This window comes from Cellulomonas telluris (genome assembly GCF_004886325.1).
GTDB classification, from domain to species: Bacteria; Actinomycetota; Actinomycetes; order Actinomycetales; family Cellulomonadaceae; genus Cellulomonas; species Cellulomonas telluris.
In genome coordinates, this window is sequence record NZ_QXFN01000001.1 from 227,005 (window position 1) to 283,124 (window position 56,120).

Sequence of the window (56,120 nt, forward strand, 5' to 3'; positions counted from 1 at the left end):
CAGCGGGCGGGAGGTGTGTCACGTGCGCCCGGCGCCCGCGGGGACGTGTGCCGGCCACGAGGACGACGGCCGCTGCGGCGGCGGCCGACGCGGCCGTGAGGGTGCGCGGGTCGGTCCTGCCGGCCTCGTCGCCCGGACCGTCGCCCGGACCGCCGACCGGCGGGGCGGGCGGGACCGGGGGTGCGGCGACGTCCTGCGCGGCTCCGTCCGCCGGGGCGTGGTGCTCGTGCGCGCCGCCGGCGTCGTGCCCGCCGTGCGTGCCGCCGACGTCGTGGTGCTCGTGCGTGCCTGCGGCGTCCCGGCCGTCGTGGTGCTCGTGCGTGCCCGCGGCGTCGTGGGCGTCGTGGGAACCGTGGTGCTCGTGCGTGCCCGCGGCGTCCTGGCCGTCGTGGTGCTCGTGCACCCCTGCGCCGCCGTGGCCCGCGTGCGGGTCGTCCGCCGCGGCGTCGCGCGCGCGCGACCCCGGGTCCGGCTGGTGGTGGGCGTGCGCGTCGACGGGGGCGGCGGTCGTCGCGGCCGCCGCGTCCGTCGCCCCCGACGCCGGGGCGGCGAGCAGGACGAGGACGGGCTGGAGCGCGACGACGGCGAGCGCGGACGCGGCCGCGGCCACCGGGCGCGTGACGCGGCCGGCCGCTCCGGGACGTCCCGCGAGGACGCGTGCACCGGCGACGCCGGTGGCGACGACGAGGGCCACCACCGCGACCACGACGTTCGTGCCCGGCAGCGTCCCCCCCGCGGCGGTGTGCGCCGCGCCGGCAGCGACCAGCGCGACGAGCGCCGGCCCGCCGCCGCGCAGCAGCAGCCGGCCCGCGGACGGGCGTGCGGGGGCGCGGGTGTGCGCCTCGTCCTCGTGGAGCACGGCACGACGGTCGCCCGGCGGTGCGCGGGGCGTCCACGTCGCGAATCGATTAGGAGACGCACGTGCGGCGCCTCCTTCCCGTGGCGTCCGGCACGGGTGACGATGTGCGGGCACGCCCCGCCGCAGCACCCGATGCGGCCCGCCGACCGCCAGGAGGACCCGTGCCGACCCCCACCTCCCCCGTCGTCCCCCACGACGCGCGCCCGGCCGGAGCGGCACACGGGCCGGGCTGCACCGACTGCCCGTCCCGCCGCGACGTGCTCACCCGGGTGGGCGCGGCCGCGCTCGGCACCGCCGCGGTCGGCGTGCTCGCCGCGTGCAGCGGCTCGGGTGGCGGCGGGGGCGGGGGCGGCGGTGCGGCGACCCCGGGCCCGGACGGGGTCCTCGCGTCCGTGGACGACGTCCCCGTCGGCGGGGCGCTGTCCGCCACCGGGCCGGACGGCAACCCGGTGCTGCTCACCCAGCCGACGGAGGGCACGATCGTCGGCCTCTCGGCCGTGTGCACGCACCAGGGCTGCACGGTCGTCCCCGCGGACGACGCGCTGTCCTGCCCGTGCCACGGCTCGCTCTTCACGCTCGACGGCGAGCCGGTCTCCGGGCCGGCGACGGAGCCGCTGCCGACGTTCGCGGTGACGGTCGGCGACGACGGCGGCATCGTCGCCGCGGGGGCCTGACGTGACGGGGCCTGACGTGACGGAGCCTGACGTGACGGGGACAGGTGCGGCCACGACGGACCGCGGCGCCGGCCGCCGCGTCGCCCGGGCACCGCGCGCGCTGGCCGCCGTCGCCGTGGTCGTGTCCGGGGTCGTCCACCTGTACCTGTGGCAGCAGGGGTACTTCCAGGGCATGTGGCTGCGGCCGCTGTTCCTGGCGCAGGGCGTCGGCGGCGTGGTGCTCGGCGTGCTGCTGCTCGTGTGGCGCGGCGCCCTGCCGCTGGTGGGCGCCGTCCTCTACGGAGCGGCGACCCTCGGCGGGTTCGTCGTCGCGACGACCCCCGCGGGCCTGCTCGGCGTGCGGGCGCGCTGGGAGGGCTGGCCCGAGTGGGTCTCCGCGGTCACCGAGGTGGTCGCGGTCGTCGTCGGCCTCTGGGCCCTGCGCCGCGAGCGCCGCTGACGCACCCGTCCGGTCAGCTCCAGACCAGCGCCTGGGCCGGGTCCGCCAGGACCGCCGCGACGTCCGCGAGGACGCGCGAGCCGAGCTCCCCGTCGACGAGCCGGTGGTCGAAGCTCAGCGCGAGCTGCGTGACGTGCCGCGGCTTGACCTTGCCCTTGTGCACCCACGGCTGCTGCCGGATCGCGCCGAACGCGAGTATCGCCGCCTCGCCCGGGTTGAGGATCGGGGTGCCGGTGTCGATGCCGAACACGCCGACGTTCGTGATGGTGATCGTCCCGTCGGACATGTCGGCGGGCGTCGTGCGACCGGCCCGGGCGGTCGACGTCAGCTCGCCGAGCGCGCGCGCCAGGCCCAGCAGGTCGAGCCGGTGCGCGTCCTTGACGTTCGGCACCACGAGCCCGCGCGGCGTCGCGGCGGCGATGCCGAGGTTCACGTAGTGCTTGTAGACGATCTCCTGCGCGGCCTCGTCCCAGGACGCGTTGATCTCCGGGTGCCGGTCCACGGCGATCAGCAGCGCCTTCGCGGCGATCAGCAGCGGCGTGACCCGCACGTCGGCGAACTCGCGGTCGGCACGCAGGCGCTCGACGAGCTTCATGGTCCGCGTGACGTCGACCGTGTGGAACACCGTGACGTGCGGCGCGGTGAACGCGCTGGTCACCATGGCCTCGGCGGTGCGCTTGCGCACGGAGCGGACGGGGACGCGCGTCTGGCGGCCGTCGGGCGTGACCGCGCCGCTCGCGCTCCACGGCTGGTCGTCACCGGGGTAGGTGGCGAGCGTGCGGGCCTCGGCGCGGGCGGCGCGCTCGAGGACGTCCTCGCGCGTGACGATGCCGCCGGGGCCGGTGCCGTGCACCGAGTCGAGGTCGACGCCGAGGTCGCGCGCGAGCTTGCGCACCGGCGGCTTCGCGAGCGCGTGCCGACGCCCGTCCCCGTCGCCCGTGGACGCGGGTGCCGGCGCGGCGGCGGGTGCCGGCGCGGGTGCGGCGACGGGTGCGGCGGCGGAGGCCGGAGCGGCCGGAGCCGTCGCACGGGCACGCCGACGGGAGCCCGCGTCGGCGACGCCGTACCCGACGAGCACGGCGCCCGAGCCCTCGTCGCCGCCGGCGCGCTCGTCCCGGGCCGCCTCGACCTCGTCGGAGCCGCCCGGCTCCTCCGACGCACGGCTGGCGTGCGGGCGGTGCGCCTGCGCCCCGTGCGGGGCCGCGCCCGCGGGGGCCGCGGCCGGCTCGGCGGCCGGCGCCTCGTCGGAGGTGCCCGCGGGCGACCCGGCGAGGGCACCGCCGGAGGGGTCGACGTCCACCTCGATGATCGGCGTCCCGACCTCGACGGTCGTCCCGGGCTCCACGAGGATCCGCGACACGACGCCCGTCCACGGCGAGGGCAGGTCGACGAGCGACTTCGCCGTCTCGATCTCGACGATCGTCTGGTTCACCTCGACGGCGTCGCCGACGGCGACGTGCCACGTGACGATCTCGGCCTCGGTGAGGCCCTCGCCCGCGTCGGGCAGGGGGAACTGCTGGTACGTCGGCACCGGTGCTCCTGTGCGTGTGGTGGCCTGTGCGTGCGTGGAGGTCAGAACGCGAGCGCGCGGTCGACGGCGTCGAGCAGCCGGTCCAGGCCCGGCAGGTAGTCGTGCTCGAGCTTCGCCACCGGGTAGGGGGCGTGGAACCCTCCCACCCGCAGCACGGGTGCCTCGAGGTGGAAGAAGCAGGCCTCGGTGATGCGGGCCGCGACCTCCGCACCCGTGCCGTAGAGCGTCGGCGCCTCGTGGACGACCACGCAGCGGCCGGTGCGGCGCACCGACGCGGCGACGGTGTCGGTGTCGAGCGGGGACAGCGTCCGCAGGTCGATCACCTCGAGGCTGCGCCCCTCGGCCGCTGCGGCGTCGGCGGCCTTGAGCGCCGTGGCGACCGTCGGGCCGTAGGCGACGACCGTGAGGTCGCTCCCCGGGCGCACGACGCGCGCGTGGTCGAGGTCGGCACCGGCGGCGGCGCCGTGCGGCGCGGGCAGGGGCGCGTCGAGGTCGACGTCGCCCTTCTCCCAGTACCGGCCCTTCGGCTCGAGGAAGATGACGGGGTCCGGCGAGGCGACGGCCTGCTGGATCATCGTGAACGCCTCGGCGGGGGTCGACGGCGAGACGACGCGCAGCCCGGCGGTGTGCGCGAACAGCACCTCGGGCGACTCGCTGTGGTGCTCGACCGCGCCGATGCCGCCGCCGAACGGGATGCGGATGACGACCGGCAGCCGCAGGCGGCCCTGCGAGCGGTAGTGCATCTTGGCCAGCTGCGTCGTGATCTGGTCGAACGCGGGGAACACGAACCCGTCGAACTGGATCTCGCACACGGGCCGGTAGCCGCGCAGCGCGAGGCCGATCGCCGTGCCGACGATGCCCGACTCCGCGAGGGGCGTGTCCACGACGCGGTCCCCGCCGAACTCGGCGTGCAGGCCGTCGGTGACCCGGAAGACGCCGCCGAGCGGGCCGATGTCCTCGCCCATGAGCAGGACCTTCGGGTCGTTCGTCAGGGCGCGGCGCAGGCCGAGGTTGATCGCCTTCGCGAGCGGCAGGCGCTGCGTGCCGGTGGGGAACGGGGCCACCGCGGGGGCGGCGGGGCTGCTCGTGGTGGTGCTGCCGGCCGTGCCGGTGCGCTCGCTCGTGACCGTCATCGGTGACCCCCCGCCTCGGCGCCGTCGTGCTGGACGTAGGACTGCTCGTACTCGCCGAACCACGCGCGCTCGGCGTCGACCACGGAGTGCGACGTCGCGTACACGTGCTCGAACATGCTCTGGCTGCTCGGACGACCCATGCTGCGCACGGTCGTGCGGATGTGCTCGCCGAACGCGTCGGCCTCGCCGGCCAGCTCGGCCTGGAAGACCTCGGGCAGCTCGCCGGTCGCCTCGAGGTACCGGCGCAGGCGGTCGATCGGGTCGCGCCGGCGCCAGTGCTCCTCCTGCTCGCGGGAGCGGTAGCGGGTGGGGTCGTCCGACGTGGTGTGCGCGCCCATGCGGTAGGTGAACGCCTCGACGAACGTCGGCCCGCCGCCGCTGCGCGCACGCTCGAGCGCCTGGCGCGTCACGGCGTACGTGGCGACGACGTCGTTGCCGTCGACGCGCACGGAGGGGATGCCGAAGCCGGGGGCGCGGTCGGCCAGCGGGACGCGCGCCTGCTTGGTCGTCGGCTCGGAGATCGCCCACTGGTTGTTCTGGCAGAACAGGACCACCGGGGCCTGGTTCACCGCCGCGAACACGAGCGACTCGCTGACGTCGCCCTGCGCGGTGGCGCCGTCGCCGAAGTACGTGACGACCGCGGTGTCCCGGGACGGGTCGCCGGTGCCGACGAGACCGTCGCGCTGCACGCCCATCGCGTACCCGGTCGCGTGCAGCGTGTGCGAGCCGATGACCAGCGTGAACAGGTGGAAGTTGTGGTCGGCCGGGTCCCAGCCGCCGTGGTCGACCCCGCGGAACAGGCGCAGCAGGTCGGTCATCTCCAGACCGCGCACCTGGGCGACGCCGTGCTCGCGGTAGCTCGGGAAGACGTGGTCCTGCGGGGCGAGGGCGTGGCCGGAGCCGATCTGCGCGGCCTCCTGGCCCAGGCACTGGGCGTAGAGCGCGAGCTCGCCCTGCCGCTGCAGCGACGTCGCCTCGGTGTCGAAGCGGCGCGTCAGCACCATGTCGCGGTACATCGCACGCAGCCGCTCCGGCGTGAGGTCGGCCGCCCACACCTCGAGCTCGGGGTGCGTGACGCGCTCACCGGTCGGCGTGAGCAGCTGGACGAGACCGTCGTCGGTCAGGGGTCCGGTCGGGCTCACAGGCCCTCCTCAGCCTCGGGAACAGCGAACCTACGTCAGCGTAGGCTACGGCTCCGTAGGTTGAGAGGCGGAGGGCCCGACAAGGCTCGTCGGCACCGTTTGTCGGATCCCCACACCTGCGCCGGCGACCACCGGCGCCCCGACCGTGCGGGCATCAGCGCGGGACGTGTTCGGCGGCGACCTCGAGGAAGAGGTCCGTCGCCTCCTTCTCCCCCACGCTCACGCGCGCGCCGTCGCCGGCGAACGGACGGACGACGACCCCGGCCCGCGTGCAGCGCTCCGCGAACGCCGTCGTCCTGTCCCCGAGCGGCAGCCAGACGAAGTTGGCCTGCGAGTCCGGCACCTGCCAGCCCTGGCCGCGCAGCGCGTCGAGCATCCGGGTGCGCTCGGCGACCAGCGCGTCGACGCGGGCGAGCAGCTCACCCTCGGCCCGCAGCGACGCGAGGGCGGCGAGCTGCGCGACGTGCGACACCCCGAACGGCGTGGACGCCGCCCGGATGCCCGCCGCCAGCCGGGGCCGGGCGACCGCGTAGCCCACCCGCAGGCCCGCGAGCCCGTACGCCTTGGAGAACGTGCGCAGGACGACGACGTTCGGGTGCTCGGCGAACAGCGCGAGCGCGTCCGGCGCCTGCGGGTCGCGGACGAACTCCACGTACGCCTCGTCGAGGACGACGAGCACGTCGTTGGGCACACGCGCGAGGAAGTCGCGCAGCTCCCCGTCGCGCACGGCCGGACCGGTCGGGTTGTTCGGCGTGCACACGAGGACGACCTTCGTGCGCTTGGTGACCGCATCGGCCATGGCGGGCAGGTCGAGGCGGCCCTCGGCGGTCACCGGGACGCGCACGCCGCGCGCGTGGGCGAGGTCCACGGCGATCGGGTACGCCTCGAACGAGCGCCACGGCAGCACGACCTCGTCGCCCGCCTCGCACACCGCGGTCAGCACGTGCCCGAGCACGGCCACCGACCCGCACCCCGCCACGACGGACCCGTGCGCGACGCCGAGCCGCTCGGCGATCGTCGCCGTCAGCTCCGTCGCGAACATGTCCGGGTACCGGTTCACGTCCGCCGCGGCGTCGACGATCGCCGCCACCACCGACGGCAGCGGCGGGTACGGATTCTCGTTCGACGACAGCTTGTAGGCGGCCGCCCCCACGGGCACACGCGCCCCCGGGACGTACGCGGGCAGGTCGGCGAGGGCCTTGCGGAGGGGGACGCGACTCACGCGCCCAGCATGCCACCGGCCCCGAGTGGCAGGATCGCCGCATGGGATTCGTCGTGCGCGTCCTCATCAACGGTGTAGCGATCTGGCTGGCCACGCTCCTGCTGCCCGGCCTCGAGGTGCTCGGGGGTGACTCCACCGGCGGGCGGATCGGCGTGATCCTGCTGGTCGCGCTCCTCTTCGGCGTCGTGAACGCGGTCGTCAAGCCGATCGTCAAGCTGATCTCGCTGCCCCTGTACATCCTCACCCTCGGCCTGTTCACGCTCGTCGTGAACGCCCTGATGCTCATGCTCACGGCGTGGATCACGGAGCAGACCGACTGGGGCCTGCGGATCGACAACTTCGGCACGGCCGTCGTCGGTGCGCTGATCATCTCCGTCGTCAGCTTCGTGCTCTCGGCCGTCACCAACCGCGACTGAGCCCCGGCACGCCGGACCCGGCCGGCACCGCCGGCGGGGGGAGGGTGACCGGCGGGGGGAAGGTGGACGGCGTCGGGCCGAACGGCCCGTCGCCGGACGGCCCGGGCCACGGGGTCGGCGGCCCGAGCACCGGCGGCGGGACCGGCGGCTCCTCCTGCGGCGTGCTCACCGTCCACCGCGTCGTGGCCGTGACCGTGCCGTCACCGTCCGTGCCGAGCACGTCCTCGAGTGCGCGACGTCCCTCGTGGTCGGCGGGCCACGTCGCCATCTCCGCGTCGAGCGCCGCGGCCGTCGCCACGTACCCGTGCACCGCGTGCTCGCTGAACACCGCCGAGGCGGTCGTGCTGCTGTCGACCACCACGATGTCCGCGTCCCGCGCGCTGTCCGGCTCGCCGTCCGCCCCCACCACGCCGTCCTTGTCGTTCACGAGCGCGATGTGCGCCACGCCGGGCGGGACGGGGTGCGGGACGGACGGTGAGCCGGCCGTCAGCACGGTCCGGACGGCGTAGGCGCCGGTGGCGGCGACGGACGCGGCCACCATGCCGCCCTGCGAGTGCCCGACGAGCATCACCGGGTCGTCCCGGCCCACCCCGGCCGCCTCCATCGCCCGGAGCACGCCCCGCGTCATGGCGTCGGGCACTCCCGCCACGAGGTGCGCGTTCGTCGTGCTGTTCGTGGGCACGCCACCGCCGAGAGCCGCCGTCTGGGTGCCGGGGACCGTCACCACCCAGGAGACGATGCCGTCGGCGCGGTCGTGCCGCTGCACCGTCACCGTCGCCGGCGGCAACGGCACCGGGCCCTTCCCGTACGTCTGCGCGACGGCGGCGACGGCGTCCGCGGCACCGCGGACGGCCGGCAGCGGTGGCCCCCCGAGGTGCGCGGTCACCGTCACCGGGGACGGCGGGAGCAGGGCCGCCGCCATGCGCGCCGCGTCCCGGACGGGGTCACCCGTGCGCACCCACCACGGCAGCCCGGCCGTGAGCGCACCCGCCAGGTACACCGCCGCGCCCGCCGTCCCGGGGGCGTCGAGCATGCGCGCCGGCACGGTGCCCAGCCCGTCGATCGTCGCCCCGACCGGCTCGCGCCCACCGGCCGCCCAGCGGAGCACGTGGTGCATCCAGTCCTGGAGGACCTGGTCGAGCACCCACGCGACACCCGTCGACGCCAGCAGCGGGAGCGCGAGGGGCCCCGACAGCGCGGCGAGGCCACCCGCGACGCCGAGCCCCTCCCGCACCCGCCGTGCCACGGCCGACTCCGCGCCGGCGTACGTCCCGGCCGCGTGGACGAGGGCGTCGGCGAGCTGGCGCAGCTCGTCCGCGAGGCGGTGCGGGGCGTGCCACGCGGTGCGGGCGCCCAGCAGCGCGGTGCCCAGCGCGGCCACGTCGGGGTGCGAGGGAAGCCCGGCCAGCTCGCGCGACGCCGCCGCGAGGTCGCTGCCCGCCCCGTCGAGCCGCGCGGCCACCGCACGCAGCCGTACGGCGGCGGCCTGGAGGTCGTCCGGCTCCACCGTCGTCGTCCCGCCCCGGGTCACGTGGACGAGGGTGCGGTCGCCGCTCACCACGGCGCACCGCCCTCGTGCGGCAGCGCGCCCGGCAGCGGCGTGCAGACAGCGGCCGACCAGGCCGCGGCGATCCGGCTCTCGACGTCGTCGAGTGCGGCGAGCTGCGCGCGGAACCCCTGCTCGAGCCGGTCACGGTCCGCGGCGGCGCGCTCGGCCGCGTCCCCCGTCCAGAGGACGTCGTCGAGCACGGTCAGGGCGGCGCGCGCCGCGACGACGTCGGCGCGTGCGGCGTCGACGAGGGCCTCGAGGCGGGGGCTGGGCATGGCGCCGGACGCTAGGCGCGCTGGGCGGACGGCCGCCGCCGTCGGCGGCGCACCTGCCGACGAGGCGGCGAGGAGGCCGGGCTGTGGGCGGCTGACGCTCCCGCCGCGCCGTCACCCCTCCCCCAGCGCCTCCCGCCACCACGGCTCCTCGGGCCGCACGAGGACCACGGCCGCGACCAGCACCGCCGCCACGACGCCGACCACCCGCCACACGTCGCCGCCCCCGACGCCGCCCGCGAGCGCGGCGGCGCCGAGCGCGAGGACCTGCGCCCCCGCCTGGGCCACGAGCGCAGGCGGGCCGGCGTCGCGCAGCACCGCGACCTCGACGCGCGTGCGCCGGCCGGTGCGGGCGGCGACCGCCGTGAGCCACAGCAGCGCGTGCACGAGCAGCACCAGCAGCGCGAGCCGGCCGGCGCCGGGCGGCCCGGCGACGAGCACGGACCCGCCGACGACGAGCACGAGCAGCCCCGCCGCGACCGAGCGCGGCCAGACCGCCGGCGTGGCCGCCGCGACGACGAGGACCGCGGGCGGCAGCGCGCCCCCCGTCACGTCGGGCGACCCGAGGGCGACCGTGAGCAGGCCGACGGCGACCAGCCCGAGCGCGACCCGCAGCGCGAGCGCGGGCACGGTGCGTCCCGTCGCGACCTCCACGTGCGGGACCGAGGCCGCGCGCACGGCCCGCGTGCCCCGCAACGCCGCCCACGCGCGCCGCGCGAGGTCCGCCGACCGGCGCGCCCGGCCGGCCGCGCTCACGCCGGCACCCCCGCCCCCGGCCGTCGCTGCGAGCGGCGGGCCAGCGTCCGCAGCGCCACCGCCGGCGCGTCCCGCCACGTGACGAGCTCGACGCCGTGGTCGGCGAGCGCGGCGAGCCGGTCCGTGCGCGCGACCTGCACGATGCGCAGCGCGAGCCGCTCGCGCTGCGCCAGGTGGGCCGTGCGGATCTGCGGGAGCACGTCGACCGCGACGACCCGGTGGCCGGCGCGGCGCCACTGCTCGGCGACGACCGCGGGCTCGTCGTCGAGGAACGTCGAGAACAGCACGACGAGCGCGCCCGACGGCAGGCGGGGCGGGCGCAGGCGCGTCGCGGGCTCGCCCTCGGGGTGCGTGAGCGCGAGGGCGTGCCGCACCCGGTCGAGCTGCCGTCGCCCGCCGCCGGGCGGCAGGGGCCGGCGACGCACGCCGAGGTCGTCGAGGCCGACGCGGTCCCCGCGGTCGAGGAACGCGCGGGCGACGGCGGCGGCGGCCTGGCGGGCGCGGTCCAGGGACGTCGCGTCCTGCGGGCGCGGCGGCTGGGACCCCCGCCACGTCAGCGGGTCGGGGCCGACGTCGTCGCGGCTGTCGACGACGAGGACGACGACCGCCTCCGCCAGCGCGTGCTCCCGGCGCACCCACAGCTCGCGCAGGTCCGGCGCCCGGCGTGCGGTGACCCGCCAGTCGATGCGGCGCAGGCGGTCGCCGGGGGCCCACGGGTGCACGTCCCGCAGGTCGCCGCCCTCGCCGGGCCGCGGGGACGGGTGGGCCCCGGTCAGGCCGCGCAGCCGCGGCGGCAGCGGGACGTCCGGCAGGGCCGCGGCCGCGGGCAGGACGACCGCGCGCCGGGCGGCCGGGGGCGGCGGGTCCGACACGCTCGCCAGGCCCGGTCCCACGCCCTGCACCTGGACGGTCGCGACCTCCTGCGGGCCGGTGCGGACGGTCCGGGCCAGCAGGGGCAGGCGCCGCGTGCCGCGCACCTGCACGAGCGCGTCCGTGACGGGGCGGTCGTGGCGCAGCACGTCGACGAGCACCGCCTCGGTGCCGGCGGGTGCCTCGAGGACCACGGTGCCGGTGAGCGTGCCGCTGCCGGCCTCCTCGCCCGCGACGACCGCCGCGTGCACGTCCCCCGACGGGCGCCGCAGCAGGTGCCACGCCGTCACGACCAGCGGACCCGCGCCGAGCACCGCGACGTCCGGCCGGCCCGTGAACGTGCCGACGAGCAGCAGCAGCGCGCACGCGGCGGCCCCGACCGCGACGGACCGCACCGGCGTCCACCGCTCCGGGGCGTCCGGCGCGTCGCGCTCGTCGCCGGACGTCATGCCCGGCGCGCGGTCGTCGGCCCCGGCACCTGCGCGGCGACCTCCGTCACGACGGCCTGCGGTGCGAGGCCCGACGCCCACGCCTGCGGGGTGAGCGAGAGCCGGTGCGCGAGCGCGGGCACCGCGACCGCCTTGACGTCCTCGGGCGTGACGAAGTCGCGGCCGGCCAGCACCGCCAGCGAGCGCGCGACCAGCACGAGCGCCTGCGACCCACGCGGCGACGCCCCCACCTCGACCGCGCGGTGCGCGCGCGTGGCCGCCGCGAGGTCGACGCAGTACGCGAGCACGTCGGCGTCGACCGTGACCGCCTCGACGCCCTGCTGCATCGCGACGAGCGTGCGCGCGTCCACCACCCGCCGCACCGACGCCTGCTCCTGCCGCCGCTCCAGCCGCCGGGCGAGCACGTCCACCTCGGCGTCCCGGCCGGGGTACCCGACGGCGAGCCGGACCATGAAGCGGTCGAGCTGCGCCTCGGGCAGCGGGTACGTGCCCTCGTACTCGACGGGGTTCGACGTGGCGACCACGTGGAACGGGTCCGGCAGGCGGTGCGTGCGCCCGTCGACGCTGACCTGCCGCTCCGCCATGGCCTCGAGCAGCGCCGACTGCGTCTTGGGGGGCGTGCGGTTGATCTCGTCCGCGAGCAGCAGGCCCGCGAACACCGGGCCCGGGCGGAAGTCGAACGTCGCGGTCGCGGGGTCGAACACGCTGGACCCGGTGACGTCCGACGGCAGCAGGTCCGGCGTGCACTGGATGCGGCGGAAGTCGAGACCGAGCGCGGTCGCGAGGCTGCGCGCGGCGAGGGTCTTGCCGAGGCCGGGCACGTCCTCGAACAGCACGTGACCGCCGGCGAGCACGGCCGCGAGCGCGAGGCGCAGCGGCTCGCGCATCCCGACCACGACGGTCGCGACCTCGTCGAGGACGGCGCGGCCGAGGTCGCTGACGTCCGCGACCGTGAGGGCCGGCGCGGTGGCGGTGGGGGCGTCGGTCATGCGTCGGTCCTCCCGGGACGGGGGTCGGGGACGAGGGGGGCGGCGGCGGGGGCCGGAACGGGCTCGGCCGGGTCGGGCGTCGGCGGGCGGGCGTCCGGCCCGAGCCGCTCGAGCGCGGCGACGGTGTGCGCGACGTCGCCGAACGACGGCAGGGGGTACGTCGTGCGGGTCAGCGTGGCGCGGGCCCGGGGGCCCAGGAGGCGGTCGACGTCGTCCGCGCTGCCCGGGTTGGCGAGGTCGACGCCGTGCCGCGCGAGCCGCCCGGCGGCGACGGCCCGCAGCCGCCGCAGGGCACGTTCCCCCGCGCGACCGTCACGGCCGACCATCGTCCAGGCGAGCTCGAGCACCTCCCCGCGCGTGCCGTCGCGGCGCTCCGGGTGCGGCCGGTCGGGCACGGGCTCGAGCAGCACGTCGACCCGCTCGAGGACCGCCGCGAGCCCGGCGACCCCGACGGCGACCACGAGGGTCGGGACCAGGTGGATGCCGAACACCAGCAGGGCCACGGCGGCGACGGCGCCCGCGACGGCCGGTCGCACCAGGCGGCGCCCGACCCGGCCCAGGAGGGCACGGGGGGTGCTGCGCCCGGCGTCGGCAGCGCGACCGCCGGTCACGACGTCGCCCCCGCGTCGGGTCCGGCCGGCCGCGCGAGGCCCTCGCCCACCGCCGCGAGCAGCTCGCGCGCCCGGACGACGTCGGCGGGGGTGACCGCGTGCGCGGAGAAGCGCGCGGTGAGGTAGAGGTCGAGCAGCGCGCGCGTCGCGACCGGGTCGGCGCGCGTGCGGTCGAGCACCTCGAGCGTGAACTCCGTGGCCGTCTGCGCGCGGTCCCGCACGACGCCGGTGGACGCGGCGGCGTCCTCGACGGCGACCCAGGCCGCGACGACCGCGTCGCCGGGCGGCACGTCGTCCTCGAGGGCCCGCTCGGCGGACGCGACGCCGGCGCGCATCGCCGCCACGACGTGCGTCTCGTCGAGGTCGGCGGCGGCGCCGTCGAGGTCGTCGTCCCCGGGCCCCCGGTCCGGCGGCCGGTACCGCCGCAGCAGCCACCGCGCGGCGAGCGCGAGGACGGCCAGGACGACGAGCGTCACGAGCGACCCGACGACGGGACCGAGCCAGCGGGGCGGCGCGGGGGGCTCCTCGGCCGGCCGGTCCGGCACCGGGGGCGGAGTCATCTGCGGCGGCGCGGTGAACGTCGGCATGTCGAGCGGTGCTCTCTCGTCCGCCGTCAGGCGCACCGGGCCCGCGAGCGCGGCGGCCACCACGGCCAGGACGACGAGCACGGCGGCGCACGCCGTGAGGACGACGGCACGGTCCGGGCCGGGGCGCCCGCCGGCCGAGGCGGGGCGCGGGGGCGCGGGTCGCGGCGTGCGCTGCGTCGTCGGCACCGGCCCTCCCCCTCGTCGTCGGTACGGCCGCGGTCAGGCTAGTGGGACCGGCGGCCGGGATCGACGGCCCGGCGGGCGCGCGTCGGCCACGCGGGGTACCCAGGTCGTGACGGGGAGGGGACCGACGTGGAGGACACGACGAGGGGTGCGGCGCAGGAGCGGACGCGGTCGGCGCTGGCCGCGGCGCTGGTCGGCGCCGGGCTCATGGCGGCGGTGGACGAGATCGTGTTCCACCAGCTGCTCGGCTGGCACCACTTCTACGACCGCTCGACACCGGACGTCGCGCTGCTGTCCGACGGGCTGCTGCACACGGCCGAGCTGGTCGCGCTCGTCGCGGGCGCGTTCCTGCTGGCGGACCTCGTGCGCCGGCGGGCGCTGGTGCCGCTCGCGGCGTGGGCGGGCGGCCTGCTGGGGGCGGGCGGGTTCCAGCTGCTCGACGGGCTGGTCGTCCACAAGGTGCTGCGCCTGCACCAGGTGCGCTACGACGTCGACCTGCTCCCGTACGACCTGGCGTGGAACGGGTTCGCGGTGCTGCTGCTGGTGGCGGGGGCACTGCTGGCGGTGCGGGTGCGGCGGGGGACGGGGACCGCCGACGCGGGGCCGACGACGACGTCGGGCCCGACGGCGGGTTCCGGTGCCCGCGGGCGGCGGCGCGCCGACCCGACCGACCCGGTGCCGGCCGGTGGTGCCCGTGCACCTGCGACGGCCGGCACCGGCGGGCCGCCCACCTGGCCCACGCGCACCGCCGGCGCCCACGCGGGTTCCGGCGAGGACGTCCCCTCGGAGAGCACCTCGTCGGCGCCGCACCACGCCACGGGCCGCCGCCGCGCCGTGCGTCCGACGACCGGCGCCACGCCCGCCGTGGACACGGCCGGGACGCCCGCCGTGGACGCGGCCGCGACCCCCGGCGGAGACACGGCCGGGAGCCCCGGCGCGGGGGCGGCCGACGAGCAGGGGCCCGGCGAGCGCCGTCGGCGCCGGCGCGACGACGAGCCGCCGTCCGGCCGGCGCGCGACGGGCCGGTGAGCGCACCGGTGCTCGCCGCGGCGGGCCACCACGGCGGGGTGGGCGCACCGGGCGTCGCCGCCTGGCTCGTCGCCGTGCTCGTCGCCGCGGCCTGCGCCCTCCCCTACGCCGCGGGCGTCGCGGCCTACCGCACGCGCATGCCGCGGGCGTGGAGCCCGTGGCGGACGGCCTCCTGGTGCGCGGGCGCCGTGGGGGTCGGCGTCGCCGTCTCGCCGGTGACGGCCGTGGTCACCGACCCGGCCGTGCGGCACATGGTCCAGCACCTCCTGCTGGGGATGCTCGCGCCCCTCGCGCTGGTGCTCGCCGCCCCGGTGACCCTGCTGCTGGGCGCCGCGTCCCCGAGGGGACGGCGCCGGGTGGCCCGCGTGCTGCGGGCGCGGCCCGTGCGGGTGCTGACCCACCCGGTGACGGCGGCGCTCCTGCACGTCGGCGGCCTCGTCGCCCTCTACCTGACGCCGCTGTACGCCCTCGCCGCGCGGGACGGGGTCGTCCACGTGCTCGTCCTCGTGCACTTCCTGCTCGCGGGCTCCCTGTTCGCCTGGGCCGTGGCCGGGCCCGACCCGGCTCCGCACCGGCCCGGCCTGCCGACCCGCCTCGCGGTCCTGGTCGTCGCGGGCGGCGTGCACGGCGCCCTCGCGAAGCTGCTGTACTCCCGTGCCGGCTCGCTGCCGGCGGGCGGCGGGCACACGGCCGCCCAGACGGAGGCCGCCGCGCAGTGGATGTACTACGGCGGCGACGTCGCCGAGGTGCTGCTCGCCGTCGCGCTGTTCGCAGGGTGGTACGCGGCACGCGACCGCTCGCGCCGGCGCCGCTTCCCCCCGGCGTCCGGCCCGGACGTGCCCGCGCCGTCGGTGCCCGTCGCGCGCACACTGTCGACATGAGCAGGGGCGGGGGCGGGCGCCGGCTCGGGCGGTCGTGGCGCTGGTGGCGGTGACGCTCGCCGCCTCGGCCGGGTGCGTGCCCGGGACGGTCGACGACGGGGCGACGGTCGTCGCGACCGCCGAGGCGTCGCTCGGTGCAGCCGCGCAGGCGCCGGAGAGCGCGAGCGCGGACGCGGCGGACACCACCGCGGGGACCGGTGCCGCCTCGTCGTCCGGGGAGCGCTACCGCGTCGTCGACCCGGGGACCGGTGAGGCGGTCGTCCGCGAGGACGCGCCCGCGCCGCCCGCTCCCGCGTACGCGGCCGCCGTCACCCCGATCACGCCCGAGCTCGCGGCGCGCATGCACGCGTCCTGGCGCCCGGGCTGCCCGGTGCCCCTCGAGGACCTCCGGTACGTCACCGTCACCCACCACGACATGGCCGGCGGCGTCGCGACCGGCGAGCTCGTCGTCCACGCCGACGTCGCCGCCGGGCTCGTCGAGGTCTTCCGCACCCTCTTCGACGCCGGATTCCCGATCGCCTCGATGCGGCTCGTCGACGACTTCGGCGCCGACGACGACGCGTCGATGGCAGCCGACAACACCTCGGCGTTCAACTGCCGGGCCGTCACCGGCGGGTCCAGCTGGTCGGAGCACTCCTACGGACGGGCGATCGACGTCAACCCGGTCGAGAACCCGTACGTGCGCGGGTCGACCGTCCTGCCGCCCGCGGGTGCGGCGTTCGTCGGCCGGCCCGTCGCGCCCGGCGTCATCCTCGACGGCGACGTCGTCGTGCAGGCGTTCGCCGCGCACGGCTGGCAGTGGGGCGGGCACTGGACGAGCCCGAAGGACTACCAGCACTTCTCGACGACGGGCCGCTGACCGCGCGTTGCTAGCGTCGACCCGGTGACCCGACCCCGGTGCGCCCGATGAGCGACGTCCTCGACCGGCTGCGCCGCCACCCCGACCTCGAGGCGCCGAACCTCTTCGCCGTCGACGCGACCGACCGGCTGGTGCTCGACGAGGCGGCGCAGGCGCTCGCGGACGCGGCGGACGGGACGGTGGCCGTGATCGGCGACCGCTACGGTGCGCTGACGCTCGGCGCGATCGCCCGGCACGGCGTCACCGGCGTCCGCACGCACCAGGACCGGCTGACGGGCGAGCGCGCGCTGCACGGGAACGCCGAGCGGCTGGGCCTCGGCGGCTTCACGTCGCACGGCCTGACCCCCGACCTCGTCGCCGGGGCGCGGGTCGTGCTGCTGCAGCTGCCGCGGTCGCTGGACGCGCTCGACGAGGTGGCGGCGCTCGTCGCGGCGCACGCCGACCCGTCGGTCGTCGTCGTGGCCGGCGGACGGGTCAAGCACATGACGACCGCGATGAACGACGTGCTCGGCCGGCACCTCGGGACCGTCGAGGCGCGGCTCGCGCGGCAGAAGTCGCGGGTGCTCGTCGCGTCGGCCCCGCGCGCGGCCCACGACCGGCCGACGCGGCGGTGGCCCGAGCGCGCGGAGCACCCGGACCTCGGCCTCACCGTGTGCGCGCACGGCGGCGCGTTCGCCGGCACGGGCGTCGACATCGGGACGCGGGCGCTGCTGGCTCACCTCGACGCCGTCGAGCCGACCACGGGCACGGCGGTGGACCTCGGCTGCGGCACGGGCGTGCTGGCCGTGGCGCTCGCCCGCCTCCGACCCGGACTGGCCGTCACGGCGACCGACGAGTCCGCGGCGGCCGTCGCGTCGGCGCGTGCGACCGTCGACGCGAACGGCGTCGGCGTCCACGTGCGCGTCACCCGCGCGGTCGGCACCGAGGGCATCCCCGACGCGAGCGCCGACCTCGTCCTGCTCAACCCGCCGTTCCACGTCGACGCCACCGTGCACCCGGGCGTCGCGCGGGCGCTGTTCTCCGACGCCGCACGCGTGCTGCGGCCGGGCGGGCAGCTGTGGGCGGTGTGGAACTCGCACCTGCGCTACCGCCCGACGCTCGAGCAGGTCGTCGGGCCGACGCGGCAGGCCGGGCGCGACCCGAAGTTCACGGTGACGGTCTCGACCCGACGCTGACAACGCAGCCGGCGGCGTCGGTCACGCCCGCGTCGGCCGACCCGACGCGTCCCAGCCCAGCTGCTCGTGCAGCCACCGGTCGACCTCGGCGACGTAGCGGCGCACCGCGGCGACCACCTCGGCGGACGGCACGCCCTGCACCACCGCCTCGCCCCACGGCGAGCCGACGGACCACGTCCCGTCGTCCGCGCGGCGCAGCCACAGGAGGTCCTCCTCCACGGTGTCCATGGCGTCGTACGCGAGAGGAACTCGCCGACGTCCTCCGCTGCGACGAGGAGCCGCAGGTGGTCGACGTCGATCCGCAGGGTGCCGTCGCACGAGGGCGTCGGGTCCCGTCCGTCCACGGGCCGAGCCTCGCACAGGAGTCGCGGGGCATACCGGTGGACGCCCGTCACGCCGCCCGCCGCGGCTCTGGGACACTTCCCCCATGACCTCGCCCGTCGACGCCTCCGCGCGCGTCCGCCTCGCCGACGTCACCCCGTCCATCGCCCTCGGGCCGCTCGACGGGCGCTACCGCCCGGCCGTGGCGCCGCTGGTGGACCACCTGTCGGAGGCGGCGCTGAACCGGGCGCGCATCGAGGTCGAGGTCGAGTGGGTCATCCACCTGACCGACCACGGAGTCGTGCCGGGCGCGCCGGAGCTGGCGCCGGACGAGCAGGAGTACCTGCGCGACGTCGTCGCGACGTTCGGCGCGGACGAGATCGCGGAGCTCGCGGAGATCGAGCGCACGACGGTCCACGACGTGAAGGCCGTCGAGTACTTCCTCAAGCGCCGCATCGCCGCCGCGCCCGACGCGCTGCGCGCCGACACCGTGCTGCCGCAGGTCAACGAGCTCGTGCACTTCGCGCTCACCAGCGAGGACGTGAACAACCTGTCGTACGCGCTCATGGTGCGCGGCGCCGTGCGCGAGGTCTGGTTCCCGGCCGCGGTCGCGCTCGTCGACGAGGTCGCGGCGATGGCGGTGGAGCACGCGGCCCGCCCGATGCTCGCGCTCACGCACGGCCAGCCGGCCACGCCGACGACGCTCGGCAAGGAGCTCGCGGTCCTCGCGCACCGCCTGCGCCGCCAGCTGCGCCGCATCGAGGGCGACGAGTTCCTCGGCAAGCTCAACGGCGCGACCGGCACGTACGGCGCGCACCTGGCGGCGGTGCCGGACGCGGACTGGCAGCTCGTCTCGCGGACCTTCGTCGAGCACCTGGGTCTGACGTGGAACCCGCTGACCACGCAGATCGAGTCGCACGACTGGCAGGCCGAGCTCTACGCCGACGTCGCGCGCTTCAACCGGGTGCTGCACAACCTCGCCACCGACGTCTGGACCTACATCAGCCGGGGCGTGTTCACGCAGATCCCGGTGGCCGGCGCCACGGGCAGCTCGACGATGCCGCACAAGGTCAACCCGATCCGCTTCGAGAACGCCGAGGCGAACCTCGAGCTCTCGTCCGCGCTGCTCGACACCCTCGCCGCGACGCTCGTGACGAGCCGGCTGCAGCGCGACCTCACCGACTCCACCACGCAGCGCAACATCGGCCCCGCGTTCGGGCACTCCCTGCTCGCCATCGACAACGTGCGCCGCGGCCTGCGGGCCCTGGCCGTCGACGACGCCCTGCTCGCGCGCGAGCTCGACGAGAACTGGGAGGTCCTCGGCGAGGCGGTCCAGTCGGCGATGCGCGCGGCCTCGGTCGCGGGCGTCGAGGGGATGGAGAACCCGTACGAGCGGCTCAAGGAGCTGACCCGCGGACGGCGGCTCACGGCGGACGACATGCGGACGTTCGTCGCGGGCCTCGGGCTGCCCGCCGACGTGGCCGAGCGCCTCGCCGCACTGACGCCGGGCACGTACACCGGACTGGCGACCCAGCTCGTCGCCCACCTGGACCAGTAGGCCGCCCGGATCCTCCGGGGTCGCCCGGATCGTCCCCCGTTCGCCTCACCCGAAGGGAGCAACGGGGGCCTCGCGGGTGGGAGCGCGCACACCGGAGACCGCGCAAACCTGGACATGTGCCCTGTTGCGGGTCAGAATCGGACGCGTCCGTCGGAACCCTCCCCTCCTCCGATCCGGCAAGGAAGCCCGCCCGTGACTCTGATGCAGAAGGCGATCACGCCCGCGCTCACCCAGGCGCACCTCACGCAGGGCCATGACCGCATCGCCGGCTACGTGGTCCGCGCCGAGGACGTCGCGTTCGCCACGACCCCCGCGCAGCTGTTCGAGGTCCACGGCCTGGGGTACCCCGGGTCCCCCTTCAGCCCGTACGACCGGTACATCGACATCCTGCGGTTCGAGTCCTCGCCGCAGCTGCAGTACCGCGACGTGCCCGGCTACATCGTCCCGCTGTGGTGGCTGCGCCACTCCCGCATCCCCCCGGGCGCCGAGCTCATCCGCGTGCACGACGACGGCTCGTCGACGCTGCTCGCGCGGTACGGCGACGTCGGCACCGGCTGGACGGTCACGCAGCTCGGTGCGCCGCGCCCGGCCCTCGCGTCGCTGTCGCGGTGCGTCGGCCCGGTCGCGAAGTGGCACGGTGCGTACCTCGAGGCGGACGTCGTCGACGGCGGGCACACGGTCGTGCTCGCGCTGGCGAACCCGCCGCTCGCCGAGACGGGCTTCCACCAGTCGCCGTCGGGCCGCTGGTACCGCCGTGTCGCACGCGAGGACGTCACCGAGCTGTTCGAGCTCGACCTGACGGCCCGGTGGAACGGGCTGTCGGTCCGGGTCGTGGACCAGTGGCAGGACGCGCAGCGGTACGTCGTGGCGCGCATCTCGCACCTGGGCGACGACATCGAGCGTGCCGAGCGCCTGCACCTCGAGCGCGTCGAGGCGGGCGTGTACGAGGCGATCGTCTACGCGGCCGAGCTCACGGACATCCAGACCAACCAGGTCGTCCCGCACACGTGGGCGCCCGGGCCCGCCGCGCAGCAGCGGCACTGGGCGCACTCCTGATCGCACCCACGTCGATCTGGACGAATGGACGGAAACTCTCCCATCTCGCGTCCAGATCCACTACGATCGAGGTGCACCGGCACGGACAGCGCTTCACGAGCCTCCGCGCCGACGTCAGCCCCCTGAGCGGCTGACCCCGGAACCGCACCGGGCCTGGTCCTCCCCCCCGACCAGGCCCGGTGCGCTTTTTCGTGCCGGCGCCGACCTCGCCGGTCCCGGTCCCGCCGACGTCCCCGTCCCGCCGGGACGGGGACCGACTCCCCGGTGCGAGCGACCCCGGACCTGGTCAGCACCCGGGCGCCGCGATCCTGACCAGGTCCGGGGTCACCGGGCGGAACACCCCGGCGACGGTCCGACCGGTGACGTGGGAACCACGGCGAACCCGGAGTTCTCCCCGCGACAGGGGCTCATGACGCGGACAACCCCGGGTTCGTCGGCGCTGGGCGCTGCCGGGTCCGCCGTGAGGCCGTCAGCCCGGCAGTCGCCGGACATCACGGGGGTCGCGACGGCGGTGCCGACCTCGGGGCGTCGGCCGGTGTCAGCGGGTCGCGACGGCGGTCCCGACGTCCGGGACGTCGACGGCGGCGAGCTCCGCCAGGGCGGCCGCGTAGGCGGCGACGTCCCCGACGCGGGCGGCCGCGCGCGCGGCGACCGTGGGTCCGTGCAGCTGCGAGCGGACCTTGCGACGCAGCGACCGTGCCCGGCGCTCGTCGCGGACGTCCTCGCCGAGCGCGTCGAGCGCGGTCTCGAGCGCACCGAGCACGCGGGTGCGCTCGGCGACGACCGCGGGGTCCCAGTCGCGGACGCGGCGGTCGGCCTCGAACTCGGCGGCGGCCTGCTCGACGAGGTCGCGCGCGCGCTCGAGCGCCGCGTGCTCGGCGGGGGCGTGCTCGGCGACGGACTGCAGCGACACCAGCTCGACACCCGGGAGGGTGCGCACGTCCGGGTCGACGTCGTGGCGCAGCGCGAGGTCGACGAGCGTGAGGGGGCGGGTCTCCCCGCGGCGGGCGGCCGCGAGGGCGTCGGCACCGAGGACCGCGCCCGCGGCGCCGCTGCACGCCACCACGAGGTCGACGTCGCGCAGCTCGGCGAGCAGGTCGGCGCCGGCGGGCAGCGCGCGCACCCCGCGGGAGGCCGCGAACGGCCCGGCCCGGCCGCTGGCGGAGTACACGCGCACGTCCCGCACGCCGCGGGCCTTGAGCGCGGCGAGGCTGGCGCCCGCGTAGGAGCCCGTGCCGACGAGGATGCAGCGCACGCCCGCCCAGTCGGCGGCGCCGTCGCGCTGCGGCAGCGTCCGCTCGGCGAGGTCGAGGGCGACCCCGACGACGGACCGGCCCGTCGCGCCGAGCCCCGTGGCGGTCTCGACGGCCCGCGACGCGCGCGAGGCCGCTTGGAACAGGGCCTCGAGCGTCGAGGTCGTCGTGCCGTCCTGGCGGGCGCTCGTCAGGGCGCGGCGCACCTGCCCGGCGATCTCCCGCTCCCCCACGACCATCGACTCCAGCCCCGACGCCACGGCGAACAGGTGCTCGCTCGCGTCGGTGCCGGTCAGCGGGCGCAGGTGCTCGGCGACCTCGGCGGGGTCGTAGCCGGAGCGCACCGCGACGGCCTCGGCGACGACGCGGCGGGCGTCGGGGGTGTGCGCGACGTCGTCGACGTCCAGGTACAGCTCGAACCGGTTGCACGTCGCGAGCACGACGGCACCGGTGACGGACGGGGTCGCGGCCACGAGCTCCTTGCCGACGGCGTGGACGTCGGACTGCAGGCGCTCCAGGACGGTGAGGTCGAGGTCGTGGTGGCTCGCGACGAGGGACAGCAGCACCACGTGCTCGATTCAATCATCCCGGGAATTGTCCGGCACAATCGATCGCGTGAGTCTTTCAGCACACCATCCGCTCGTCGACGGGCGCACCACCGATTCGCCGCTCGTGACGGCGTATTCCGGCCGCCGCCCGGAGCGGCTCCCGGTGTGGTTCATGCGTCAGGCCGGCCGCTCCCTGCCCGAGTACCGGGAGGTGCGGGCCGGCATCCCGATGCTCGACTCGTGCCTCGACCCGGACCTCGCGTCCGAGATCACGCTGCAGCCGGTCCGCCGGCACGGCGTCGACGCGGCCGTCTTCTTCTCGGACATCGTGGTGCCGCTCAAGCTCGTCGGCGTGGACGTCGAGATCCGCTCCGGCGTCGGTCCCGTCATGGGCTCGCCCGTCCGGACCGCGGACGACGTCGCACGCCTGCGCGACCTGGGCCCGCTGACGCCCGAGCGTCTCGCCCCGGTCAGCGCCGGTGTGGAGAGGACCGTCGCCGCGCTCGGCTCCACGCCGCTCGTCGGGTTCGCCGGGGCGCCGTTCACGCTGGCCGCGTACCTGGTCGAGGGCGGCCCGTCGCGCGACCACCTCGCCGCGCGCCGCCTCATGCACGCCGACCCGGCCACGTGGTCCGCGCTCATGGACTGGACCGCCGAGGTGACGGGCGCGTTCCTCGAGGCGCAGGTGCTCGCGGGCGCCAGCGCCGGGCAGCTCTTCGACTCGTGGGCGGGCGCGCTGTCGCTCGCCGACTACACGGCCCACTGCGCCCCGGCGTCCGGGAAGGTGCTGGCGCGGGCCCGCGCGCTCGGCGTGCCGGCCGTGCACTTCGGCGTCGCGACGGGCGAGCTGCTCGTCGCGATGCGGGACGCGGGTGCCGACGTCGTGGGCGTCGACTACCGGGTGCCGCTCGACGAGGCGTCCCGCCGGCTGGGCGGGACCACGCCCCTGCAGGGCAACGTCGACCCGGCGCTGCTGGGCGCCCCGTGGGACGTGCTGGAGGCGCACGTGCGGGACGTCGTCGAGCGCGGCCGGTCCGCCCCGGGGCACGTCGTGAACCTCGGCCACGGCGTCCCGCCGGAGACCGACCCGACCGTGCTGACCCGCGTCGTCGAGCTCGTCCACTCGCTGTGAGCGACGCGCCCCCGACGCCGGACCTCGGCGCGGACGGCGGCCCGACCTGGGACGTCGTCGTGGTCGGCGCCGGCGTGGCGGGCCTGGTCGCCGCCCGCGACCTCCTCCGGGCGGGGCTGCGGGTCGTGCTCGTGGACGGGCGGGACGCGCCCGGCGGGGCGGTGCGCGGGCACGACGTCGCCGGGCTGCGCCTGGACGCGGGCGCCGAGTCGTTCGCGACGCGCGGCGGGGCGGTCGCGGCGCTGCTCGGCGAGCTGGGGCTCGGCGACGACGTCGTCACGCCCGAGCCCCGCGGCGCGTGGGTGCACCTGACCAGCGGGGACGGCCCCCTGCCCCGCACCGGGCTGCTGGGGGTGCCGGCCGACCCGCTGGCGGTGGACGTGCGCCGGACGCTCGGCACCCGGGGCGCGCTGCGGGCCGCGCTCGACCTCGTGCTGCCCGCCCGCGTGGGCGCGCGGGCCACGACCTTCGGCGCGCTCGTGCGAGCGCGGATGGGCGACGCCGTCGCGGACCGCCTCGTGCACCCCGTGGTCGGCGGCGTGCACGCGGCCGACCCGGACGACCTCGCCACCGACACCGTCGCCCCCGGCCTGACGGCCGCACGCGCCGCGGCGGGTGGCTCGCTGGCCCGCGCCGTCCGGGCGCTGCGCGCGTCCGCCCCCGCGGGCAGCGCCGTCCAGGGCCTGGCCGGCGGCATCCACCGGCTCGTCGACGCGCTCGTCGCCGACGTGACGGGCCACGGCGGCGTCGTGCTCACCCGGACCCGGGCCACGGCGCTGACCCGCGACGACGGCGGCGGGCTCTCGGTCGTCACCGAGCCGGCCGGAACCACCACGACGGGCGACGCGCGCACGCTGCGCACGGCCCGCGTCCTGCTGGCGACGCCGCAGGCCCCGGCGCTGCTGGCCGGGCTGGACGACGTCGACGTGGGCACCGTGGCCGTCGACGACGGCGTGCCGGTCACCCTCGTGACGCTCGTGCTCGACGCGCCCGCGCTCGACGCGGCGCCGCGCGGCACGGGCGTGCTGGTCGGGCCGGGCGTCACGGACGTGACGGCCAAGGCGCTGACGCACGCGACCGCGAAGTGGGGCTGGCTGGCCCGCACCGCCCCGGCCGGCCGGCACGTGGTGCGGCTCTCGTTCGGGAGGGCGTCGGCGGCGCACGCGGCCGACGGCACCCCGCCGGCGGACGCGCTGCTCGACGTCGCCCTGGCCGACGCGGCCACGCTGCTGGGCGTCCCGCTGCCCGCCGACGCGCTGGTGGGGCACGCGGTGGTCCGGTGGACGCAGTCGCTCCCCCGCCCGAGCGCGGCGCACCGGGAGGCCGTCGCGGCGGTCCGCGCGGCCGTGGCGCAGGTGCCCGGGGTGGCCGTCTGCGGTGCGTGGGCGGCGGGCACCGGGCTGGCGTCGGTCGTGCCGGACGCGCGCGCGGCGGCCGCCGCCCTGCTCGACGACGCGGGGCCGGTCACGGCCGGGCCGGACGGGCCGCCCGAGCAGAATTGACGCGAGGAAAGGGCGCCCTTACTTTTCCGGTGGGCGGCTACCTCGCTTCTGTGACGCGGTCCTGACGCATTGTCAGCACATTTCCGCGGCGGTGTGACGGGGTCCTGACGCATTGTCAGGACGCCCGCCCGAGAATTGTGAGAAGGGGCACCGCGAGGCCCCGCGGCTTCGACATCGCCGCCCACCGGGACGAGACTGGGACCATGCCCCAGCACGTCCGCGTCGGTACCCGTGCGAGCGTGCTCGCGCTCACCCAGACCGGGCACGTCGCCGACGCGCTCGCCGACCTCGCCGACCTCACGGTCGAGACGGTGCGCGTGCGCACCGAGGGCGACCGCGTCTCGGCGCCGCTGGCGTCCCTCGGCGGGACCGGGGTCTTCGTCACCGCGCTGCGCGACGCCCTGCTCGAGGAGCGCTGCGACGTCGCGGTGCACTCCCTCAAGGACCTGCCGACGGCCGACGCCGACGGACTGACCGTGGCGGCCGTGCCCGTGCGGCAGGACCCTCGCGACGCGCTGTGCGCGCGTGACGGCCTCACGCTCGCCACGCTCCCGCCGGGTGCGAAGGTCGGCACCGGCTCGCCGCGACGCGCCGCCCAGCTGCGCGCGCAGCGCCCCGACCTCGCGGTCGTCGACATCCGGGGCAACGTCGACACCCGCCTGCGCCGGGTGCGCGGGGCGGTGCCCGTCGAGGGGGCGGCGCCCGCACCGACGGCCACCCCGGCGGTGTCCACGACGAGCGGGTCGCCCGTGGGCGACCTCGACGCCGTCGTGCTCGCCGCCGCGGGCCTCGCACGGCTCGGCCGCCTCGACGCCGCGACCGAGCTGTTCGCCCCCGACGTGCTGCTGCCCGCACCCGGGCAGGGCGCCCTGGCCGTCGAGGTGCGCGCCGCCGACGCGATCGGCGACGCCCCGCTCGCGCAGGCGCTGCGCGCCCTCGACGACGTGCCGACCCGGCGCGCGGTGGTCGCCGAGCGCGCGGTGCTCGCGCGGCTCGAGGCGGGCTGCGCGGCCCCCATCGGCGCGTGGGGCGTGCTCGGCGCGGACGGCACCCTGACGCTCGACGCCACGGTCGTCGCCGTCGACGGCGCGCGGTCCCTGCGCCGCCGGACGAGCGGCCCGGTCCGCAGCGACGACGACGCGCGCGCGCTCGGCCGGGCGCTGGCGGAGGAGCTCCTCGACGCCGGCGCCGCCGACCTGGCCCCGCTCGGGACGTCGTCGTGACGCACCCGCCCGCGGGCGGCGCCGCGGACGGCGGCAGCCCGGCCGCCCACCCGCTCGCGGGTCTGCGCGTGCTCGTCCCGCGCCCGCCCCTCGACGGCCCGGGCGACGGTGCGCCGAGCCCCGCCGCCATCGCGCTGCGCGCCGCGGGCGCCGACCCCGTCGTCGTCCCCCTGGTGCGCACGGTCCCGCTCGACGACCTCACGGTGCTCGACGACGCGCTGCTCGCGCTCGGCGCCGGCTGGTACGGCTGGCTGGCCGTCACGAGCCAGGCCGCGGTGGCGGTGCTCGCGGACCGTGCGGCGGCGACCGACGAGGGCCTGCCCGCGCTCGTCGCCCGGGGCGGGGCCCGCGTCGCCGCCGTCGGCCCGGGCACCCGCCGGGCGCTGGAGGCCGTGGGCGTGCCGGTCGACGTCGTCCCGCCGGTCCGCTCGACCGCCGTCGACCTGGTCGCCGCCTGGCCGGCCGTGCCCCGGGTCGAGACGGGCCCGGACGGCTCCCCGGCCGGCGCGGGCGCGCGCGTGCTCTTCCCGCGCGGCGACCTCGCCGCGTCCACGCTCGCCGACGGCCTGGCCGCCGCCGGCTGGTCCGTCGACGACCCGGTCGTCTACCGCACGGTGCCGGCCGGCCCGCCCGAGCCGGAGGTCGCGCGGGCCTGGGCGTCCGGCGAGGTCGACGCGGTGCTGCTCACGTCCGCGAGCACCGTCCGCGCGCTCGTCGACCACCTCGGGCCGCCGCGGCCCGGCACCCGCGTCGCCGTGATCGGCCCCAGCACGGCCGCCGAGGCCGAGCGACTCGGCCTGCACGTCGACGCGGTGGCCGAGCAGCAGACCCTCTTCGGCCTCGTCGACGCCCTCGCCGGCGTCGTCGCGGGCACCACCCCCACCCACCGGGAGGACACCCCGTGACCACCCCGACCACCGACGGCACCCCGGCACCGGCCGGGCCCGCCACCGCCGACCCCACCGCCGCCGGCGGGTACACCGCGGGCCGCCACCGGCCGCGTCGCCTGCGGCGCACGACGGCGGTGCGCCGGCTCGTCGCGCAGACACGCCTGCACCCCGCGGACCTCGTCCTGCCGGTCTTCGTCCGCGAGGGCCTCGACGCCCCGCGCGAGATCGCGTCGATGCCCGGCGTCCAGCAGCACACGCGCGACTCGTTGCGGCGGGAGGTCGCCCGCGCGGCCGAGGCCGGCGTCGGCGGCGTCATGCTCTTCGGCGTCCCGCAGCACCGCGACGCGACCGGCTCGCAGGCGACGGACCCGGACGGCGTCCTCAACGTCGCGATCGCGGACGTGGTCGGGGAGGTCGGGGACGCGCTCGTCGTGCAGGCCGACCTGTGCCTCGACGAGTTCACGGACCACGGCCACTGCGGCGTGCTCACCCCGGCGGGTGCCGTGGACAACGACGCGACCCTGGCGCGGTACGCGGCCATGGCGCTCGCGCAGGCCGACGCCGGCGCCCACCTCGTCGGCCTGTCGGGGATGATGGACGGCCAGACCGCGGTGGTGCGCGACGCGCTCGACGCGGCCGGTCACACCGACGTCTCCGTCCTCGCGTACGCCGCCAAGTACGCGTCGGCGTTCTACGGCCCGTTCCGCGAGGCCGTCGACTCCCAGCTGTCGGGCGACCGCCGCACGTACCAGATGGACTCCGCGAACCGCCGCGAGGCGCTGCGCGAGGTCGCGATCGACGTGGACGAGGGCGCGGACGTCGTCATGGTGAAGCCCGCCATGTCGTACCTCGACGTGCTCGCGGACGTCGCCGCGACGTCCCCGGTGCCCGTGTGGGCGTACCAGGTGTCCGGCGAGTACGCGATGATCGAGGCCGCCGCGGCGAACGGGTGGATCACCCGCAGGGGTGCGATCACCGAGTCCGTGCTCAGCATCCGCCGGGCCGGTGCCGATGCGGTCCTGACGTACTGGGCGACGGAGCTGGCCGGCTGGCTGGCGGAGGAGCGGTGATGACCCAGCTCGAGCACGAGCCCGGCACGGACGAGCCGAACGACTACCCGCCCCCGCACGACGCGGCCGCCCCCACGGACGCCCCCGCCGACGGCTGGGAGACCCGCAGCGACGACGCGTTCGCGCACGCGCAGGCGGTCATCCCCGGCGGCGTGAACTCCCCCGTCCGCGCCTTCGGCTCGGTGGGCGGCACGCCGCGGTTCGTCGCCTCCGCGTCGGGCCCGTACCTGACGGACGTCGACGGGCGCGAGTACGTCGACCTGGTGATGTCGTGGGGTCCGGCGCTGCTGGGCCACGCGCACCCCGAGGTCGTCGCCGCCGTCCAGGAGGCCGCCGCCCGAGGTCTCGGGTTCGGGGCCCCGACGGCGACCGAGGTCGAGCTCGTCGACGAGATCCGCCGCCGCGTGCCCGCTGCCGAGCGCGTGCGTCTCGTCTCGACCGGAACCGAGGCCGCGATGACGGCGGTGCGGCTCGCGCGCGGCGCCACGGGCCGCGACACGGTCGTCAAGTTCGCCGGCTGCTACCACGGGCACGTCGACGGGCTGCTGGCGTCGGCCGGCTCAGGCGTCGCCACGCTCGCGCTGCCCGGCTCGGCGGGCGTCACCGCCGCGACGGCCGCGGAGACGATCGTGCTGCCGTACAACGACCTCGACGCGGTCGAGGCGGCGTTCGCCGAGCACGGCGACTCCATCGCCGCGGTGCTCACCGAGGCGGCGCCCGCGAACATGGGCGTCGTCCCGCCGCTGCCGGGCTTCAACGCCGGGCTGCGCCGGATCACGCGCGAGCACGGTGCGCTGCTGGTCCAGGACGAGGTGCTGACGGGGTTCCGCGTCGGCCCCGGTGGCTGGTGGGGCCTCGAGGGCCGCGCCGAGGGCTGGGAGCCGGACCTGCTCATGTTCGGCAAGGTGGTGGGCGGCGGTCTGCCGGTCGCGGCCGTGGCCGGCCGGGCCGAGGTCATGGACCTGCTCGCGCCGCTCGGCCCCGTCTACCAGGCGGGCACGCTCTCGGGTAACCCCGTGGCGACCGCGGCGGGCCTGGCCACGCTGCGCCTCGCGGACGCGGAGGCGTACGCGCGCGTCGACGCCGCCTCGGCCTACCTGCGGCGGGCCGTCACGGCCGCGCTCGCCGAGGCCGGCGTCCCGCACGCGCTGCAGTGGGCGGGCAACCTGTTCAGCGTCGTGTTCGGCGAGAAGGCGGCCGCCGAGGGCGCGCGCGACTACGCCGCCGTGCAGGCGAGCGAGCACTGGCGGTACGCGCCGTTCTTCCACGCGCTGCTCGACGCGGGCGTGTACGCGCCGCCGTCGGCCTTCGAGGCGTGGTTCGTCTCGGCCGCGCACGACGAGGCCGCGCTCGACCGCATCGTCGACGCCCTCCCCGGTGCGGCCCGCGCCGCGGCGGAGGCGACTCCCCCGGCCTGACGTCCGGCCCGTGCACGACGACGCCCCCGCCGGTGACCGGCGGGGGCGTCGCTGCGAGCGGGTCAGGCGGTGGGGCCGGCCACCGGCGTGGGCTCGGGGGTCTGCTCGGCCTCGGCGCGCTGGGCGGCGAGGTCGTTGCGGTAGGCGCGGACGGACCAGACCACCGCGGCGACCCAGACCAGCGCGATCGCCGCGAGCGTGAGGCCCTCGGCGGGCGTGCCCTTCCAGCCCACCCAGTCGGACCGGATGATCGTGCGGGTGTTCGTCAGCACGATGACGCCGCCGACGGCCGACCCGAGCACGCGGCCGGGCACGTGCCGGACGAGCCACGCGGCGAGGGGCGCCGCGATCAGGCCGCCGACGAGCAGCGCCGCGACCCACGCGAAGCTGATGCCCTGCGAGCCGAGCGCGACCAGGAAGCCGAGGCTCGCGGCGAGCGCGACGAGGAACTCCGAGGTGTCGATGGAGCCCACGACCTTGCGGGGCTCGAGCCGCCCGGACGCGAGCAGAGCGGGGGTGCCGACCGGGCCCCAGCCGCCGCCACCGGTCGCGTCGACGAACCCGGCGAACAGGCCGAGCGGCGCGAGGAACCGCTTGCGCAGCGGCAGGCCCTGACGGTCCGTGCGCAGGCCCTTGAGGGTGAAGCGCACGAGCAGGTAGACGCCCAGGCCGAGCAGGATCAGCGACATGACCGGCCCGGCGGACTCCGTCGAGAGGTTCGACAGGAACGTCGCACCGGCGAACGCGCCGACGGCACCGGGCACGCCGACCCGCAGGACGACCTTCCAGTCGACGTTGCCGAACTTCCAGTGCGAGACGCCGGAGGCGAGCGTCGTGCCGATCTCCGCCAGGTGCACCGTGGCCGACGCGGCCGCGGGGTTGGTGCCGATGGCGAGCAGCAGCGTCGTGGACGTGACGCCGTACGCCATGCCGAGCGCTCCGTCGACGAGCTGCGCGGCGAGCCCCACGAGGGCCAGGAGGATGAAGGAGGAGGGCACGGACAACCACCTCGGGCAGGCGGCCGACGCCGTGGCGTCGGTCGAGGAGTCGGAGGGACGCGGGCGCCCCCGGGGCAGTCCCGATAATTCCGACCCGCTTGCTCGCCTTTCAACAGGCGGTCACATGGTGGACACCCGTTCCAGCCCGCGGACCGGGGGCGATCAGGGGTTGTGCCAGGCGTCCTCGCGCGCCGCGAGCGCGTGCACCGCGTCCGGCAGGTCGCCGGCGACGAGGTCGGCGAGCGTCACGACGTCGAGGACGTCGCGGACCGACGCGCGCAGCGCGACCCACACCTCGAGCAGCGAGCGGGCCGACCCCTCGTAGGTGAGCGCCGGCGGGCGCACGTCGCGCACGGTGACGAGCGGGCCGTCGACCGCGCGGATGACGTCGGCGAGCGTGATCTCCGCAGCCGGCCGCGCCAGCTGGTACCCGCCCGAGCGGCCCCGGACGCTCGTCACGACGCCGCCGCGCCGCAGGTCGCCGAGGATGCGCTCGAGGAAGCTCGTCGGGATGTCCTGCCCCGCGGCGAGCACGTCCGTGGGGACGGAGTCCCCGGCCGGACGGGTCGCGAGCTCCGCGCACGCCCGCACCGCATAGTCCGCCTTCGCCGAGACCCGCATGCCGTCCATCATCCCGGATCCGTCCCACGATCCGGGACGACGGCACTCCGGCGGGACCGAGGTCCCGCCGCGCGGAATACCCCCGGGGGGTACCGTGTTGGCGTGGACATGAGCGAGACGACGACCCCGGCGACCGCCGCCGCGCCCGGCGTGCACGAGCACCCGCAGGCGCCGCACGGCTACACACCCGCCAAGGACGACTACCTCAAGCGGCTGCGCCGCATCGAGGGCCAGGTGCGCGGCATCGCGCGGATGGTCGACGAGGACACGTACTGCATCGACGTCCTCACGCAGATCTCCGCCGTCACCAAGGCCCTGCAGGCCGTGAGCATCGGCCTCGTCGAGGACCACCTCGCGCACTGCGTCGTCGACGCCGCCCGGCAGTCCCCCGACGCCGGCGCCGCCAAGGTCCGCGAGGCCGCCGACGCCATCGCGCGGCTCGTCCGCAGCTGACCCCACAGTCCCCGCGCGGCGGGACCCCGCCGCGCCCATCGAAGGAGAGACCCATGAGCCAGACCACCACGTTCCGCGTCGACGGCATGACCTGCGGGCACTGCGTGCAGTCCGTCACCTCCGAGCTCACCGCGCTGCCCGGCGTCACCGACGTGCAGGTGGAGCTCGTGAACGGCGGCCCGTCCCCCGTCACCGTCACGTCCGACGCGCCGCTGGACGCCGCCGCGGTGTCCGCCGCCGTCGAGGAGGCCGGGTACGCGGTGACGCCGACCCGGTCGCTGCTGTGAGCACGCCCCGGACCGGCGGCCCGCACGACGCCGCGGTCGGCGAGGCCCTCGGGGCCCCCGTCGCGACCGTCGACCTGGCCGTCGAGGGCATGACCTGCGCGTCCTGCGTCGCGCGGGTCGAGAAGAAGCTCAACCGCGTCCCCGGCGCCCGCGCCACCGTGAACCTCGCGCTCGAGAGCGCGCACGTCGAGCTGTCCGACCCCGGCCCGGACGCACCGGCCCCGACGGTCGACGCGCTCGTCGCCGCGGTCCGCTCCGCGGGGTACGACGCCCGGCGGACGGGCGGCACGGGCACCGTCCCGGGCGAGGCCCCCGCGGCCGACGGCCACGACCACGGCGCGACGCACGCAGGGACGCACGCCGACGCGGACCACGGGGTGTCGGCGGCCACGGCCCAGGCACCCGCCGTCGCGCAGGGCGCACCGGCCGGTCCCGGCGCGGCGCCCGTGCACCACGGCGCCCACCCCGACCCGGGCGAGCACCGCCGGGGTGCGCACGACCACGGCGGCATCGACGGCTTCTCCGAGGACGACACCTCGGCCCCCGTCGACGCCCGCGGCACGGACCTGCGCCGGCGCCTGCGGGTCGCCGCGGTGCTGACCGTCCCCGTGCTCGTGCTGAGCATGGTGCCCGCCACGCAGTTCACCGGGTGGCAGTGGGTGGTGGCGGCGCTCGCGCTGCCCGTGGTCACGTGGGCGGCCTGGCCGTTCCACAAGGCCGCCGCCCGGGCGGCCCGGCACCGCGCGTCGACGATGGACACGCTCGTGTCCATCGGCGTGATCGCGGCGAGCGCCTGGTCGCTGTGGGCGCTGCTGCTCGGAGGTGCCGGCGAGCTGGGCATGCGGATGCAGCCCACGCTGCTGCCCGCCGCGTCGGCGGGCCACGGCCCCGCGACGCCCGAGCTGTACTTCGAGGTCGCGGCGGTCGTCACGACGTTCCTGCTGGCGGGCCGCTACGCCGAGCACCGCTCGCGCCGCCGGGCGGGCGACGCGCTGCGGTCGCTGCTCGACCTGGGCGCGAAGGACGTGGCCCTGCTCGTCACCGGCCCCGACGGGCGCCGGCGCGAGGAGCGCGTCCCCGTCGCACGCCTGGCGGTCGGCGACCTGTTCTCCGTGCGCCCGGGCGAGAAGGTCGCGACGGACGGCGTCGTGGTCGAGGGCACGAGTGCCGTCGACACCTCGCTCCTGACCGGCGAGCCCGTGCCCGTGGACGTCGGCCCGGGCGACGAGGTCACCGGCGCGACGGTCAACACGTCGGGGCACCTCGTGGTGCGAGCCGCCCGCGTCGGCGAGCAGACCCGGCTGGCGCAGATCGGCCGGCTCGTCGCCCGCGCGCAGACGGGCAAGGCACCCGTGCAGCGGCTCGCGGACCGCGTGTCCGCGGTGTTCGTGCCCGTGGTGATCGTCATCGCGCTCGGCACCTTCGCCGTGTGGCTGGCGACCGGTGGCGGCCTGCAGGCGGCGTTCACCGCGGCCGTGGCCGTGCTCATCATCGCGTGCCCCTGCGCCCTCGGGCTGGCGACCCCGACCGCGCTGCTCGTCGGCACGGGGCGCGGCGCGCAGCTCGGCATCCTCATCAAGGGTCCGGAGATCCTCGAGGAGACCAAGGCCGTCGACACCGTCGTGCTCGACAAGACCGGCACGGTGACGGCCGGGCGCATGGGTCTCGTCGACGTCGTGCCGCTGGCCGGCACGGACCGCGACGAGGTCCTGCGGCTGGCCGGTGCGGTGGAGGCGCGTGCCGAGCACCCGATCGCGCGGGCGGTCGCCGAGGCGGCCGAGGCGCTCGCCCCCGTCCCCGCGGGGGTCGGCGCGGACGGCGTGCCGATCGGCTCCGACGAGGTCCGCGAGTTCCACGCGGCCGCCGGCGGCGGCGTCGTGGGCGTCGTGCGGACCGCGCACTCCGGGGTCGGGCTGGCCCGTCGCGTGCTCGTCGGCCGGCTCGGCTGGCTCGGCGAGCAGGGCGTGGACACGTCCGCGGCCACCGACGCGGTCGCCGCCGCGGAGGCGGACGGCGCCACCGCCGTCGTCGCGGCCTGGGACGGTGCCGCGCGGGGCGTCCTGGTGCTGCGCGACCCCGTCCGGCCGACGTCCGCGGACGCCGTGCGGGAGCTGCGTGCCCTCGGCCTGCGGCCCGTGCTGCTCACCGGCGACAACCGGGGTGCGGCACTCGCGGCCGCCCGCGAGGTCGGCATCGCCGAGGACGACGTGATCGCCCAGGTGCTGCCCGACCAGAAGGTGGCGGTCGTCGAGCGGCTGCAGGCCGGCGGCGCCCGGGTGGCGATGGTCGGCGACGGCGTGAACGACGCCGCCGCGCTCGCGACCGCCGACCTGGGCCTGGCGATGGGCACGGGCACGGACGTCGCGATCGAGGCGGCGGACCTCACGCTCGTCCGCGGCGACCTCGCGTCGGCCCCGCAGGCCGTCCGCCTGTCGCGGCGCACGCTGACCGTCATCCGGCAGAACCTGTTCTGGGCGTTCGCGTACAACGTGGCGGCGATCCCGCTGGCGGCGCTCGGCCTGCTCAACCCGATGATCGCGGGTGCGGCGATGGCGTTCTCGAGCGTCCTGGTGGTGACGAACAGCCTCCGTCTCCGCCGCTTCGCCTGACCCGCTCCCCTGGGCGAGCGCGCTGCACGACGGTCGAGCGCACCGGTCACGACCGGTGCGCTCGACCCGTGCCCGGCGCGCTCGCCCGGGTGTCGGCCTGCCGCGGGGAGCGGCAATGTGATATCACTTTGCTATCGCAGCATCGTCCCCCGAGGAGGCCCCCATGCCCGACACGTCCGTCCCCCCGCAGGAGTCCGTGGGCGGTGACCCCAGCGGCCGGCCCGTCGGCCACGCCGGTGCACGGGTCGACGTCGCCGAGCGGGAGGCGTGGTCCCTCGGCACGGGCGGGGCGCTGCTCGCGATCGTGCTCGCGGTCGTCCTCGTCGTCACGGGCTTCGTCCTCTTCGGCGTCGCCGACGACACCGACACGGGTGCGCTCGGCGTGCTGGGCGTGGTCCTGCTGCTCGCGGGCCTGCTCCTCCCGACCGGCATCGCCGTCATCAGCCCCGGGCAGACCCGGGTCGTGCAGCTCTTCGGCCGGTACGTCGGCACGGTCCGCCGCACGGGGCTCGTCGTCACCGTCCCGCTGACGTCCCGCCAGAGGGTGTCGGTCCGCGTCCGCAACTTCGAGACGAACGAGCTCAAGGTGAACGACGCCGACGGCAACCCGATCAACATCGCCGCGATCGTCGTGTGGCAGGTCGCGGACACCGCGAAGGCGACCTTCGCCGTCGAGGACTACGAGGACTTCGTGCACGTGCAGTCCGAGTCGGCGCTGCGCCACGTCGCGATGTCCCACCCGTACGACCACGCCGACGACGGCGAGAACTCGCTGCGCGGCGCCACCGACGTCGTGTCGGCCGAGATCGCCGCCGAGGTCGCCGCGCGCGTCGTCATCGCCGGCGTCGAGGTCATCGAGGCCCGCATCTCCAACCTCGCCTACGCGCCCGAGATCGCGCAGGCGATGCTGCAGCGGCAGCAGGCGGGCGCGATCATCGCCGCCCGCGAGCGGATCGTCGAGGGCGCCGTCTCCATGGTCGAGGGCGCGCTGGGCCGGCTCGAGGCGGACGGGTTCGTCCAGCTCGACGACGAGCGCCGGGCCGCGATGGTCTCCAACCTGCTGGTCGTCCTGTGCGGCGAGAGCCGCGCGACGCCCGTCGTCAACGCGGGGACCCTGTACACGTGATCGGTCATCACACGAACGCTCCCTGCGGCCGTGACCGCGCCGGGACGCCAGGATGAGCGACGAGCAGCCGGCACGGCCGGGCCGCGGGCGGGAGCGCCGTCAGGTGCTCCTGCGCCTCGACCCGGCCGTGCACGACGCGCTCGCCCGGTGGGCGGCGGACGAGCTGCGCAGCGTCAACGCGCAGGTCGACCTGATCGTCCGCCGGGCCCTCGCGGACGCAGGCCGGCTGCCCGGGGACGCGGCCCCGCCGCCGCGCCGGGGCCGGCCTCCGGCCTCCGGCTGACGCCCGCCGTCCAGCGCGCCACTCACCGGCCGAGCGCACCGGACGTCGCTGGTGCGCTCGAGCGTCGAGTGGCGCGCTCGGCGGTGGTGGTGAGGGTCAGTGGAAGCGGCGGCCCTCGTCGCGCCGGACCGCCCAGACCGCGAGCGCGGCGAACGCGACCGTCCACGCGAGCAGCACCGGCGCGGCGAGCCCCGGCGCCTCGGCGCCGGTCGTGACCTGCACGACCAGGTCGCGCGCCGCCCGCGACGGCAGCAGGCGCGAGATCGCGTCGAGCCAGCCCGGGAACATCTGCGGCGGCAGGAACAGACCGCCCGCGAACCCGAGCGGGAAGAGCGTGCACTGGGTGACCGCGAGCGCCGCCTTGGTCGACATGGAGTAGCCGATCGCCAGGCCGAGCAGCGTGAACGGCACCGCGACCGCGACGACCATGACGACGGCCCCCAGCGCCTGCGCCCACGACAGGGTCGCGGCCGTCAGGAAGGTGCCGATCAGCGCCAGCGGGACCAGCGACAGGTACGCCCACGCGAGCCCGTTGAGCACGCGCCCCGCGAGCCGCGGACCGGGCCGGGCCGGCAGCGTGCGCAGGTAGCCGTCGAACGGCAGCGCCCGGTCCTCGGCGACGCCGGCGCCGTGCGTGAACAGGCACGCCGACATGACCGCGAACACCGCGAGCTGCCCGACGGCGGCGGTCGCGGCGACGGGGTCGTCGGCGACCGCACGCTGCGGGATGACGAAGAACAGCAGGGCCAGGCCGGGGAAGAGCATGTTGCCGAGCACCGCGATGGGCACGCGCAGCGTCTCGACGAACTGGTAGCGCGCGTGCAGCCAGGCCACCGCGAGCGGCGGACGGAGCGCGGCGCGCGGGCCGGCGGCGACGGTCGTGGCGGTCATCGGGACACCTCCGGGGTGGGGACGGGTGCCGTCGCGGCTGCGGTGGCGCCGCGTGCGGTGAGGGCGAGGAACGCCTCCTCGAGGGACGCGCCCCGCACCTCGAGCGCGTGGAACGGCAGCCCGGACGCGACGAGCGCGCGGACGGCGGCGTCGGCGTCGGCGGCCAGCAGCGTGAAGCGGGTGCCGGCCGCGGCGGGCACCGCGTCGACGACGTCCTGCACGCCGGACAGCCCGCGCAGCGCGGACCGGCCGGCGGCCTCCTCCCCCGGCAGCGTGAGCGTCACGCGCCGCAGCGCCACGAGGTCGAGCACGCGGTCGATGCGGTCGTCGGCCAGCACCCGGCCGCCGCCGACCACGACGACCCGCTCCGCGAGCGCCTCGATCTCCTCGAGGTAGTGGCTGGTGACGATGACGGTGGCGCCGTCGCGGTGGTAGTCGCGCAGCGCCTCCCACAGCACGTGCCGCGCCTCGACGTCCAGGCCGGTGGTCGGCTCGTCGAGCAGCACCAGCCGCGGTCGGCCGACGAGCGACAGCGCGACGGCGAGCCGCCGGCGCTGCCCGCCCGACAGGCCGCCGGTCTGCCGCTCCGCGAGCTCCTCGAGCCCGAACCGCGCGAGCACCTCGGCGCGCGGCATGGGCGCGGCGTAGTGCCCGGCGACGAAGTCGACGACCTCGCGCACCTTGAGGGTCTCCGGCAGCCCCGTCTCCTGCGGCGTGGTGCCGAGCCACGTGCGCGACGCCGGGTCGCGGGGGTCGCCCCCGAACAGGCGCACCGTGCCCCCGTCGGGTCGGCGCAGCCCGGACAGCAGCGACAGGAGCGTGGTCTTGCCGGCCCCGTTGGGGCCGAGCAGGCCGACGATCTCGCCGGCCTCGACGCGCAGGCTGACGTCGTCGAGCGCGGTGACGGCGCCGAACCGGCGGGTCACGTGCTCCACGACGACCGGCGGTGCGCCGGGGGTGGTGGTGGTCATGGCTGTGCTCCCTTGAGCAGCTCGGTCAGGGTCCGGGTGTACCGGTCGAAGGCCGTGCGGCCCTCGCCGGTGAGCTCGACGTACGTGGCCGGCGTGCGGCCCTGGTGCGTCTTGGTCTGCTGCACGTAGCCGGCGTCCTCGAGCCGGCGCAGGTGCGTGGAGAGGTTGCCCGCGGTCATGTCGAGCAGGCCCTGCAGCCGCGGGAAGGCGATGCGGTCGCCGCGGTCCAGCGCGGCGAGGGTGGCGACGACGCGCAGGCGCGACGCCGAGTGGATGACGGGGTCGAGGTCGCCGTCGGTCATGCGCGCCGCCGGACGAGGTGCGCGATCACCGCGCCGGCGAGCATGCCGCCGCCCCCGCCGAGCGCCATGACGAGGTACCCGTCGGGCGTGCCGACGAGGCTCGCGACGGCGGCGGTCGCGATGACCCACACACCGAGCAGGTACATCGACCGGACCCGCCACATCGCGCCGCAGGCCATGTAGAGCAGCCCGACGACGAGGCACGCGAGGCCGTTGGCGACGATCGCGATGACCTCCGGGCTCGCGCCCGCGGCGACGACGCCGGCGACGATCAGCCCTTGAGCCATGAAGCCGGCGAACCACGTGAGCCCGACCATGGTGCCCATCGACCGGCTCGTGCCGCGGACCCCCCGCGACCGGCGGCCGATGTGGGTCAGCGTCACGACGAGCCCGAGGGCCATGAGGGCCCCGAAGACGGCACCGGCGGGGCCGGTGGACGTGCCGGTGGGCGACCGCTCGGCCGACCACCACTGCAGGGCGTAACCGACCAGCCACAGGACGCCCCAGGTGCCGAAGATGACGCGGTCGTCGACCTCGCTGTCCAGCACCCGGCGCCGCTGCGCAGCGACGATCGCGAGCCCGGCGGCGGGGTCGAGGGGTGCGTCGTCCTCGTCGTGCTCGCCCATCGTGCTCTCCTCGGTGCCAACCACTTTGCGTTGCAAACCAGTTTGTCGGTTGCGACCCTGCGGCGTCAACACCCGGCGTCGGCACCCGCGTCAGCACCGGGGGTCGGGCACGGCAGCGCAGGCACGGCACCGCACCGCACCGGGGCGCGACGTAGCCTGCGGGCGTGGACGAGCGCGCGCAGACCGACCCCCCACCGCTCGTCGGCCCGGCCCCGGACGCACCACGGACGGGTGGCCGCCCCACGTCCGCACCCCCGCCCGGGGAGCGCGCCGTGCGCGGCCGCATCCGGGCCGAGATCTGGATCGTCCTCGGGCTCTCGCTCGGGCGGTCCGCGGTCTACGCGGTGGTGGACATCGTGGCGCGCATGACCGAGGGCACACCGCTGGGGCAGCAGTCCACGACGCTCAACCCGAGCCGGTCCCCCCGCCCCTACCTGGACCTCACCTACCAGCTGCTGTCCATCGGGTTCGCCCTGCTGCCCGTCGCGCTCGCGCTGTACCTGCTGTCGGCGCACGGCCGCTCGGCGATCCGGCGGATCGGGCTGGACGGCGCGCGCCCGTGGCGCGACCTCGGCGTCGGGGTCGGCCTGGCCGCCGTCATCGGGATCCCCGGGCTCGGCCTGTACGTCGCCGGCCGCGCGCTCGGCATCACGGTCGAGGTGCAGGCGGCGGCCCTGAACGCGGCCTGGTGGACCGTGCCGGTGCTCGTGCTCGCGGCGCTGCAGAACGCGCTGCTGGAGGAGGTCGTCGCGGTCGGCTACCTGATGGAGCGGCTGCGCGACCTGCGCTGGAGCGCGCCCGCGATCGTCGTGGCGAGCGCGCTCCTGCGCGGCTCGTACCACCTGTACCAGGGGTGGGGGCCGTTCGTCGGCAACGTGGTGATGGGCCTGGTGTTCGCGGAGTACTACCGGCGACGACGGCGCGTGATGCCGCTGGTCGTCGCGCACACGGCGCTCGACGTCGTCGCGTTCGTCGGCTACGCCCTGCTGCCCGACCCGTGGCTGGAGGCGATCGGGGTCGGCTGAGCCCGGTCGTCCCCCGGCCGGCGCACGTCAGGCCCGCGGGCGTCCCAGGTCGCGGACCGCGGCCCGCACCGCGAACCCGCTCACCACCGCGAGCGCGCCCGCGACGAAGGCGAAGAGCCCGAGCAGCACCGCGAACACCCCGATCGTGTCCTGCGGACGGGCGACGAGCAGCAGCGCGAACAGCGTGCTCACCAGCCCGGACGCGAGCATCCAGAACCAACCGGGGTCGCGCGTGCGGGACAGGGTGGCCGCGCCGATGATCCAGATGACGCCCAGCAGCAGCAGCCACGCGGCGAGCAGGAAGAACAGCACGCGCACGGTGGGCCCGGGCCACACGATGACGACCGCGCCGACCGCCACGCCGGCCAGGCCCTGGGCGACCCACCACGGCCAGCCCGGGACGCCGCGGTTCGCCAGGCCCTGCACGATCGCGACGACCCCGTCGACGACCGCGAAGACGCCGAACAGCCAGACGATCGCCTCGAGGGTCGGCTCGGGCTGCGCCATGAGCAGCAGGCCGAGCACGAGCAGCACCACCCCGCGCAGGACGGGCAGCCACCACAGCGTGCGCGCCGTCCGCGAGACCTCGCCCAGGACGTCCTCCGCCATGTCGCCTCCCCGCCGGGGGCCGCGCGGACCCGCGCCCGCGGCGACGGCTCCCCTGCCCGGCACGCTAGCGCCGTGCCGCCCGGCGCACCCGGCGAGACGAGCGCCGGGAGCGGTCAGCCGCGGCCGAAGCGCCCGCCGTACTTGCGGTGCACCGCCTGCTTGCTGACCCCGAGCATCGCCGCGATGGCGACCCACGGCACGCCGGCGAGCCGGGCCCGGCGCACGGCCACGGCCTCGCGCCGCTCGACCTCGCGCCGCAGCCGCGAGAGCGCGAGCAGCGCGCTCAGCGGGTCGTCGTCCTCGGCGCCACGCACCAGAGCCACCATGTCGGTCTCCTCCTCGGTCACGTCCTGCTCCCTCGTCGACGTCGTCAACACATGTTGACCCTCGGACGGACGAACGTCAACATCTGTTGACTCTCCGGGTGGAGATCCGCACGCCGTGATTGCACCGCGAGGCGGACGAGGCGCGCGGCGGCCGCTGCCTAGACTCGCCAGCATGTCCACGCCGCCGACGTCCGCGCCGCACGGCGCCGTCGGCCCCCCGCACGACGACCCGGTGCCCGGCCGCACCCCGGCAGGCCCGGGGCCCGCCGCGTCCGCCGCCGCGTCCCCGTCGTCGGCCGGCACCGGACCCGTCCGCGCCGTCCGGGCCCCCGTCGACGTCGTCGACGTCCCGCCGGCCCGCGTGCACCACCCGAGCGACCTGCTCGGCGTCGTCCTGTTCTCCGTCCTCGCGGTCCTCGTCGTCGTCATGGCGACGTACGCGCAGAACACGACGACGGGCGTCGCCGAGGACGTGCAGGGCTTCGCGACGCTGCTGCGCCGGATCCTCTTCGTGCCCGTCTCGTTCCTCGAGGGGCTCACCACGGTCCTGGTGCCGATCGCCGTGCTCACCGAGCTCGCGCTGCGCCGGCTCGGGCGGCAGCTCATCGAGGGCCTCGCCGCCGCCGCGTCCGCGATCGCCGTCACCGCGGCGCTGCACTGGGCGTTCGTGACCCTCGGCTCCGACCACGTCGTCGCGGGCCTGTCCGTCCGGCTCTCCGGCGAGTGGCGGCTGACCCTGCCCGGCTACGTCGCGATGCTCGCCGCGCTGCTCACGGTGAGCGGGCCGCGCAGCCGCCGGCGCACCGTCGCGTGGTCGTGGAACCTGCTCTGGGTCACGATCGGCGTCGTCCTCATCACCGCGGGCGTCTCGCTGCCCGGGGTCGCGCTCGCCCTGCTCGTCGGGCGGGTCGCCGGGCTGACCGTGCGCTACGTCTTCGGCGTCACGCCCGAGCGGGCGTACGGCCCGGCGCTCGTGGGTGCGGTGCGCCGCGTCGGCTTCTCCCCCACCGCCGTCCTGCGCGTCCCGGACGCGGTGCTCCAGGCCGAGCGCGACCCGGCCGTCGTCGAGGCGGTGGCCGCCCTCCCGCCCGCGACCCCCGCCCAGTGCGCCCTCGCCCGCTCGTCCGGCGACCGCCTCTACACGCTCGTCACCGACGACGGCCGGCACCTCGACCTGCTCGCGTTCGACGGCGACCGGCAGGTCGTCGGCATGCTGACGCGGCTGTGGCGCAGCCTGCGCCTGCGCGGCATCGAGGGCCGGTCGGCCATCTCGCTGCGGCAGGCGACCGAGCGGGCCGCGCTGCTCGCCTACGCGGCGGAGGCGGCCGGCGTGCGCGTGCCGCGGCTGCTGCGCATCGCCGAGGCCGAGGACTCGATGTTCCTCGTGCAGGAGCGCCCCGGGGACGCCGTGCCGCTGTCCGACCTCGAGCCCGAGGACGTCGACGACGAGGTGCTGCGGGCGATCTGGGCGCAGCTCGCGCTCGCGCACCGCGGCGGGCTCGCGCACCGCGCGCTCACGTCCGACGTCATCCTCCTGGAGCGGATGCCGGACGGCCCGCGCGTGTGGATCGACGCCTGGGAGCAGGGGGACGTCGCGTCCTCCGAGCTCGCCCGCCGGCTCGACACCACCCAGCTCGTCGCCCTCCTGGCGCTGCGCGTGGGCGCTCACCGCGCGGTCGAGTCGGCCGCGGCGGTGCTGCCCGAGGGCGACATCGAGGCGATCGGCCCGCTGCTGCAGACCGTGACGCTGCCCCGCCGCACGCGCGAGGAGATGCGCGCGCACCGTGAGGTGCTGGCCGACCTGCGCTCCGCGCTCGTCGCGCGCCTGCCCGAGGCGGACGTGCAGCCCGAGCAGCTCGTCCGCTTCGGCGCCCGGACCATCCTGACGATCCTCATCACGATCGTCGCGGTCTTCGTGGTCCTCGGGTACGTCAACGTCGCGGAGATCGGCGAGGTCCTCGCCGAGAGCGACTGGCGGTTCAGCATCCTGACGTTCGCGCTCGGGCTCGTGACGCTGCTCGGCGCCGCCCTCACGTTCGTCGCGTTCTCGCCCGTCCGGCTGTCCGTGTGGCGGGCGACCCTCGTGCAGACCGCGGCGACGTTCGTCGCGCTCGCCGCACCGGCCGGCATCGGCCCGGCCGCGCTCAACCTGCGCATGCTCACCCGGCGCGGCGTGTCCGGGTCGCTGGCCGCGGCGACGGTCGCGCTCGTGCAGGTCAGCCAGTTCATCACCACGCTGCTCGTGCTGCTCGTGCTCACCGTCACCTCGGGCGTCAGCTCGCCGTCGACGCTGTCCGTCTCGCCGGCGATGCTGGTCGCCCTCGCGGTCGTCGCGGCCGCCGTGGGGGTCGCCCTGCTCTTCCCGGGCGTGCGGGCGTGGGCGCAGCGGACGGTCGGGCCGACCGTGCGCCAGACGCTGCCGCGGCTCATCGAGGTCGTCGGGCAGCCGTGGCGGCTCGCCCTCGCCGTCGGGGGCAACGTGCTCATGACGATGGGGTACGTGCTCGCGTTCGAGGCCGCGCTGGCGGCGCTCGGCCAGGAGGTCGGGCTCGTGCAGACCGCGCTCGTCTACCTCACCGGCAACACGGCCGGCTCGATCGTGCCGACCCCCGGAGGCCTCGGCACGGTCGACCTGGCGCTCTCCGTCGGGCTGACGACGATCGCCGGCGTCAACGCCGGTGTCGCCGGGACGGTCGCGCTGCTGTTCCGCCTGCTGACGTACTGGCTGCGGATCCCGCTGGGGTGGGCGGCGATGCGCTACCTGTCACGGCGCGGCGAGCTCTGAGCCGCTGACCTCCCGGCCGCAGCGGCCGGACACGCCACCGCGCAGGTCGCGGACCGGTGGTGCACGGTCCGCGCCTGCGCGGTGCGGGTGCGGCCGGGGGGCCGCGTGACGACGGGTGCCGCCGTCAGGGGGCGACAGTTTCAGGCGGCCATCCGGTCGCGCTGCGCCGGGAGCGTCGCCACCACCTGCAGGCGGCGGGCGGTCGCGGCCCACGACGCCACGCGGGCGTCCGGGGCGACGGGCTGGAGGTTGCGTGCCTCGAAGGGCTCGGCGGCAGATCCGCGCTGGTCCATGATGACCTCTCATCGTTCGGTAGCCCGGCTGACCGCGTGGGTCCCGTGGCTTTGCGTCCCCTCCTTGCGGAGGGTTTGCCGTTTCGCTGACAAGTCCGACATTAGCCCGTTCTCATGGAGCGGGGAAGTGATTCAGGTCACTTGTTCAGGAACTGTCTGCGATTCACCCGAACGGCCGGGCGCGCCGCCGCGGCGCTGACCCGTCCGCGCAGCGCGACGCCCCCGTACCGGTGACGGCACGGGGGCGGCGGGTCGCGTCAGGGGGCGACGGTCAGCGGAAGGCGTCCTTCACGTTCTCGCCGGCCTGCTTCAGGTTGGCCTTCGACTGGTCGGCGTGCCCCTCGCTCTCGAGGCGCTCGTCGCCGGTGGCCCTCCCCGTGCCCTCCTTGGCCTTGCCGCCCAGCTTCTCGGCGGCGTTCTCGATCTTGTCGTCCAGGCCCATCGCAGCCTCCTCCTCGATCGGTTGCCCTCGACGCTAGGACGGACGGCGCCGTCCCGCATCCGGAAGGTGCCGGGGCTCAGGGAGCGGAGGGACCGTCGGTCGCGGGCTCGTCACGCAGGCGCGGCTCGGTCCGGCGGGCCGGGACGACGCCGGCCTTGTCGGCGTAGAACGCGCGGATCGCGTCCATGTCCGCACGGACGTCGCCCGTCAGCCGCAGGGTCGGGCCCAGGCCCGTCGTCATCGTCGTGCGGTCCACGTAGCCGAGCGTCACCGGCAGGTCCGTCGCGCGGGCGATCCGGTAGAAGCCCGACTTCCACCCCGACCCGGAACGCGTCCCCTCGGGCGTCACGACGAGGTAGAAGCGCTCCCCGGCGCGGATGCGGCCGATCACCTCGTCCACCAGGCCCGCAGGGTCGCGCCGGTCCACCGGGATGCCGCCGAGCGCCCGCATGAGCGGGCCGAAGGGACCCGCGAAGAGCGTGTGCTTGCCCAGCCAGCGGAACGTCAGGCCGCCCTCCCAGGCGATGGCGAGCATCAGCACGAAGTCCCAGTTGGACGTGTGCGGGGCGCCGATGAGCACGCCCGCCCCGTCGCGCGGCACCCGCTCGGTGCGCAGCTCCCACCGGCTCACGCGCCAGAACGCCCGGGCGAGCGCCGCGCGCACGCCCCGGGCCCGCTCGCTCACGCGGCCCCCGCCACGACCGCCGGCGTCGACGCCGGGTCCGGCTCGCGCGCGAGCACCAGCAGGGTCAGGTCGTCCGTCGAGTCGTCGTCGCGGCACGCCTCCACCACGTCGTCGATGTCGACCGAGCCGCCGCACGCGCCGGCGCCGAACGCGGCGACCAGCCGCTCGATGCCCGCGGCCAGCGACGTCGAGCGCGAGTCGACCAGCCCGTCGCTGTAGAGCACGAGGGCACCGCCGACGTCGACCTGCACGCGCGTCGCCCGGGGAGCGCCGGAGCCGACGCCGATGGGTCGCTCCACCGCCACCGACGCCAGCGTGGCCCGCCCGTGGCCGTCGACGAGCAGCGGCTGCGGGTGCCCGGCGCTGCCGATCCGCGCCTCACCCGTCACGGGGTCCACCATGGCGACCACGAGCGTCGCCAGGTCGTCCGGCATGGTGCGCCGCGCGAGCGCGTCGAGGTCCGCGAGCGCCTCCGCGACGTCCTCGCCGCGCAGCACGTACGCCCGCAGCGCGTTGCGCAGCTGCCCCATCGCGGCGGCCGCGCCGACGCCGTGGCCCGCGACGTCCCCCACGACCACGGCGATCCGGCCGTCGGGCAGCTCGAGCGCGTCGTACCAGTCGCCGCCCACGCGGCCGCCGGCCGACGGCTCGTAGCGCGCGTGCAGCGTCCACCCGGGCGGCTGCGGCAGGCTGCGCGGCAGCAGCGACTGCTGCACCGTGCGCGCCGCCGCCATCTGCCACCGGTTGCGCAGCAGCAGCACCTCGAGCAGCCGGGTGCGCAGGTCCTCGACCGCGCGCACGTGCGCGTCCGCCCACGGCTCGCTGCGCCCGCGCACCACCTCGCGCCACCGCTCGAAGGACAGCCGCGGGCTCAGCCGGACCTTCCCGTCCTCCTCGCGGGCGATCTTCGCGTTGTGCGGGTCGCCGCCCCAGTAGACGTCCTGCACGACCTCGTGCCGCAGCCACACGACGCACTGGTCGTCCGGCAGGCGCACGGCCAGCACGCCGGCGACGCCGGGCAGGGTCGCGGCGAGCGCGGGCGCGTCCTCCTCGAGCGCGGTCACCGCCGTGACGGCGTCGGGACGGCTCGCGGCCCAGTCGAGCAGCGGGCCGACGTCGTCCGGCACGTCGCCCGCGGTCGCGACCAGCCCGTCCGCGCGGACCGCGACACCGCGGGCCGGCACCAGCGCGAGCAGGCCGGGGTCGGACACGAGCGCGTCCGCGAGTGCGCGGTCCGCGTCGCGCGCCGCGTGCAGCACGCGGGCGATGACCGCCTGGGCGGCGAGCTCGGTCTCGAGCTCGCGCTCCTCGGCGCGCGCCACGAGCCGCAGCGACAGCGTGGAGCCGAGGAACTCGGCCGCGGCACGGGCGCCGTAGGGCGGCATGAGGGCGCCGCTGTAGTGGTGGCACGCCACCAGTCCCCACAGCTTCCCGTCGCGCAGCAGCGAGATCGACATCGACGCCTTCACGCCCATGTTGCCGAGGTACTCGATGTGCACCGGGGAGACGCTGCGCAGCACCGCGTGCGTCATGTCGAGCGGCTCCCCGCTCGCCGGGTCGAACGGCGGGACGACGGGCGACGGGGTGTACCCGACGTCCGCGATGAGCCGGACCCAGTTCGTCTCGTACAGCTGCCGGGCCTGCGGCGGGATGTCGGACGCCGGGTAGTGCAGGCCGAAGAAGGAGTTGAGGTCCTCGCGCCTGGCCTCCGCGACGACCTCGCCGTTGTACTCCGGGTCGAAGCGGTAGACCATCACGCGGTCGAACCCGGTCAGCGCCCGCACCTCGCGCGCGGCCACGTCGTACAGCTCCTCGAGGGTGCGCGCGCGGTTGAGCTCCTCGATCGCGCCGCGCACCGCCTGGTACGTGTTCGGGAACGAGAACGGCCGGGGCCCGTGCGCCGGCTCCAGCTCGACGACCAGGAGCGTGCCCGTGCCGATGGCGACGCGGTGCAGGATCGCGTCCACCGTCACCGGGCCGTCCGCCCCGACGACGTCGACGCTGAGCGGGTTGCGGGCGCGCAGGTCGCCGAACGTGCGCACGTGCTGGCGGATCCCGTCGGCCGCCTCGGGCCCCAGGACGGACGCCAGCCCGGCGCCCACCACGTCCTCGGCCGCGCGGCCCACGAGCTGCTCGACGTTGCGCGAGACGTGCCGCACCTCGAGGGCGGGCTCCGTCACCGCGAGCAGCACGCCGTGCGGCTGCACGGAGCCGGGGATGCGGATGGGCTCGGCGGCGCACGCGTCGAGGTCGATCGGCACCGGGCCGGGCAGCCCGTCGACGTGCGGCGTCGCAGTGCCCTGGTCCGTCATGCGGCTCCGTCCTGCGTCCGGCTCGGGTGATCCCCGGACACCGTAATCGATGCCCCGGGCACCCGTGCCGGTGGGGCCGGCGCTCACCCCTCGAACGGGGCGTCCAGCCACGTGTCGCGCGGGGGCACCAGGGTCTCCAGCTCCGCGAACAGGTCGTCCGGCAGCGGGGCGGCCGCGGCGGCGAGCGTCTGCGCCACCCGCTCGGGCCGCGACATGCCGACGATCGTCGCCGCGAAGCGCTCGTCCCGCAGCGAGAGCTGCAGGGCCGCCGTCCCGATGTCCGTGCCGTGCTCCGCGCACACGCGCCGCATGGCGTCGGCCGCGGCGAGCACGGGCCCGGGCGCCGGCCGGTAGCCGTAGGTCGTCGGTCCGTCCGGGCCCTGGTGGGCCAGGATGCCGCCGCCGTACACGGCCGCGTTGAGGATGCCCATGCCGCGGGCCTGCGCCTCCTCCAGCAGCCCGCCCGCGCTGCGGTCGAGCAGCGTCCAGCGGTTGTGCACGAGCAGGACGTCGAAGACGCCCAGCGCCAGGTACCGCGCGATCTCCTGCACGCGCCCGCCGGCCAGGCCGATCGCGCCGACGACCCCCGACTCGCGCAGCTCGACCAGCGCCTCCACGGCCCCGCCGGGGGCGGTCAGGTCGTCGAACTCGTGGAACTCCGGGTCGTGCAGGTGCACCAGCGGCAGGTGGTCCATGCCGAGCCGCGCCCGCGACTCCTCCACCGAGCGCCGGACCCGCTCTCCCGAGTAGTCGCCGCCCTCGGGGTCGACCTTCGTCGCGACGACCACGCCCGCCGGCACGCCGCCCGCGGCCGTCAGCGCCGCACCGATGCGGCGCTCGCTCTCACCGCCGGAGTACCCGTTGGACGTGTCGATGAAGCGGATGTCGCTGTGCAGCGCCGCGCGCACGGTGTCGATGCCGCGCTCCGGCGACACGTCCTCGCCGAACAGGTCCGGCATGCTGCCGAGCGGGCCCCCGCCGAGCGCGACCGCGCTCACGGTGAGCCCCGTGCCGGCCAGGGGGCGCATCCACCCCGGCCCTCCGGGCACGTGCGGTGCCGTCATCGGTCCCTCCCTCGTCGGTGCCCCCGCGTGCCGGCGTGCCCGGCCGGGCGCTCAGCCCGCCAGGAAGGTGCGCATCAGCGGACCGGCCGTGGTGGAACCGTAGTCCCCCTCGGCGACGAACACCGCGACGGCCAGGTCGCCCTGCACCGCGATCATCCACGCGTGGTTGCGCAGGTCCTCGTCGTCCCCGAACTGCGCCGTCCCGGTCTTGGCCAGGACCGGCTCGCCGGGGACGTCCGCGAGCAGCGTCGCACCGCCCTCGGTCACGACCGCGCGCATCATGTCGCGCAGCGCGGCGGCCTCGTCCGCCGTGACGGGGGCCGGCGGCTCGGTCGACGAGGTCGGCGTCGCCGTGGGGTCCGCCCCGGCGTCCGCGCCCGCGTCGACGACGAGGCGCGGCACGACCGTGCGGCCCGCCGCGGCGGACGCCGCCACCGTGGCCATGCCGAGCGGGGACGCGAGGACCTGCCCCTGCCCGATGACGGAGGCGGCGTGCCCGGTGCCCGAGGCCTCGTCGGGCACCGCCCCGAGGAACGCCGGGAAGCCGAGGTCCGCCTCCGGGTCGAGGCCGAGCGCGCGTCCCGCGTCCGCCAGCGCGCCCTGGTCGGCCAGGTCGCGCGAGCCGATGAACGCGGTGTTGCACGAGTGCGCGAACGCGGTGCGGAACGGCACGTCGCCCTGCGCGGACGCGGGGTAGCCGGGGAAGTTGCGGAACGTGCGCCCGTCGACGTCGATGGTCGGCGGGCAGGCGACGGTCGACGTCGGGGTCAGGCCGCCCCGCAGGTACGCGAGCGCGCTGACCACCTTGAACGTCGACCCCGGTGCGTACTGCCCCAGCGTCGCGGTGGACACGCCCTCGCCGCCGGCCCCGCTCGCGGCGGCGAGCACCTCGCCCGTCGAGGGGCGGATCGCCACGATGGCGGACGCCGGCGCGACGGGCGCGAGGACGGCCTCGGCACGCTCCTGCAGCAGCAGGTCCAGCGTGAGGCGCAGCGGCTCGCCCGGCACCGGCTCGGTGCGGAACAGCTCGCGCACCGTCGTGCTCTCGACGCCCTCGGCGGGCACCGCCTGCACCGCGACCCCGGGCGTGCCGCGCAGCTGCGCGTCGTACTGGCGCTGCAGGCCCGACAGCCCGGCGAGGTCGCCCGCGGCGACCTCGCCCTCCGACGCCTCGACGATCTCCGCCGTGGCCTGCCCGACCGTGCCGAGGATGGGCCGCGCGAACGTGCGCGTCGGCGCGAGGGGCAGCTTGTCCGGCACGGCCGCCACGCCGGGCAGCGCCCGCAGCGCGGTCTTGTCGACGGACGCGTCCTCGACGCGCAGCGTGATCGCCTCGACGAACGCCTTCTCGCCGGCGCCGGCGACGCGCTGCGCGTACGCCTCGGGGTCCATCGCCAGCGCCGCGGCCAGCGCTCGCGCGGCGCCGTCCAGCTGGTCGGCGGGCAGCCGCGTCTTGTCGATACCGAACCGCTCGACGTCCCGCTCCGTCACCAGGACCGCGTCGCCGGCGCCGATCACGTCGGCGCGCGGTGCGGCCGTGCGCTCGAGGCGCAGGACCTCGTCGGCGGTGAGCCCGGGCGCGAGCAGGGCGGGGGCCCAGGCGACGCGCCACACGTCCTCGTCGTCGAGGGCCAGGCGCGCCTGCGCCGAGTAGGTCCAGTCCTCGTCGGTGGACGGCAGGTCCCAGGTCACGTCGAGGGCGGCGGTCGCCGACGTCTCGTCCTCGCCCACCGTGACCTCGCCGACCTGCACGTCGGCCGTCGCCGTCTCGCCCAGAGCCTCGACGGCCCGCGTGCGGGCCTCGGCGAGCTCCTGCGGCGCGGGAGCGGCGTCGTCGAGCGGCACGTCGGTGAAGTCGCCGGACTCGAGCGCGGTCGCGACCGCCTCGGCCGCGGGGCGGGGGTCGGGCCGGTCGGGCGTGCACGCGGCGACCGACGTCACCACGGCCGCGCAGGCCAGGGCCCACGCAGTGCGGCGCAGCCGGGCCGGGGTCGTCCCGGGAGTCCTCACGTCCTACCTCCTCGTCGTGCGGCCCGCCGCGTCCGGGCGGGGGCGCGCGAGGTGCGACGCAGGAGCGGGCGGGGCAGCGCGCGTCCACCGGGCCGTCGTCGGCCGGGCACGCACGGGCCCGACCGAGCCTGGCACCACGGGGGGCGCCGGCGTGGCCGGTCGGGCCGATCTTCACCGCTCCTCCCCACTCGTGGGGACCGAGAACGCCCCCGCGGTTGCACCTGGACGCGGGTCCAGGTGACGATGCGCTCATGGACGCAGGGGGGACGCCGGAGGCACCGGCACGCCGAGAGCCGCCGCCGGACGTCGTCGAGCCGCTGCGGGCGGCCGACCGGACCGCGGCGGCCGCCGTGCTGGCGGCGGCGCTCGCCGACGACCCCGGCTACACGCACCTGTTCCCGGTCGCCCGCCGGCGCGAGCGCGAGCTGCGCGAGGTGTACCGGATGACCCTCGCGGACGGCATGCGGCACGGTCGCGTCCTGGTGACCAAGCTCGGCGACGAGGTGACCGGGGTGCTCGCCCTGTACCCGCCGGCGACCTACCCGATGACGGGCCGGCGGTGGTTGCGCCAGGCGGCCCGGCTCGCCCGGATCGCGCTGTTCACCCGCGAGCACAGCGGCGGCATCATCCGGTTCGGCGAGCTGACGTCGCAGGGCGTGCCGTGCGACGCCTGGTACGTCGAGGCGTTCGGCGTGCGCCCGGACCTGCAGCGGGCCGGGCGCGGCTCCCTGCTGCTGCGCCGGTTCCTGGAGGACCTCGACCGCACCGGCGTCCCCTCGTACCTCGAGACCACGAAGGCCGACAACCTCAACTACTACCGCGCGCGGGGCTACACCGAGGAGCACGAGCCGGTGCCGCTCGCGCCCGGCGGGCCGTTCATCTACCCCATGACCCGGCCGGCGGCCGGCGGGGACGCGACCGCCTGACCCCGGCCGGCCCCCGGGCGGCTCACGTCGCCGGCGGCCCCTGGCGCAGGCGCGACAGGAGGGCCTCGGGCGTCGCCGTGGCCGGGTCCCAGCGCGAGTCGACGAACCACGTCGCGCCCGCGCCCTCGAGCGCCTGCACCCGGTCGCGGGCCTGGACGGGGTCGTCGGGCAGGACGCCCTGCACGACGACGTCGAAGGGCCCCGAGCCGGGGTCGCGGTGCTCGCGCACCCACGCGACGACGGCCTCGACGTCCGCGGGGGTCATCTCCTGCGCCTCCGGCGCGCCCCGCAGCTGCGGCACGACGCCGTCCCACCGCACGGCACGCCCCATCGAGCGCTCGCTCGGGAACGCGGCGACGGGCCAGACGGGCACGTGCGTGCGCCCGTCGGGCCGCGGCAGCGGGCGGGGGTCGAACCGCATCCCGTCCACGTGCAGGTGCTGGCCCCGGTGGTGCACGGGGCCGCCGGTGAACGCCTGCGCGAGCACGGCGAGGTCGTCGTCGAGCAGCTCGGCGCGCTCGCGCAGGGTCCGGCGCTCGGCCGGGACGGCCGCGACGGCACCGTCGTCGGCGACGCCGAGCCCGACGGGCAGCACGAGCCGCCCGCCGGAGAGGTGGTCGACCGTGACGGCCTGCTTGGCCACGACCCAGGGGCGGCGCCGCGGCAGGGCCAGCACCATCGCGCCCAGCGTGATCCGCCGGGTCCGCACCGCGGCGGCCGCCATCAGCGCCCACGGGTCCCACGACGGCATGCCGCCGATGTCGACGCCGTCCCACGTGAACCAGCCGTCCCACCCGTGCTCCTCGGCCACCTCGGCCATCTCGACGACCTGCTGGGCCGTCCCGAAGCTCGCCACGAACCCGATCCGCACCGTGCACCTCCGCGTCGTCGACCGTGCCGGCCGCCCTGCCGCGGGACGGCGTCGGGCGACCCGGTCCAGCATGGCCCGGCGCCCCCCGGCCCGTCGCGGTCCTCGGGGCCGTTGACCTCGGCGCGGTCGGGGTCCTATGTTCATAGCACGTGCTCAATGAACAGAGGAGACGACGTGGACGTCCTCGCGGTGGTGTCCCTGGCACTGGTCCTGGTGGCGACCGTGTGCCCCGTGCTGGTGCTCGTGCGCGACGGGCGGCGCTCGGCGGCGCCGTCCGACCTCGCCCGGCGGGCCGTGGGGCACGTGACCACGGCCGCCACCGCGGCCACGGCGCCGTTCGCCGCCGCGCTCGCCGCGGTGGCCGTGACCCCGGTCCTGTACACGTCCGACCTGCCCGCCCGCGCGATCGCGCTCCTGCCCGCCGCCGCCCTCGTCGCCCACCTGGGCGTGCTCGCCGTCGGCGAGCGGACGCTGCCGCGCCCGACCGGGGCGGTGCGCGAGGCGCGCGTGGAGCGGCGGGCCCCCGCCGACGTCGCGCCCGCGGCCGACCGCCGGCTCGTCGGGGCGTGGGCCGCCACGGCTGCCGGCACGGCGTCGGCGCTCGCCCTCGTCGCGTCCGGGCCGCGGACGGTCTCCCGCGTGGTCGGGCCGTACGAGTCGGTCACCGCGGGCCCCTTCCCGGGCTGGCTCTGGGCGCTGCCCGCGCTGGTCACGGTCGGGGTCGCGCTCCTCGCCGTGGCGGCCCTGGTCCGGCTGGTCGCCGCCCGCTCCGCGCTCCCCGGCGTCGACGCGGCGTGGGACCTGTGGCTGCGCCGCCGCGTCGCGCGGCGGGCCCTGCGCGGCACCCAGCTGGTCCTCGGCCTGACCGTCGCCGGGCTCCTGCTCGTCGCCGGCGTCGGCCTGCGCGGTCTCGCCGGAGGCGGAGACGGCCGACGCGCCGCCCCCGCGAGCGCCGTGCACGAGGTCGCGGGGTGGTCCCTCATGGCGGCCGCCCTCGCGGTGGGCGCGCTCGCGCTGGCCCTCGCCCTGCGTCCCGCGCGCGACCCGGCGCCCGCGGCCGCGGCGGCGCCCGTGCCGGCGGTGGCGCCGTGACGACGACCGTCCGCATCGACGTCACGTCCGCCGTCCCCCACTACGAGCAGCTGCGGTCCCAGCTCGCCGCCCTCATCACCGCCGGCGCGCTGGCGGACGGCGAGCGCCTGCCCACCGTGCGGGCCCTCGCCCACGACCTGGGGATCGCCCCGGGCACGGTCGCGCGCACCTACCGCGACCTCGAGGCGGGCGGCCTCGTGCTCACCCGGCGCAAGGTGGGCACCGTCGTGACCGCCCCGCCCGCGGCGCTCGACCGTGCCGCCGTCACCGAGGCCGCCGAGCGCTTCGTGCGCCTCGCGCGGGACCACGGCCTGGACGACGCGGCGGTGCGCGACGCGGTCGCCGCCGCCCTGCTGACCACGCGGGACGAGCCGGGCGTGCCCGCGTCGTCGTGACCCCGCCCGCCGCCGGTGCCCCCGGCACGCCCGGTCTACGCTGGCAGGACCGACGCACGCACCGCCCGGGCGCGTGCCCGCCGCGCAGGAGGGAGCGCTCGTGCCCACCGACGTCGTGGTGGTCGGGTCCGGCCCCAACGGCCTCGCCGCGGCGGTCACGTGCGCACGCGCCGGCCTCGAGGTCGTCGTCCTCGAGGCGCAGCCGACCGTCGGCGGCGGGTCCCGCACGCTCGACCTCGGGCTCGCGGACGGCGTCGTGCACGACATCTGCTCGGCCGTGCACCCGATGGCGTGGGCGTCGCCGTTCCTGCAGGAGTTCGACCTGGGGGCGCGCGGCGTCGAGCTGCTGACGCCCGAGGTCTCGTACGCGCAGCCGCTCGACGACGGCGAGGCCGGCATCGCCTACCGCGACCTCGAGCGGACGGTCGAGGGCCTCGGGCCGGACGGCCCCGCCTGGCGCGCGCTGCTCGGGCCGCTGGCCGCGCGCACGGACGCGCTCGTCGGCGTCGCGCTGGGCGACAAGCGGAGCGTCCCGCCCGGCCTGCTGCCCGGCGGTGTGCCCACCGCGGTCCGCTACCTGCTCGCCCTGCTCGAGCAGGGTTCGCGGCTGTGGGACCGGCGGTTCTCGGGGCACGTCGCCCCCGCGCTGCTCACGGGCGTCATGTCGCACGCCATCCACCCCCTGCCCGCCGTGCCCGCGGCCGGCGCGGGCCTGCTCCTGGCCGCGCTCGCGCACGCCGGCAGCGGCTGGCCGCTGCCGCGCGGGGGGTCGCAGGCCATCGTCGACGCGCTGCGGGCCGACCTGGAGGCGCACGGCGGGAGCATCCGCCCGGGGCACCGGGTGGCGTCGGCGGGCGACCTGCCGCGGGCCCGCTGCGTGCTGTTCGACACCGCGCCGCACACCGTCCTCGACGTCATGGGCGACCGGCTGCCCACCCGTACCCGCCGCGCGCTGCGGCGGTTCCGGTTCGGCAACGGCGCCGCCAAGGTCGACTTCGTCCTCTCCGGCCCGGTGCCGTGGGCGTACCCCGAGGTGGGACGCGCCGGCACCGTGCACCTCGGCGGGTCGCAGCAGCAGGTCGCGGAGGCGGAGGCCGACGTGGCCGCCGGCCGGCACGCGCCGCGCCCGACCGTGCTGCTGAGCGACCCCGCGGTGGTGGACCCCGGGCGGGAGGTCGGCGGGCTGCGCCCGCTGTGGACGTACGCGCACGTGCCCGCCGGGTCGGACGTCGACGTCACGGAGGCCGTCACCGCGCAGGTGGAGCGGTTCGCCCCCGGGTTCCGGGACGTCGTCGTCTCCTCGCGCTGCATCCCGGCGGCGCGGATGGTCGAGCACGACGAGAACTACGTGGGCGGCGACATCGCGGCCGGTGCCCTCGACCTGGTCCAGGTGGTGGCTCGGCCCACGGCCGCGATCGACCCCTACCGGATGGCCGAGGGCGTCTACCTCTGCTCCGCGTCGACCCCACCGGGGCCCGGGGTGCACGGCCTCGGCGGCTGGTACGCCGCCCGTCGCGCGCTGCGGCAGGTGTTCGACGTACGCCGCCCGCCACGGCTGGCACCGGCGTGAGCGGGAGCGCTGGACGCGGGTCCAGATTCGCCCGTCGGCACGCCGGGGCTTCGGTGGTGCGAAACCGGGTCAGCCCCTACCGTCGTCCCGTGGGTCGCGCGGGTGGGTGCGCGACCGGTGGAGGCGACCTGGGGAGGGAGCGGTGCGCGTGAGCGACGACCCCTACACCGTGCCGCCCGTCACCGCGCCCCGCGGCGCCGTCGACGCAGCCGCCGGCTCCGGCCTGGAACCCCCCGCGGACCTGCCCTCGGACCTCACCGCCCGCGTGCCGTCGCCGGGCGCCGAGCTGCCCGCGTCGCAGCCCGCCCCCACGTTCGTCGCCCTGCGTCGCTGGGTGCTCGACAGCGCCGCGCAGCTGCGCACGCTGCGGGGTGACCTGCGCGAGCAGATCGCCGCCGCGTCGTCGTCGGCCGTCGGCCCGCTCGGCGACGTGCCGGAGAAGGTCGTGCTCGTCGCGTCCGAGCTGGCGACGAACGCCCTCGCGCACGGCCGCCCGCCGACGCAGGTGCGGCTCGCGCAGGACGGCACGACGTTCCTCCTCGAGGTCTCCGACAGCGCGATCGACCGGCACCCCTTCGTCGCCGGCGGGCGCGCGCCGGGCGACGGCGGGTTCGGGCTGCAGATCGCCCAGCGCCTCTCGCTGGCCGTCGGCTGGTACGCCGACGCGACCGGCAAGCACGTGTGGGCCACGTTCTGCCCGACGGATCCCGACTGAGCCCGCGCGGACGCCCCGGCGTGCGGCGGACGCGATGACCCAGACTGTGCCCATGACCGGCCGCGACCCCGCGCCCTCCGCCGCGCGCACGCTGACGCTGCGTGGGACGACCCTCGGTACCGGCGTCCCCGCCGTCTGCGTCCCCGTCGTGGCGCACGACCCCGCGGCCGCCGCCGACGACGCGCGTGCGCTGCCGCCCGGCGCGGCCGACGTCGTCGAGGTGCGGCTCGACCACG

The 56,120-nt window shown here is 77.0% G+C and carries 57 protein-coding genes and 1 riboswitch (2 of these 58 only partly in view); of the genes, 28 read left to right on the top strand and 29 right to left on the bottom strand.

Going from position 1 to position 56,120, the window contains the following annotated elements; genetic code table 11:
* Nucleotides 1-859, bottom strand: the 5' portion of a protein-coding gene (locus FB586_RS01170; RefSeq protein ID WP_136517510.1) for a hypothetical protein. Its footprint begins 26 nt before the window's first position; the window shows 859 of its 885 coding nt (coding positions 1-859); its start codon is at nt 857-859; its stop codon lies beyond the left edge, outside the window.
* 161 nt (nt 860-1,020) lie between these two features.
* On the opposite strand from FB586_RS01170, the gene FB586_RS01175 reads away from it, so the two are divergent.
* Together FB586_RS01175 and FB586_RS01180 are read left to right on the top strand one after the other, a co-directional pair.
* Entirely contained in the window at nt 1,021-1,533 is a 513-nt protein-coding gene (locus FB586_RS01175) for a Rieske (2Fe-2S) protein (RefSeq protein ID WP_136517511.1), read from the top strand.
* 31 nt (nt 1,534-1,564) lie between these two features.
* Nucleotides 1,565-1,972 (top strand): hypothetical protein, encoded by a 408-nt coding sequence (locus FB586_RS01180; RefSeq protein WP_246036292.1) that lies wholly within the window; start codon nt 1,565-1,567, stop codon nt 1,970-1,972.
* 13 nt (nt 1,973-1,985) lie between these two features.
* Here FB586_RS01180 and FB586_RS01185 read toward each other — a convergent pair whose 3' ends face one another.
* The 4 genes from FB586_RS01185 to hisC all read right to left on the bottom strand — a co-directional run bounded on the left by FB586_RS01185 (nt 1,986) and on the right by hisC (nt 7,000).
* The gene (locus FB586_RS01185; protein ID WP_136517512.1) at nt 1,986-3,503 is read right to left on the bottom strand and encodes a dihydrolipoamide acetyltransferase family protein; all 1,518 of its coding nucleotides are present in this window, start codon (nt 3,501-3,503) and stop codon (nt 1,986-1,988) included.
* A gap of 41 nt (nt 3,504-3,544) precedes the next feature.
* A complete protein-coding gene (locus FB586_RS01190) occupies nt 3,545-4,636 on the bottom strand; it encodes an alpha-ketoacid dehydrogenase subunit beta (protein WP_222928255.1) in 1,092 nt (363 codons plus the stop codon).
* A complete protein-coding gene (gene pdhA, locus FB586_RS01195; RefSeq protein ID WP_136517513.1) occupies nt 4,633-5,778 on the bottom strand; it encodes a pyruvate dehydrogenase (acetyl-transferring) E1 component subunit alpha in 1,146 nt (381 codons plus the stop codon). Before pdhA ends, FB586_RS01190 begins: the two co-directional genes overlap by 4 nt.
* A gap of 154 nt (nt 5,779-5,932) precedes the next feature.
* Complete coding sequence (hisC, locus tag FB586_RS01200) at nt 5,933-7,000, bottom strand: histidinol-phosphate transaminase (protein ID WP_136517514.1); 1,068 nt, start codon at nt 6,998-7,000, stop codon at nt 5,933-5,935.
* A 41-nt stretch (nt 7,001-7,041) separates the two neighbouring features.
* Between hisC and FB586_RS01205 the strand changes: the two genes are divergently transcribed.
* Complete coding sequence (locus FB586_RS01205; protein ID WP_136517515.1) at nt 7,042-7,416, top strand: phage holin family protein; 375 nt, start codon at nt 7,042-7,044, stop codon at nt 7,414-7,416.
* Here FB586_RS01205 and FB586_RS01210 read toward each other — a convergent pair.
* From FB586_RS01210 to FB586_RS01240, 7 genes are all read right to left on the bottom strand, one after another.
* Complete coding sequence (locus tag FB586_RS01210; RefSeq protein WP_136517516.1) at nt 7,400-8,974, bottom strand: hypothetical protein; 1,575 nt, start codon at nt 8,972-8,974, stop codon at nt 7,400-7,402. The genes FB586_RS01205 and FB586_RS01210 overlap by 17 nt on opposite strands.
* Entirely contained in the window at nt 8,971-9,240 is a 270-nt protein-coding gene (locus FB586_RS01215; protein WP_136517517.1) for a hypothetical protein, read from the bottom strand. Before FB586_RS01215 ends, FB586_RS01210 begins: the two co-directional genes overlap by 4 nt.
* Before the next feature lie 111 nt (nt 9,241-9,351).
* Nucleotides 9,352-9,993, bottom strand: coding sequence for a hypothetical protein (locus FB586_RS01220; protein WP_136517518.1), 642 nt, complete (start codon nt 9,991-9,993; stop codon nt 9,352-9,354).
* Nucleotides 9,990-11,312 (bottom strand): DUF58 domain-containing protein, encoded by a 1,323-nt coding sequence (locus FB586_RS01225; protein ID WP_136517519.1) that lies wholly within the window; start codon nt 11,310-11,312, stop codon nt 9,990-9,992. The genes FB586_RS01220 and FB586_RS01225 overlap by 4 nt, the downstream gene beginning before the upstream one ends.
* Entirely contained in the window at nt 11,309-12,301 is a 993-nt protein-coding gene (locus tag FB586_RS01230) for an AAA family ATPase (RefSeq protein WP_136517520.1), read from the bottom strand. Before FB586_RS01230 ends, FB586_RS01225 begins: the two co-directional genes overlap by 4 nt.
* The gene (locus FB586_RS01235) at nt 12,298-12,912 is read right to left on the bottom strand and encodes a hypothetical protein (protein ID WP_136517521.1); all 615 of its coding nucleotides are present in this window, start codon (nt 12,910-12,912) and stop codon (nt 12,298-12,300) included. Before FB586_RS01235 ends, FB586_RS01230 begins: the two co-directional genes overlap by 4 nt.
* Nucleotides 12,909-13,685 carry a DUF4129 domain-containing protein gene (locus tag FB586_RS01240; RefSeq protein ID WP_136517522.1) on the bottom strand — a complete coding sequence of 259 codons (777 nt, stop codon included), beginning with the start codon at nt 13,683-13,685 and terminating at the stop codon, nt 12,909-12,911. The genes FB586_RS01235 and FB586_RS01240 overlap by 4 nt, the downstream gene beginning before the upstream one ends.
* A gap of 126 nt (nt 13,686-13,811) precedes the next feature.
* Between FB586_RS01240 and FB586_RS19760 the strand changes: the two genes are divergently transcribed.
* From FB586_RS19760 to FB586_RS01260, 4 genes are read left to right on the top strand one after another with little or no spacing between them, the layout of a single operon-like run.
* Complete coding sequence (locus tag FB586_RS19760) at nt 13,812-14,711, top strand: DUF2243 domain-containing protein (protein WP_246036293.1); 900 nt, start codon at nt 13,812-13,814, stop codon at nt 14,709-14,711.
* Complete coding sequence (locus FB586_RS01250) at nt 14,708-15,592, top strand: cytochrome c oxidase assembly protein (protein ID WP_136517523.1); 885 nt, start codon at nt 14,708-14,710, stop codon at nt 15,590-15,592. Before FB586_RS19760 ends, FB586_RS01250 begins: the two co-directional genes overlap by 4 nt.
* A 43-nt stretch (nt 15,593-15,635) precedes the next feature.
* Nucleotides 15,636-16,451, top strand: a complete 816-nt coding sequence (locus FB586_RS01255) for a M15 family metallopeptidase (RefSeq protein WP_246036295.1) — start codon at nt 15,636-15,638, stop codon at nt 16,449-16,451.
* 47 nt (nt 16,452-16,498) lie between these two features.
* Nucleotides 16,499-17,626, top strand: coding sequence for a class I SAM-dependent methyltransferase (locus tag FB586_RS01260; RefSeq protein WP_136517524.1), 1,128 nt, complete (start codon nt 16,499-16,501; stop codon nt 17,624-17,626).
* Between the two features lie 21 nt (nt 17,627-17,647).
* On the opposite strand, the gene FB586_RS20360 is transcribed toward FB586_RS01260, so the two are convergent.
* Complete coding sequence (locus FB586_RS20360) at nt 17,648-18,112, bottom strand: DUF7878 domain-containing protein (RefSeq protein ID WP_442319891.1); 465 nt, start codon at nt 18,110-18,112, stop codon at nt 17,648-17,650.
* Here FB586_RS20360 and purB point away from each other — a divergent pair.
* Together purB and FB586_RS01275 are read left to right on the top strand one after the other, a co-directional pair.
* On the top strand, nt 18,054-19,505 hold the full coding sequence (gene purB / locus FB586_RS01270) for an adenylosuccinate lyase (RefSeq protein ID WP_136517526.1): 1,452 nt from the start codon (nt 18,054-18,056) through the stop codon (nt 19,503-19,505). The two genes, FB586_RS20360 and purB, sit on opposite strands and share 59 nt — an antisense overlap.
* A 201-nt stretch (nt 19,506-19,706) precedes the next feature.
* Complete coding sequence (locus FB586_RS01275; protein ID WP_230685282.1) at nt 19,707-20,561, top strand: UCP033725 family protein; 855 nt, start codon at nt 19,707-19,709, stop codon at nt 20,559-20,561.
* A gap of 538 nt (nt 20,562-21,099) precedes the next feature.
* Here FB586_RS01275 and FB586_RS01280 read toward each other — a convergent pair.
* Nucleotides 21,100-22,383, bottom strand: coding sequence for a glutamyl-tRNA reductase (locus FB586_RS01280; RefSeq protein ID WP_136517528.1), 1,284 nt, complete (start codon nt 22,381-22,383; stop codon nt 21,100-21,102).
* 46 nt (nt 22,384-22,429) lie between these two features.
* Here FB586_RS01280 and hemE point away from each other — a divergent pair, with 46 nt between their 5' ends.
* The 6 genes from hemE (at nt 22,430) to hemL (ending at nt 29,597) form a co-directional block, all read left to right on the top strand.
* A complete protein-coding gene (gene hemE / locus FB586_RS01285; RefSeq protein ID WP_136517529.1) occupies nt 22,430-23,494 on the top strand; it encodes a uroporphyrinogen decarboxylase in 1,065 nt (354 codons plus the stop codon).
* Nucleotides 23,491-24,996, top strand: coding sequence for a protoporphyrinogen/coproporphyrinogen oxidase (locus FB586_RS01290; RefSeq protein WP_246036297.1), 1,506 nt, complete (start codon nt 23,491-23,493; stop codon nt 24,994-24,996). The genes hemE and FB586_RS01290 overlap by 4 nt, the downstream gene beginning before the upstream one ends.
* A gap of 203 nt (nt 24,997-25,199) precedes the next feature.
* On the top strand, nt 25,200-26,219 hold the full coding sequence (hemC, locus tag FB586_RS01295) for a hydroxymethylbilane synthase (RefSeq protein ID WP_136517530.1): 1,020 nt from the start codon (nt 25,200-25,202) through the stop codon (nt 26,217-26,219).
* The gene (locus tag FB586_RS01300; RefSeq protein WP_136517531.1) at nt 26,216-27,124 is read left to right on the top strand and encodes a uroporphyrinogen-III synthase; all 909 of its coding nucleotides are present in this window, start codon (nt 26,216-26,218) and stop codon (nt 27,122-27,124) included. The genes hemC and FB586_RS01300 overlap by 4 nt, the downstream gene beginning before the upstream one ends.
* Nucleotides 27,121-28,179, top strand: a complete 1,059-nt coding sequence (gene hemB / locus FB586_RS01305; protein ID WP_136517532.1) for a porphobilinogen synthase — start codon at nt 27,121-27,123, stop codon at nt 28,177-28,179. Before FB586_RS01300 ends, hemB begins: the two co-directional genes overlap by 4 nt.
* A complete protein-coding gene (gene hemL / locus FB586_RS01310) occupies nt 28,179-29,597 on the top strand; it encodes a glutamate-1-semialdehyde 2,1-aminomutase (protein WP_136517533.1) in 1,419 nt (472 codons plus the stop codon). The genes hemB and hemL overlap by 1 nt, the downstream gene beginning before the upstream one ends.
* A gap of 62 nt (nt 29,598-29,659) precedes the next feature.
* Here hemL and FB586_RS01315 read toward each other — a convergent pair whose 3' ends face one another.
* Both FB586_RS01315 and FB586_RS01320 read right to left on the bottom strand, forming a co-directional pair.
* Entirely contained in the window at nt 29,660-30,526 is an 867-nt protein-coding gene (locus FB586_RS01315; protein ID WP_246036468.1) for a sulfite exporter TauE/SafE family protein, read from the bottom strand.
* A 231-nt stretch (nt 30,527-30,757) separates the two neighbouring features.
* A complete protein-coding gene (locus FB586_RS01320; protein ID WP_136517534.1) occupies nt 30,758-31,216 on the bottom strand; it encodes an RrF2 family transcriptional regulator in 459 nt (152 codons plus the stop codon).
* Between the two features lie 108 nt (nt 31,217-31,324).
* Between FB586_RS01320 and FB586_RS01325 the strand changes: the two genes are divergently transcribed.
* From FB586_RS01325 to FB586_RS01345, 5 genes are all read left to right on the top strand, one after another.
* Complete coding sequence (locus tag FB586_RS01325) at nt 31,325-31,669, top strand: metal-sensitive transcriptional regulator (protein ID WP_168800456.1); 345 nt, start codon at nt 31,325-31,327, stop codon at nt 31,667-31,669.
* A gap of 53 nt (nt 31,670-31,722) precedes the next feature.
* Entirely contained in the window at nt 31,723-31,956 is a 234-nt protein-coding gene (locus FB586_RS01330) for a heavy-metal-associated domain-containing protein (RefSeq protein ID WP_136517535.1), read from the top strand.
* Nucleotides 31,953-34,565 (top strand): heavy metal translocating P-type ATPase, encoded by a 2,613-nt coding sequence (locus tag FB586_RS01335; protein WP_281276639.1) that lies wholly within the window; start codon nt 31,953-31,955, stop codon nt 34,563-34,565. The genes FB586_RS01330 and FB586_RS01335 overlap by 4 nt, the downstream gene beginning before the upstream one ends.
* Before the next feature lie 163 nt (nt 34,566-34,728).
* A complete protein-coding gene (locus tag FB586_RS01340; RefSeq protein ID WP_136517536.1) occupies nt 34,729-35,691 on the top strand; it encodes an SPFH domain-containing protein in 963 nt (320 codons plus the stop codon).
* Between the two features lie 52 nt (nt 35,692-35,743).
* Nucleotides 35,744-35,974, top strand: coding sequence for a type II toxin-antitoxin system antitoxin (locus FB586_RS01345; RefSeq protein WP_136517537.1), 231 nt, complete (start codon nt 35,744-35,746; stop codon nt 35,972-35,974).
* Nucleotides 35,975-36,070: 96 nt separating this feature from the next.
* Here the strand turns inward: FB586_RS01345 and FB586_RS01350 are convergent, their stop codons facing one another.
* Genes FB586_RS01350 through FB586_RS01365 form a run of 4 tightly spaced genes read right to left on the bottom strand, consistent with a single transcriptional unit; the run spans nt 36,071 to nt 38,764 of the window.
* Nucleotides 36,071-36,865 (bottom strand): ABC transporter permease, encoded by a 795-nt coding sequence (locus tag FB586_RS01350; protein WP_136517538.1) that lies wholly within the window; start codon nt 36,863-36,865, stop codon nt 36,071-36,073.
* Entirely contained in the window at nt 36,862-37,836 is a 975-nt protein-coding gene (locus FB586_RS01355; RefSeq protein ID WP_136517539.1) for an ABC transporter ATP-binding protein, read from the bottom strand. The genes FB586_RS01350 and FB586_RS01355 overlap by 4 nt, the downstream gene beginning before the upstream one ends.
* Entirely contained in the window at nt 37,833-38,138 is a 306-nt protein-coding gene (locus FB586_RS01360; protein ID WP_136517540.1) for a transcriptional regulator, read from the bottom strand. Before FB586_RS01360 ends, FB586_RS01355 begins: the two co-directional genes overlap by 4 nt.
* On the bottom strand, nt 38,135-38,764 hold the full coding sequence (locus tag FB586_RS01365; RefSeq protein ID WP_136517541.1) for a hypothetical protein: 630 nt from the start codon (nt 38,762-38,764) through the stop codon (nt 38,135-38,137). The genes FB586_RS01360 and FB586_RS01365 overlap by 4 nt, the downstream gene beginning before the upstream one ends.
* 164 nt (nt 38,765-38,928) lie before the next feature.
* On the opposite strand from FB586_RS01365, the gene FB586_RS01370 reads away from it, so the two are divergent.
* Entirely contained in the window at nt 38,929-39,789 is an 861-nt protein-coding gene (locus FB586_RS01370) for a CPBP family intramembrane glutamic endopeptidase (protein ID WP_136517542.1), read from the top strand.
* A gap of 27 nt (nt 39,790-39,816) precedes the next feature.
* Here the strand turns inward: FB586_RS01370 and FB586_RS01375 are convergent, their stop codons facing one another.
* Together FB586_RS01375 and FB586_RS01380 are read right to left on the bottom strand one after the other, a co-directional pair.
* Nucleotides 39,817-40,398 carry an HdeD family acid-resistance protein gene (locus FB586_RS01375; protein WP_136517543.1) on the bottom strand — a complete coding sequence of 194 codons (582 nt, stop codon included), beginning with the start codon at nt 40,396-40,398 and terminating at the stop codon, nt 39,817-39,819.
* A 113-nt stretch (nt 40,399-40,511) separates the two neighbouring features.
* On the bottom strand, nt 40,512-40,745 hold the full coding sequence (locus FB586_RS01380; protein WP_370741038.1) for a hypothetical protein: 234 nt from the start codon (nt 40,743-40,745) through the stop codon (nt 40,512-40,514).
* Between the two features lie 151 nt (nt 40,746-40,896).
* On the opposite strand from FB586_RS01380, the gene FB586_RS01385 reads away from it, so the two are divergent.
* Complete coding sequence (locus FB586_RS01385) at nt 40,897-43,509, top strand: lysylphosphatidylglycerol synthase transmembrane domain-containing protein (RefSeq protein WP_136517544.1); 2,613 nt, start codon at nt 40,897-40,899, stop codon at nt 43,507-43,509.
* Between the two features lie 140 nt (nt 43,510-43,649).
* On the opposite strand, the gene FB586_RS19165 is transcribed toward FB586_RS01385, so the two are convergent.
* The 6 genes from FB586_RS19165 to FB586_RS01410 all read right to left on the bottom strand — a co-directional run bounded on the left by FB586_RS19165 (nt 43,650) and on the right by FB586_RS01410 (nt 50,315).
* A complete protein-coding gene (locus FB586_RS19165; RefSeq protein ID WP_168800406.1) occupies nt 43,650-43,802 on the bottom strand; it encodes a hypothetical protein in 153 nt (50 codons plus the stop codon).
* A gap of 15 nt (nt 43,803-43,817) precedes the next feature.
* Nucleotides 43,818-43,892, bottom strand: a riboswitch (cyclic di-GMP riboswitch).
* A gap of 181 nt (nt 43,893-44,073) precedes the next feature.
* Entirely contained in the window at nt 44,074-44,244 is a 171-nt protein-coding gene (locus FB586_RS01390; RefSeq protein ID WP_136517545.1) for a CsbD family protein, read from the bottom strand.
* A gap of 76 nt (nt 44,245-44,320) precedes the next feature.
* Nucleotides 44,321-44,929: a 1-acyl-sn-glycerol-3-phosphate acyltransferase gene (locus FB586_RS01395; protein WP_246036299.1), complete on the bottom strand. Its 609-nt coding sequence runs from the start codon at nt 44,927-44,929 to the stop codon at nt 44,321-44,323.
* Nucleotides 44,926-47,241 carry a SpoIIE family protein phosphatase gene (locus FB586_RS01400; RefSeq protein WP_136517546.1) on the bottom strand — a complete coding sequence of 772 codons (2,316 nt, stop codon included), beginning with the start codon at nt 47,239-47,241 and terminating at the stop codon, nt 44,926-44,928. Before FB586_RS01400 ends, FB586_RS01395 begins: the two co-directional genes overlap by 4 nt.
* 83 nt (nt 47,242-47,324) lie before the next feature.
* Nucleotides 47,325-48,305 (bottom strand): aldo/keto reductase, encoded by a 981-nt coding sequence (locus FB586_RS01405; protein WP_136517547.1) that lies wholly within the window; start codon nt 48,303-48,305, stop codon nt 47,325-47,327.
* Nucleotides 48,306-48,356: 51 nt separating this feature from the next.
* Nucleotides 48,357-50,315: a penicillin-binding transpeptidase domain-containing protein gene (locus FB586_RS01410; protein WP_246036301.1), complete on the bottom strand. Its 1,959-nt coding sequence runs from the start codon at nt 50,313-50,315 to the stop codon at nt 48,357-48,359.
* Between the two features lie 251 nt (nt 50,316-50,566).
* On the opposite strand from FB586_RS01410, the gene FB586_RS01415 reads away from it, so the two are divergent.
* Nucleotides 50,567-51,241: a GNAT family N-acetyltransferase gene (locus FB586_RS01415; protein ID WP_136517548.1), complete on the top strand. Its 675-nt coding sequence runs from the start codon at nt 50,567-50,569 to the stop codon at nt 51,239-51,241.
* Nucleotides 51,242-51,263: 22 nt separating this feature from the next.
* Here the strand turns inward: FB586_RS01415 and FB586_RS01420 are convergent, their stop codons facing one another.
* Complete coding sequence (locus FB586_RS01420; RefSeq protein ID WP_136517549.1) at nt 51,264-52,112, bottom strand: LLM class flavin-dependent oxidoreductase; 849 nt, start codon at nt 52,110-52,112, stop codon at nt 51,264-51,266.
* Nucleotides 52,113-52,286: 174 nt separating this feature from the next.
* Here FB586_RS01420 and FB586_RS01425 point away from each other — a divergent pair, with 174 nt between their 5' ends.
* From FB586_RS01425 to aroD, 5 genes are all read left to right on the top strand, one after another.
* Nucleotides 52,287-53,204: a hypothetical protein gene (locus FB586_RS01425; RefSeq protein WP_168800407.1), complete on the top strand. Its 918-nt coding sequence runs from the start codon at nt 52,287-52,289 to the stop codon at nt 53,202-53,204.
* Nucleotides 53,201-53,599, top strand: coding sequence for a GntR family transcriptional regulator (locus tag FB586_RS01430; protein ID WP_136517551.1), 399 nt, complete (start codon nt 53,201-53,203; stop codon nt 53,597-53,599). The genes FB586_RS01425 and FB586_RS01430 overlap by 4 nt, the downstream gene beginning before the upstream one ends.
* A gap of 100 nt (nt 53,600-53,699) precedes the next feature.
* Nucleotides 53,700-55,169: a phytoene desaturase family protein gene (locus FB586_RS01435; protein WP_136517552.1), complete on the top strand. Its 1,470-nt coding sequence runs from the start codon at nt 53,700-53,702 to the stop codon at nt 55,167-55,169.
* A 148-nt stretch (nt 55,170-55,317) separates the two neighbouring features.
* Nucleotides 55,318-55,884: an ATP-binding protein gene (locus FB586_RS01440; RefSeq protein ID WP_222928256.1), complete on the top strand. Its 567-nt coding sequence runs from the start codon at nt 55,318-55,320 to the stop codon at nt 55,882-55,884.
* Between the two features lie 52 nt (nt 55,885-55,936).
* Nucleotides 55,937-56,120, top strand: partial view of a type I 3-dehydroquinate dehydratase gene (aroD, locus tag FB586_RS01445; protein WP_168800408.1) — the 5' end (the start) only. 620 nt of this gene lie beyond the right edge of the window; only the first 184 of its 804 coding nucleotides appear in the window; the start codon lies at nt 55,937-55,939; the stop codon falls past the right edge of the window.

Coding starts and splice junctions, on each gene's coding strand:
- FB586_RS01340 (WP_136517536.1), top strand. CDS start 34,729: ATGCCCGACACGTCCGTCCCCCCGCAGGAGTCCGTGGGCGGTGACCCC.
- FB586_RS20360 (WP_442319891.1), bottom strand. CDS start 18,112: ATGGACGGGGTGACGTCGGCGAGGCGGACGCGCGCGGAGGCGTCGACG.
- FB586_RS01230 (WP_136517520.1), bottom strand. CDS start 12,301: ATGACCGACGCCCCCACCGCCACCGCGCCGGCCCTCACGGTCGCGGAC.
- hemC (WP_136517530.1), top strand. CDS start 25,200: ATGCCCCAGCACGTCCGCGTCGGTACCCGTGCGAGCGTGCTCGCGCTC.
- FB586_RS01405 (WP_136517547.1), bottom strand. CDS start 48,305: ATGACGGCACCGCACGTGCCCGGAGGGCCGGGGTGGATGCGCCCCCTG.
- FB586_RS01400 (WP_136517546.1), bottom strand. CDS start 47,241: ATGACGGACCAGGGCACTGCGACGCCGCACGTCGACGGGCTGCCCGGC.
- FB586_RS01355 (WP_136517539.1), bottom strand. CDS start 37,836: ATGACCACCACCACCCCCGGCGCACCGCCGGTCGTCGTGGAGCACGTG.
- purB (WP_136517526.1), top strand. CDS start 18,054: ATGACCTCGCCCGTCGACGCCTCCGCGCGCGTCCGCCTCGCCGACGTC.
- hemL (WP_136517533.1), top strand. CDS start 28,179: ATGACCCAGCTCGAGCACGAGCCCGGCACGGACGAGCCGAACGACTAC.
- FB586_RS01390 (WP_136517545.1), bottom strand. CDS start 44,244: ATGGGCCTGGACGACAAGATCGAGAACGCCGCCGAGAAGCTGGGCGGC.
- FB586_RS01415 (WP_136517548.1), top strand. CDS start 50,567: ATGGACGCAGGGGGGACGCCGGAGGCACCGGCACGCCGAGAGCCGCCG.
- FB586_RS01365 (WP_136517541.1), bottom strand. CDS start 38,764: ATGGGCGAGCACGACGAGGACGACGCACCCCTCGACCCCGCCGCCGGG.
- FB586_RS01360 (WP_136517540.1), bottom strand. CDS start 38,138: ATGACCGACGGCGACCTCGACCCCGTCATCCACTCGGCGTCGCGCCTG.
- FB586_RS01190 (WP_222928255.1), bottom strand. CDS start 4,636: ATGACGGTCACGAGCGAGCGCACCGGCACGGCCGGCAGCACCACCACG.
- FB586_RS01225 (WP_136517519.1), bottom strand. CDS start 11,312: ATGACGTCCGGCGACGAGCGCGACGCGCCGGACGCCCCGGAGCGGTGG.
- FB586_RS01385 (WP_136517544.1), top strand. CDS start 40,897: ATGTCCACGCCGCCGACGTCCGCGCCGCACGGCGCCGTCGGCCCCCCG.
- FB586_RS01215 (WP_136517517.1), bottom strand. CDS start 9,240: ATGCCCAGCCCCCGCCTCGAGGCCCTCGTCGACGCCGCACGCGCCGAC.
- FB586_RS01320 (WP_136517534.1), bottom strand. CDS start 31,216: ATGCGGGTCTCGGCGAAGGCGGACTATGCGGTGCGGGCGTGCGCGGAG.
- FB586_RS01330 (WP_136517535.1), top strand. CDS start 31,723: ATGAGCCAGACCACCACGTTCCGCGTCGACGGCATGACCTGCGGGCAC.
- FB586_RS01345 (WP_136517537.1), top strand. CDS start 35,744: ATGAGCGACGAGCAGCCGGCACGGCCGGGCCGCGGGCGGGAGCGCCGT.
- FB586_RS01315 (WP_246036468.1), bottom strand. CDS start 30,526: ATGGCGTACGGCGTCACGTCCACGACGCTGCTGCTCGCCATCGGCACC.
- FB586_RS19165 (WP_168800406.1), bottom strand. CDS start 43,802: ATGGACCAGCGCGGATCTGCCGCCGAGCCCTTCGAGGCACGCAACCTC.
- FB586_RS01350 (WP_136517538.1), bottom strand. CDS start 36,865: ATGACCGCCACGACCGTCGCCGCCGGCCCGCGCGCCGCGCTCCGTCCG.
- FB586_RS01325 (WP_168800456.1), top strand. CDS start 31,325: ATGAGCGAGACGACGACCCCGGCGACCGCCGCCGCGCCCGGCGTGCAC.
- FB586_RS01260 (WP_136517524.1), top strand. CDS start 16,499: ATGAGCGACGTCCTCGACCGGCTGCGCCGCCACCCCGACCTCGAGGCG.
- FB586_RS01375 (WP_136517543.1), bottom strand. CDS start 40,398: ATGGCGGAGGACGTCCTGGGCGAGGTCTCGCGGACGGCGCGCACGCTG.
- FB586_RS01275 (WP_230685282.1), top strand. CDS start 19,707: ATGCAGAAGGCGATCACGCCCGCGCTCACCCAGGCGCACCTCACGCAG.
- FB586_RS01205 (WP_136517515.1), top strand. CDS start 7,042: ATGGGATTCGTCGTGCGCGTCCTCATCAACGGTGTAGCGATCTGGCTG.